This is a genomic window from Pseudomonas sp. Root329, assembly GCF_001424925.1.
In the GTDB taxonomy this organism is placed as follows: Bacteria; Pseudomonadota; Gammaproteobacteria; order Pseudomonadales; family Pseudomonadaceae; genus Aquipseudomonas; species Aquipseudomonas arabinosi.
In genome coordinates, this window is sequence record NZ_LMCV01000002.1 from 282742 (window position 1) to 340412 (window position 57671).

At 59.8% G+C, this 57671-nt stretch carries 52 protein-coding genes, 2 tRNA genes and 4 pseudogenes (2 of these 58 only partly in view); 30 read left to right on the top strand and 28 right to left on the bottom strand.

What is annotated here, in order from left to right:
* Positions 1-223: the start of a HAMP domain-containing protein gene (locus ASC74_RS04295; protein ID WP_056739476.1), read on the bottom strand. Its footprint begins 1580 nt before the window's first position; the window shows 223 of its 1803 coding nt (coding positions 1-223); the start codon lies at positions 221-223; its stop codon lies beyond the left edge, outside the window.
* Positions 224-527: 304 nt separating this feature from the next.
* Between ASC74_RS04295 and ASC74_RS04300 the strand changes: the two genes are divergently transcribed.
* The 12 genes from ASC74_RS04300 to ASC74_RS04355 all read left to right on the top strand — a co-directional run bounded on the left by ASC74_RS04300 (position 528) and on the right by ASC74_RS04355 (position 16891).
* Positions 528-1832, top strand: coding sequence for an MFS transporter (locus ASC74_RS04300; RefSeq protein ID WP_156400789.1), 1305 nt, complete (start codon positions 528-530; stop codon positions 1830-1832).
* Entirely contained in the window at positions 1810-3207 is a 1398-nt protein-coding gene (locus ASC74_RS04305; protein WP_056739478.1) for a NarK family nitrate/nitrite MFS transporter, read from the top strand. The genes ASC74_RS04300 and ASC74_RS04305 overlap by 23 nt, the downstream gene beginning before the upstream one ends.
* Before the next feature lie 69 nt (positions 3208-3276).
* A complete protein-coding gene (locus ASC74_RS04310) occupies positions 3277-7050 on the top strand; it encodes a nitrate reductase subunit alpha (RefSeq protein WP_056739480.1) in 3774 nt (1257 codons plus the stop codon).
* A 1-nt stretch (position 7051) separates the two neighbouring features.
* Positions 7052-8590, top strand: coding sequence for a nitrate reductase subunit beta (narH, locus tag ASC74_RS04315; RefSeq protein WP_046047388.1), 1539 nt, complete (start codon positions 7052-7054; stop codon positions 8588-8590).
* Positions 8591-8592: 2 nt separating this feature from the next.
* Complete coding sequence (gene narJ / locus ASC74_RS04320) at positions 8593-9348, top strand: nitrate reductase molybdenum cofactor assembly chaperone (protein ID WP_056739482.1); 756 nt, start codon at positions 8593-8595, stop codon at positions 9346-9348.
* Positions 9341-10021, top strand: a complete 681-nt coding sequence (narI, locus tag ASC74_RS04325; protein ID WP_056739484.1) for a respiratory nitrate reductase subunit gamma — start codon at positions 9341-9343, stop codon at positions 10019-10021. Before narJ ends, narI begins: the two co-directional genes overlap by 8 nt.
* A 10-nt stretch (positions 10022-10031) precedes the next feature.
* Positions 10032-10991 (top strand): peptidylprolyl isomerase, encoded by a 960-nt coding sequence (locus ASC74_RS04330; RefSeq protein WP_056739486.1) that lies wholly within the window; start codon positions 10032-10034, stop codon positions 10989-10991.
* A 25-nt stretch (positions 10992-11016) separates the two neighbouring features.
* Positions 11017-12009, top strand: coding sequence for a GTP 3',8-cyclase MoaA (gene moaA / locus ASC74_RS04335; protein ID WP_056739488.1), 993 nt, complete (start codon positions 11017-11019; stop codon positions 12007-12009).
* Between the two features lie 261 nt (positions 12010-12270).
* Positions 12271-14286, top strand: coding sequence for a ribonucleoside triphosphate reductase (locus tag ASC74_RS04340; RefSeq protein WP_056739489.1), 2016 nt, complete (start codon positions 12271-12273; stop codon positions 14284-14286).
* Between the two features lie 32 nt (positions 14287-14318).
* Positions 14319-14486, top strand: coding sequence for an anaerobic ribonucleoside-triphosphate reductase (gene nrdD / locus ASC74_RS32355; RefSeq protein WP_008153595.1), 168 nt, complete (start codon positions 14319-14321; stop codon positions 14484-14486).
* Positions 14483-15178 (top strand): anaerobic ribonucleoside-triphosphate reductase activating protein, encoded by a 696-nt coding sequence (locus ASC74_RS04350; protein WP_056739492.1) that lies wholly within the window; start codon positions 14483-14485, stop codon positions 15176-15178. Before nrdD ends, ASC74_RS04350 begins: the two co-directional genes overlap by 4 nt.
* Positions 15179-15271: 93 nt before the next feature.
* The gene (locus ASC74_RS04355) at positions 15272-16891 is read left to right on the top strand and encodes a methyl-accepting chemotaxis protein (protein ID WP_056739494.1); all 1620 of its coding nucleotides are present in this window, start codon (positions 15272-15274) and stop codon (positions 16889-16891) included.
* A 29-nt stretch (positions 16892-16920) separates the two neighbouring features.
* On the opposite strand, the gene ASC74_RS04360 is transcribed toward ASC74_RS04355, so the two are convergent.
* From ASC74_RS04360 to ASC74_RS04380, 5 genes are all read right to left on the bottom strand, one after another.
* On the bottom strand, positions 16921-18300 hold the full coding sequence (locus tag ASC74_RS04360) for a 4Fe-4S binding protein (RefSeq protein WP_056739495.1): 1380 nt from the start codon (positions 18298-18300) through the stop codon (positions 16921-16923).
* The gene (locus ASC74_RS04365) at positions 18288-19142 is read right to left on the bottom strand and encodes an FTR1 family iron permease (RefSeq protein ID WP_056739497.1); all 855 of its coding nucleotides are present in this window, start codon (positions 19140-19142) and stop codon (positions 18288-18290) included. The genes ASC74_RS04360 and ASC74_RS04365 overlap by 13 nt, the downstream gene beginning before the upstream one ends.
* A 22-nt stretch (positions 19143-19164) precedes the next feature.
* Positions 19165-19497, bottom strand: a complete 333-nt coding sequence (locus tag ASC74_RS04370) for a cupredoxin domain-containing protein (protein ID WP_056739499.1) — start codon at positions 19495-19497, stop codon at positions 19165-19167.
* Positions 19498-20028 carry an iron transporter gene (locus tag ASC74_RS04375; protein WP_008153602.1) on the bottom strand — a complete coding sequence of 177 codons (531 nt, stop codon included), beginning with the start codon at positions 20026-20028 and terminating at the stop codon, positions 19498-19500.
* A gap of 93 nt (positions 20029-20121) precedes the next feature.
* Positions 20122-20469 (bottom strand): hypothetical protein, encoded by a 348-nt coding sequence (locus ASC74_RS04380; RefSeq protein ID WP_056739501.1) that lies wholly within the window; start codon positions 20467-20469, stop codon positions 20122-20124.
* A 170-nt stretch (positions 20470-20639) separates the two neighbouring features.
* On the opposite strand from ASC74_RS04380, the gene ASC74_RS30780 reads away from it, so the two are divergent.
* From ASC74_RS30780 to ASC74_RS04410, 6 genes and pseudogenes are all read left to right on the top strand, one after another.
* On the top strand, positions 20640-20861 hold the full coding sequence (locus tag ASC74_RS30780; RefSeq protein ID WP_033055179.1) for a DUF3079 domain-containing protein: 222 nt from the start codon (positions 20640-20642) through the stop codon (positions 20859-20861).
* A gap of 204 nt (positions 20862-21065) precedes the next feature.
* A tRNA-Cys gene (locus ASC74_RS04390) sits at positions 21066-21139 on the top strand.
* A 195-nt stretch (positions 21140-21334) separates the two neighbouring features.
* Positions 21335-21421 (top strand) — tRNA-Leu (locus ASC74_RS04395).
* 172 nt (positions 21422-21593) lie between these two features.
* Positions 21594-22916 carry a tyrosine-type recombinase/integrase gene (locus tag ASC74_RS04400; protein ID WP_056739505.1) on the top strand — a complete coding sequence of 441 codons (1323 nt, stop codon included), beginning with the start codon at positions 21594-21596 and terminating at the stop codon, positions 22914-22916.
* Positions 22917-23447: 531 nt separating this feature from the next.
* A complete protein-coding gene (locus tag ASC74_RS04405) occupies positions 23448-23696 on the top strand; it encodes a hypothetical protein (protein ID WP_056739507.1) in 249 nt (82 codons plus the stop codon).
* 21 nt (positions 23697-23717) lie between these two features.
* Positions 23718-23954, top strand: a pseudogene (locus tag ASC74_RS04410) (tripartite tricarboxylate transporter permease); the annotation flags it as partial.
* A gap of 134 nt (positions 23955-24088) precedes the next feature.
* Here ASC74_RS04410 and grxC read toward each other — a convergent pair.
* Both grxC and ASC74_RS04420 read right to left on the bottom strand, forming a co-directional pair.
* Entirely contained in the window at positions 24089-24340 is a 252-nt protein-coding gene (gene grxC / locus ASC74_RS04415) for a glutaredoxin 3 (protein WP_056739511.1), read from the bottom strand.
* A gap of 27 nt (positions 24341-24367) precedes the next feature.
* Complete coding sequence (locus ASC74_RS04420) at positions 24368-24886, bottom strand: carboxymuconolactone decarboxylase family protein (protein ID WP_056739513.1); 519 nt, start codon at positions 24884-24886, stop codon at positions 24368-24370.
* Between the two features lie 132 nt (positions 24887-25018).
* Here ASC74_RS04420 and ASC74_RS04425 point away from each other — a divergent pair, with 132 nt between their 5' ends.
* A complete protein-coding gene (locus ASC74_RS04425) occupies positions 25019-25831 on the top strand; it encodes an AraC family transcriptional regulator (protein ID WP_056739515.1) in 813 nt (270 codons plus the stop codon).
* 6 nt (positions 25832-25837) lie between these two features.
* Complete coding sequence (locus tag ASC74_RS32445; RefSeq protein WP_330219776.1) at positions 25838-25981, top strand: DUF488 family protein, N3 subclade; 144 nt, start codon at positions 25838-25840, stop codon at positions 25979-25981.
* A 198-nt stretch (positions 25982-26179) separates the two neighbouring features.
* On the opposite strand, the pseudogene ASC74_RS04430 reads toward ASC74_RS32445, so the two are convergent.
* Positions 26180-26482: pseudogene (locus tag ASC74_RS04430) on the bottom strand (IS5/IS1182 family transposase); the annotation flags it as partial.
* Positions 26483-26757: 275 nt separating this feature from the next.
* Between ASC74_RS04430 and ASC74_RS04435 the strand changes: the two are divergent.
* Positions 26758-27381: pseudogene (locus tag ASC74_RS04435) on the top strand (GlxA family transcriptional regulator); the annotation flags it as partial.
* Between the two features lie 423 nt (positions 27382-27804).
* Positions 27805-28908, top strand: coding sequence for a GlxA family transcriptional regulator (locus ASC74_RS04440; RefSeq protein ID WP_056739519.1), 1104 nt, complete (start codon positions 27805-27807; stop codon positions 28906-28908).
* Between the two features lie 123 nt (positions 28909-29031).
* Here the strand turns inward: ASC74_RS04440 and ASC74_RS04445 are convergent, their stop codons facing one another.
* The 12 genes from ASC74_RS04445 to ASC74_RS04500 all read right to left on the bottom strand — a co-directional run bounded on the left by ASC74_RS04445 (position 29032) and on the right by ASC74_RS04500 (position 38316).
* Positions 29032-29856, bottom strand: coding sequence for a DUF4198 domain-containing protein (locus tag ASC74_RS04445; RefSeq protein WP_056739521.1), 825 nt, complete (start codon positions 29854-29856; stop codon positions 29032-29034).
* Between the two features lie 8 nt (positions 29857-29864).
* A complete protein-coding gene (locus ASC74_RS04450; protein ID WP_056739522.1) occupies positions 29865-30188 on the bottom strand; it encodes a hypothetical protein in 324 nt (107 codons plus the stop codon).
* A 29-nt stretch (positions 30189-30217) separates the two neighbouring features.
* Complete coding sequence (locus tag ASC74_RS04455) at positions 30218-31231, bottom strand: metal ABC transporter solute-binding protein, Zn/Mn family (protein WP_156400790.1); 1014 nt, start codon at positions 31229-31231, stop codon at positions 30218-30220.
* The gene (locus tag ASC74_RS04460) at positions 31228-32133 is read right to left on the bottom strand and encodes a metal ABC transporter permease (RefSeq protein ID WP_056739525.1); all 906 of its coding nucleotides are present in this window, start codon (positions 32131-32133) and stop codon (positions 31228-31230) included. Before ASC74_RS04460 ends, ASC74_RS04455 begins: the two co-directional genes overlap by 4 nt.
* Positions 32130-32810, bottom strand: coding sequence for a metal ABC transporter ATP-binding protein (locus ASC74_RS04465; protein ID WP_082555765.1), 681 nt, complete (start codon positions 32808-32810; stop codon positions 32130-32132). Before ASC74_RS04465 ends, ASC74_RS04460 begins: the two co-directional genes overlap by 4 nt.
* Before the next feature lie 14 nt (positions 32811-32824).
* The gene (locus ASC74_RS04470; protein ID WP_056739528.1) at positions 32825-33757 is read right to left on the bottom strand and encodes a metal ABC transporter solute-binding protein, Zn/Mn family; all 933 of its coding nucleotides are present in this window, start codon (positions 33755-33757) and stop codon (positions 32825-32827) included.
* On the bottom strand, positions 33754-34611 hold the full coding sequence (locus ASC74_RS04475; protein WP_442965762.1) for a DUF6162 family protein: 858 nt from the start codon (positions 34609-34611) through the stop codon (positions 33754-33756). Before ASC74_RS04475 ends, ASC74_RS04470 begins: the two co-directional genes overlap by 4 nt.
* Complete coding sequence (locus ASC74_RS04480) at positions 34503-34991, bottom strand: DUF6644 family protein (RefSeq protein ID WP_056739530.1); 489 nt, start codon at positions 34989-34991, stop codon at positions 34503-34505. The genes ASC74_RS04475 and ASC74_RS04480 overlap by 109 nt, the downstream gene beginning before the upstream one ends.
* 32 nt (positions 34992-35023) lie before the next feature.
* A complete protein-coding gene (locus ASC74_RS04485) occupies positions 35024-35512 on the bottom strand; it encodes a DUF6644 family protein (RefSeq protein WP_056739533.1) in 489 nt (162 codons plus the stop codon).
* Positions 35513-35533: 21 nt separating this feature from the next.
* Positions 35534-37042: an alpha/beta hydrolase domain-containing protein gene (locus ASC74_RS04490; RefSeq protein WP_082555759.1), complete on the bottom strand. Its 1509-nt coding sequence runs from the start codon at positions 37040-37042 to the stop codon at positions 35534-35536.
* 32 nt (positions 37043-37074) lie between these two features.
* The gene (locus ASC74_RS04495) at positions 37075-37857 is read right to left on the bottom strand and encodes a hypothetical protein (protein ID WP_056739535.1); all 783 of its coding nucleotides are present in this window, start codon (positions 37855-37857) and stop codon (positions 37075-37077) included.
* A gap of 66 nt (positions 37858-37923) precedes the next feature.
* Entirely contained in the window at positions 37924-38316 is a 393-nt protein-coding gene (locus tag ASC74_RS04500; protein WP_056739537.1) for a DUF6152 family protein, read from the bottom strand.
* A gap of 237 nt (positions 38317-38553) precedes the next feature.
* Between ASC74_RS04500 and ASC74_RS04505 the strand changes: the two genes are divergently transcribed.
* Entirely contained in the window at positions 38554-39891 is a 1338-nt protein-coding gene (locus ASC74_RS04505) for a hypothetical protein (protein ID WP_056739539.1), read from the top strand.
* 115 nt (positions 39892-40006) lie between these two features.
* On the opposite strand, the gene ASC74_RS04510 is transcribed toward ASC74_RS04505, so the two are convergent.
* The 3 genes from ASC74_RS04510 to ASC74_RS04520 form a co-directional block, all read right to left on the bottom strand.
* A complete protein-coding gene (locus ASC74_RS04510; protein ID WP_056739542.1) occupies positions 40007-40570 on the bottom strand; it encodes a cytochrome b in 564 nt (187 codons plus the stop codon).
* Between the two features lie 104 nt (positions 40571-40674).
* Complete coding sequence (locus ASC74_RS04515; RefSeq protein WP_056739544.1) at positions 40675-42129, bottom strand: aldehyde dehydrogenase family protein; 1455 nt, start codon at positions 42127-42129, stop codon at positions 40675-40677.
* 43 nt (positions 42130-42172) lie between these two features.
* Positions 42173-43549, bottom strand: coding sequence for an aspartate aminotransferase family protein (locus ASC74_RS04520; protein WP_056739546.1), 1377 nt, complete (start codon positions 43547-43549; stop codon positions 42173-42175).
* A 216-nt stretch (positions 43550-43765) separates the two neighbouring features.
* Here ASC74_RS04520 and ASC74_RS04525 point away from each other — a divergent pair, with 216 nt between their 5' ends.
* The 3 genes from ASC74_RS04525 to ASC74_RS04535 all read left to right on the top strand — a co-directional run bounded on the left by ASC74_RS04525 (position 43766) and on the right by ASC74_RS04535 (position 47179).
* Complete coding sequence (locus ASC74_RS04525; RefSeq protein ID WP_056739548.1) at positions 43766-44740, top strand: helix-turn-helix domain-containing protein; 975 nt, start codon at positions 43766-43768, stop codon at positions 44738-44740.
* A gap of 60 nt (positions 44741-44800) precedes the next feature.
* Entirely contained in the window at positions 44801-45541 is a 741-nt protein-coding gene (locus ASC74_RS04530; RefSeq protein ID WP_056739550.1) for an IclR family transcriptional regulator, read from the top strand.
* Positions 45542-45730: 189 nt separating this feature from the next.
* Entirely contained in the window at positions 45731-47179 is a 1449-nt protein-coding gene (locus ASC74_RS04535) for an APC family permease (RefSeq protein ID WP_056739552.1), read from the top strand.
* A gap of 39 nt (positions 47180-47218) precedes the next feature.
* Here ASC74_RS04535 and ASC74_RS04540 read toward each other — a convergent pair whose 3' ends face one another.
* The 3 genes and pseudogenes from ASC74_RS04540 to ASC74_RS32525 all read right to left on the bottom strand — a co-directional run.
* A complete protein-coding gene (locus ASC74_RS04540; protein WP_056739554.1) occupies positions 47219-48727 on the bottom strand; it encodes an MFS transporter in 1509 nt (502 codons plus the stop codon).
* Between the two features lie 87 nt (positions 48728-48814).
* Positions 48815-49570, bottom strand: a complete 756-nt coding sequence (locus tag ASC74_RS32520) for a methyl-accepting chemotaxis protein (RefSeq protein WP_442965765.1) — start codon at positions 49568-49570, stop codon at positions 48815-48817.
* Between the two features lie 102 nt (positions 49571-49672).
* Positions 49673-50944: pseudogene (locus ASC74_RS32525) on the bottom strand (PDC sensor domain-containing protein); the annotation flags it as partial.
* 265 nt (positions 50945-51209) lie between these two features.
* On the opposite strand from ASC74_RS32525, the gene ASC74_RS04550 reads away from it, so the two are divergent.
* From ASC74_RS04550 to ASC74_RS04565, 4 genes are all read left to right on the top strand, one after another.
* Complete coding sequence (locus tag ASC74_RS04550; protein WP_056739558.1) at positions 51210-52658, top strand: APC family permease; 1449 nt, start codon at positions 51210-51212, stop codon at positions 52656-52658.
* A gap of 89 nt (positions 52659-52747) precedes the next feature.
* Positions 52748-54169, top strand: a complete 1422-nt coding sequence (locus ASC74_RS04555) for an aldehyde dehydrogenase family protein (RefSeq protein ID WP_056739560.1) — start codon at positions 52748-52750, stop codon at positions 54167-54169.
* A gap of 11 nt (positions 54170-54180) precedes the next feature.
* Complete coding sequence (locus ASC74_RS04560) at positions 54181-55530, top strand: aminotransferase class III-fold pyridoxal phosphate-dependent enzyme (protein ID WP_056739562.1); 1350 nt, start codon at positions 54181-54183, stop codon at positions 55528-55530.
* A gap of 90 nt (positions 55531-55620) precedes the next feature.
* Positions 55621-56946: a hypothetical protein gene (locus ASC74_RS04565; protein WP_056739563.1), complete on the top strand. Its 1326-nt coding sequence runs from the start codon at positions 55621-55623 to the stop codon at positions 56944-56946.
* Positions 56947-56995: 49 nt separating this feature from the next.
* Here ASC74_RS04565 and ASC74_RS04570 read toward each other — a convergent pair whose 3' ends face one another.
* On the bottom strand, positions 56996-57671 hold the 3' portion of the coding sequence (locus tag ASC74_RS04570; RefSeq protein ID WP_056739565.1) for an IclR family transcriptional regulator. 83 nt of this gene lie beyond the right edge of the window; the window shows 676 of its 759 coding nt (coding positions 84-759); the start codon falls outside the window, past its right edge; the stop codon is at positions 56996-56998.

Genomic DNA, 57671 nt, shown 5'->3' on the forward strand with positions numbered 1-57671 from the left:
TGATGGCGATGATTTCTTCGCCGGTTGCACCCGCGGCCAGTTTCCAGCTCAGGTGGTAAGTCTCCATGCGCACCGAGCCTGCGGTGTTGATGGCGGCCGCATCACCCTGGCTGAACCAGGCGATCAGTCCGGCGCTCAACGAACTGGCGAGGGCGAGCACGGCGATCAGGATCACCGCCAGCCCGGCGCGAGCGGGCAGGGAACTGCGCAACCAGCGCACCATTAGCGCAGGTCCGGGAAAAAATCAGGAAAACCGAGCATGTGCAGCTCCAGGATGGGTTTTGCCGCCGATCCCGGGCGCGCTACCTCTAAAGAGTTGTCGACTGATCCTTGTCAGCAAAAACCTTGGTGGAAAACCTTAAGACGCTGATAAACCAACGGTTTTAGGGTTTTTCTGTACTACCTCCTTAGAGGTAGACCGCACAAGCATAGGCCTATGCCCCCTAGGGCTTCGTTGACATGGATCAAGTTTTTGCGGGGTTGGCCTCTCTAGTCTGCCGCCATGGCTAACTGACTGGAGAGCATTTGTGAACCCACCGCGTGTACGACAAGGCTTGGTGCTGGGCATGAGCACGCTGGCCTTCACTGTCTGTTTCATGGTCTGGATGATGTTTGCCGTGCTCGGGGTGCCGATCAAGGACCTTCTCCAGCTCAACGAAACCCAATTCGGCCTGCTGGCCGCGACCCCGGTCCTGACCGGCTCGCTGGTGCGGTTGCCGCTGGGCCTGCTGACCGACCGTTTTGGCGGGCGCAGCGTGTTCTTCCTGCTGATGCTGGCCTGCGTGGCGCCGCTGTACCTGATCAGTCACGCCACCGCCTACTGGCAGTTCCTGGTGCTGGGCTTGTTCGTCGGCCTGGCCGGCGGCTCGTTCTCCGTCGGGATTGCCTACGTCGCCAAATGGTTCGACAAAGAGAATCAGGGCTTCGCGATGGGCATCTTCGGCGCCGGTAACGCCGGGGCTGCGGTGACCAAGTTTCTCGCCCCGGCGCTGATCGCTGCCGGCAGCTGGCAGCTGGTACCGAAAGTCTTCAGCGCGATCCTCTTTATTACCGCGTTGTTGTTCTGGTTCCTCAGCGCCGAAAACAAGGACCACCGCATTGCCACCGGCGCCACTTTGCGTGAGCAACTCAGCTCGCTGAAGGACCCTGCGGTGTGGCGCTACTGCCAGTACTACTCGATCGTCTTCGGTGGTTATGTCGCCCTCGCGCTGTGGATGACCAAGTACTACGTGCAGGAATACGGTTTCAGCCTGCAAAGCGCGGCGCTGCTGGCGGCCTGTTTTTCCCTGCCCGGCGGCGTGCTGCGTGCCGTCGGCGGCTGGTTGTCGGATCGCTGGGGGGCGCAAAGCGTGACCTGGTGGGTGTTGTGGGTCAGCTGGATCTGCCTGTTCCTGCTCTCGTATCCCCAGACCCAACTGCAAGTGCAAACGATCAACGGCCCGGTGGATTTCCACATCGGCCTCAATCCTGCGCTGTTCACCGTGCTGCTGTTCGTCATGGGCATCGCCTTCGCGTTCGGCAAGGCCTCGGTCTTCAAGTACATCGCCAACGACTACCCGAAAAACATGGGCGCGGTGTCCGGCATCGTCGGCCTCGCCGGTGGCCTGGGCGGTTTCGTGCTGCCGATCCTGTTCGGCGCCCTGGTGGACCTCACCGGCGTGCGCTCTTCCTGCTTCATGTTGATGTACGGCGTGGTCTGGGTCTCCCTCACCTGGATGTACTTCAGCGAGATACGCAAAAGCGCGGTGCTGGGTAAAACGCCGCTGCTGACCCCGTCCCCGATTTCCAGCATTGCCCTAGGAGAAGAACATGTCCGTTCTGCAAAAGCCTGACAAAGGCCCAGTCATTCATGACTGGCGCCCCGAGGACCCAGCATTCTGGGGAAGTAGCGGCAAGCAGACCGCCACGCGCAACTTGTGGATTTCCATTCCTGCGCTGCTGTTGGCCTTTGCGGTGTGGATGGTCTGGAGCACGGTGATCGTGCGTCTGAACGCCATCGGTTTCACCTTCACCACCGACCAGCTGTTCTGGCTGGCGGCGTTGCCGGGGCTGTCCGGGGCGACCTTGCGCGTCTTCTATTCCTTTATGGTGCCGATCTTCGGCGGCCGTCGCTGGACCGCCCTGAGCACCGCATCGCTGTTGCTGCCCTCGATCTGGATGGGCTTCGCCGTGCAGGACCCGAGCACCTCCTACAGCGTGTTCGTGTTGATTGCCTTGCTCTGCGGTTTCGGTGGCGGCAACTTCGCCTCGAGCATGTCCAACATCAGCTTCTTCTACCCCAAGTCGCAGCAGGGCACGGCCCTTGGCCTCAACGCCGGGTTGGGTAACCTGGGCGTCTCGGTGATGCAGTTCTGTGTGCCGCTGGTGATTACCTTCGGTGTGTTCGGCTTCATGGGCGGCTCGCCGCAAGCGTTGCCGGACGGCGGTCAGTTGTGGTTGCAGAACGCCGGCTTCATCTGGGTGCCGTTCATTGTCCTGGTGACGGTGCTGGCCTGGTTCGGCATGAATGACCTGTCCAGTGCCCGCGCTTCCTTCAGCGAGCAGGCCGTCATCTTCAAACGCAAACACAACTGGCTGATGTGCTGGTTGTACCTGGCGACCTTCGGTTCGTTCATCGGTTTTTCCGCCGCGTTTCCGCTGCTGATCAAAACCTCGTTCCCTGATGTCATCGCCTTGAAGTTCGCTTTCCTCGGCCCGTTGGTCGGCGCACTGGTACGCCCATTGGGCGGCTGGCTGGCGGACAAGCTCGGCGGCGCGAAAGTGACCTTGTGGAACTTCGTGGCGATGATCGTGATGGTCTTCGGCGTGTTGCACTTCCTGCCGCAGAACGGTTCGGGCGGCAACTTCTACGGCTTCCTCGGCATGTTCATGCTGCTGTTCATTACCACCGGTGTCGGCAACGGCTCCACCTTCCGCATGATCCCGGTGATCTTCCGCACCCAGCACGAAAAAGCCTCGGCCGGCAAACCACCCGCCGTGCGCGAACAAGCGCTGAAGAATGCCGGCAAAGAGTCAGCCGCGGTCCTGGGCTTCAGTTCGGCCATGGGCGCCTTCGGTGCGTTCTTCATTCCCAAATCCTTCGGTTCTTCGATGGCCCTGACCGGCGGCCCGGAGATGGCCTTCTACATGTTCGTCGGCTTTTACCTGAGCTGCATCGTCGTGACCTGGTGGTGGTACGCGCGCAAAGGCGCCGCGACACCCTGCTGAGACGACCCGAATCCAACCATTGCGTGGGCGGGGCACAGACTCCGCGACAAAGCCTGAGAGGACTACACCGTGAGTCATTTACTGGATCAATTGCGGTTTTTCAACCGCAAGCAAAACGAGTTTTCCGACGGTCATGGCGAGACCCGCAAAGAGTCTCGCGACTGGGAGAACGTCTACCGTTCGCGCTGGCAGTACGACAAGATCGTGCGTTCCACCCACGGGGTGAACTGCACCGGCTCTTGCTCGTGGAAGATCTACGTCAAGAACGGCCTGATCACCTGGGAAACCCAGCAGACCGACTACCCGCGTACCCGTAACGATCTGCCGAACCATGAGCCCCGTGGCTGCCCGCGTGGTGCCAGTTACAGCTGGTACATCTACAGCGCCAACCGGCTCAAGTACCCGAAAATCCGCAAGCCGTTGCTCAAACTCTGGCGCGATGCGCGGCAAACCATGGCGCCGGTGGAAGCCTGGGCCAGCATCGTCGAGGACAAGGCCAAGGCCGACTCCTATAAAAGCAAGCGCGGCATGGGTGGCTTCATTCGCTCCAACTGGGAGGAAGTCAACGAGATCATCGCTGCCGCCAACGTCTATACGATCAAGCAATACGGCCCTGACCGGATCGTCGGTTTCTCGCCGATCCCGGCCATGTCGATGGTCAGCTATGCCGCAGGTTCGCGTTACCTGTCGCTGATCGGCGGCGCCTGCCTGAGCTTCTACGACTGGTACTGCGACCTGCCACCGGCCTCGCCGATGGTCTGGGGCGAGCAGACCGACGTGCCGGAATCGGCCGACTGGTACAACTCCAACTACATCATTGCCTGGGGCTCCAACGTCCCGCAGACCCGGACCCCCGACGCGCACTTCTTTACCGAAGTCCGCTACAAGGGCACCAAGACCGTCGCGATCACCCCGGACTACTCGGAAGTCGCCAAGCTCACCGACCTGTGGCTGAACCCTAAACAAGGCACCGATGCGGCGCTGGCCCAGGCGTTCAACCATGTGATCTTCAAAGAATTCCACCTGGACAAACCGAGCGCCTATTTCACCGACTACGCCAAGCGCTTTACCGATTTGCCGGTGCTGGTACTGCTCAAGCAAATGGTCGACAAGGCACCGGGCGCCGGTTACCAGCCGGACCGCTTCCTGCGCGCCAGCGACCTGACCGACAACCTCGGCCAGGAAAACAACCCGGAATGGAAAACCATCGCCCTCGATGTCAGCGGCGAACTGGTGTCCCCTCAGGGTTCCATCGGTTATCGCTGGGGCGAGAAGGGCAAGTGGAACATCCTGCCTCGTGAAGGCGGCGAAGGCCGTGAGATCGATCTGAAACTGAGCCTGATCGGCGATGACGTTGCCGAAGTGGCGTTCCCGTATTTTGCCGGCGAGTCCCACGAGCACTTCCAGCACGTGGCCGGCGATGCCGTGCAATATCGCCGCGTGCCGGTGCATAACGTGGTGCTGGCGGACGGCAGCGTGGCCAAAGTCGCCACCGTGTTCGACCTGTCGGCCGCCAACCTGGCCATCGATCGCGGCCTCGGCGGCGAAAACGTGGCCAAGGATTACGACGACGCTTCCGTGCCTGGCACCCCGGCGTGGCAGGAGCAGATCACCGGCGTCAGCCGCGAGAAAGCCATCCAGATTGCCCGTGAGTTCGCCGACAACGCCGACAAGACCAAGGGCCGCTCGATGATCATCGTCGGCGCGGCGATGAACCACTGGTACCACATGGACATGAACTACCGCGGGCTGATCAACATGCTCATGCTCTGCGGGTGTGTCGGTCAGACCGGTGGCGGTTGGGCGCACTACGTTGGCCAGGAAAAACTCCGTCCGCAATGCGGCTGGCTGCCATTGGCGTTCGGCCTGGACTGGAACCGTCCGCCTCGCCAAATGAACGGCACCAGCTTCTTCTACGCCCACAGTTCGCAGTGGCGCCACGAGAAGATGAGCATGCACGACGTGCTCTCGCCGCTGGCCGATAAGTCACAATTCCCCGAGCATGCCCTGGACTACAACATCCGCGCCGAACGCGCCGGCTGGTTACCCAGCGCACCGCAACTCAACACTAACCCTTTGCACATTTGCCGCGACGCGGCTGCGGCCGGCATGGACCCGAAAGACTATGTGGTCAAGTCGCTGCAGGACGGTTCGCTGCGCTTCTCCTGCGAACAGCCGGACAGCCCGGTCAACTTCCCGCGCAACATGTTCATCTGGCGTTCCAACCTGCTGGGCTCCTCGGGCAAGGGCCACGAGTACATGCTCAAGTACCTGCTGGGCACCAAAAACGGGGTGATGAACGAAGATATCGGTCAGGTCGGCGACTGCAAACCCGAAGAAGCCGAATGGGTGGACGAGGGCGCCATCGGCAAGCTCGATCTGGTCACCACGCTGGACTTCCGCATGTCCTCGACCTGCGTCTATTCCGACATCGTGTTGCCGACCGCAACCTGGTACGAAAAAGACGACATGAACACCTCGGACATGCATCCGTTCATTCACCCGTTGTCGGCGGCTATCGACCCGGCGTGGGAATCGCGTTCCGACTGGGAGATCTACAAAGGCATCGCCAAGGCGTTTTCCAGCATGTCCGAAGGGCATCTGGGCGTTGAGAAGGATCTGGTGACCATCCCGTTGATGCACGACAGCGTCGGCGAACTGGCCCAACCGTTTGGCGGCACCGACTGGAAAAGCGACGGCGTGGCACCGGTGCCGGGCAAGAACGCGCCGAACCTGCATGTGGTGGAGCGTGACTACCCGAACATCTACAAACAGTTCTCGTCCCTCGGGCCATTGCTGGAAAAACACGGCAACGGCGGCAAAGGCATCAACTGGAACACCGACGACGAAGTGAAATTCCTCGGTGAACTCAATCACAAAGAAGGCGATGTCGGTATCAGCCAGGGTCGGCCAAAAATCGACACGGCCATCGATGCCGCAGAAGTGATTCTGTCCCTGGCGCCGGAAACCAATGGGCAAGTCGCCGTCAAGGCCTGGGCCGCACTGTCGGAATTCACCGGCATCGACCACAGCCACCTGGCGCTGTCCAAGGCCCACGAGGCGATTCGTTTCCGCGACATTCAGGCACAGCCGCGCAAGATCATTTCCAGCCCGACCTGGTCGGGTCTCGAAGACGATCACGTCAGCTACAACGCCGGTTACACCAACGTTCACGAAGGGATCCCATGGCGCACCATCACCGGCCGCCAGCAGTTCTACCAGGATCACCCGTGGATGCAGGCGTTCGGCGAGCAACTGATGAGTTATCGGCCGCCGGTCAACACCCGCACCATCGAAGGGGTGAAAGGCAAGCGCAGTAACGGCCACAAGGAAATCGTCCTGAACTGGATCACCCCGCACCAGAAGTGGGGCATCCACAGCACCTACAGCGACAACCTGCTGATGCTCACCCTCAGCCGTGGCGGGCCGATTGTCTGGCTCTCGGAGAACGACGCGAAAAGCGCCGGCATCGAGGACAACGACTGGATCGAGTGCTTCAACATCAACGGTGCATTGACCGCCCGTGCGGTGGTCAGCCAACGGGTCAAGGACGGCATGGTGATGATGTACCACGCCCAGGAACGGATCGTGAACGTGCCCGGTTCGGAAACCACCAAGACCCGTGGCGGCCACCACAACTCGGTCACCCGCGTCGTGCTCAAACCGACTCACATGATCGGCGGCTATGCCCAGCAAGCCTACGGTTTCAACTATTACGGCACGGTCGGTTGCAACCGCGACGAATTCGTCGTGGTGCGCAAAATGTCCAAAGTCGACTGGCTCGATGGTTCAAGTGGCGATGACCTGCCGCGTCCACTGCCGACCGATATCGAGGAGAACTGAGATGAAGATTCGCTCACAAATCGGCATGGTTCTGAACCTGGACAAGTGCATCGGTTGCCACACCTGTTCGATCACCTGCAAAAACGTCTGGACCAGCCGCGAAGGCATGGAATACGCGTGGTTCAACAACGTCGAATCGAAACCCGGGATCGGCTACCCGAAAGAATGGGAAAACCAGGACAAGTGGAAGGGCGGCTGGATCCGCAACGCCAACGGCACGATCAACCCGCGCATCGGCGGTAAATTCCGCGTGTTGGCGAACATTTTCGCCAACCCGGACCTGCCGAGCCTCGACGACTATTACGAACCGTTCGACTTCGATTACCAGCACCTGCATACCGCACCACTGGGCGAGCATCAGCCCACTGCACGTCCGCGCTCGCTGATCTCCGGCAAGCGCATGGAAAAAATCGAGTGGGGCCCGAACTGGGAGGAAATCCTCGGCACCGAATTCGCCAAGCGTCGCAAGGACAAGAACTTCGACAAGATCCAGGCGGACATTTACGGCGAGTACGAAAACACTTTCATGATGTATTTGCCGCGCCTGTGCGAGCACTGCCTCAACCCGACGTGCGCAGCGGCTTGCCCGAGCGGGGCGATCTACAAGCGTGAAGAAGACGGCATCGTCCTGATCGACCAGGAGAAATGCCGTGGCTGGCGGATGTGCATCAGCGGTTGCCCGTACAAAAAGATCTATTTCAACTGGAAAAGCGGCAAGTCCGAGAAATGCATCTTCTGCTACCCGCGTATCGAAGCCGGGATGCCGACCGTTTGCGCGGAAACCTGCGTCGGGCGCATCCGTTACCTCGGTGTGCTGCTGTATGACGCCGACCGCATCAGCGAAGTGGCGAGCACCGCCAATGAGCAGGACCTGTACGAAAAACAACTGGAGATCTTCCTCGATCCAAATGACCCGGCGGTGATTCGTCAGGCCTTGGCCGATGGCGTGCCGCAGTCGGTGATCGACTCGGCCCAGCGTTCGCCGGTCTACAAAATGGCCGTGGACTGGAAGCTGGCGCTGCCGCTGCACCCGGAATACCGCACCTTGCCGATGGTTTGGTACGTACCGCCACTGTCGCCGATCCAGAACGCCGCCACTGCCGGCACCGTAGGTATGAACGGGGTGATCCCGGATGTCGACAGCCTGCGTATTCCACTGAAGTACCTGGCCAACCTGCTGACGGCGGGCGATGAAAAACCGGTCAAGCGTGCGCTTAAACGCTTGCTGGCGATGCGCGCCTACAAACGTTCCGAGCAAGTCGACGGGGTTCAGGACCTGCAAGTGCTGGCGGATGTTGGCTTGAGCGTGGCCCAGGTCGAGGAGATGTATCGCTACCTGGCGATCGCCAACTACGAAGACCGCTTTGTTGTACCGAGTGCCCACCGTGAAGACGCCATGAGTGATGCCTTCGCCGAGCGTTCCGGGTGCGGCTTCAGTTTCGGCAGCGGGTGCAGCGGCAGTTCCGACACCAACATGTTCGGCGCCAAGAAAGCCAACCGCCGCGACATCCTGAAAACCGTCCAGTTGTGGGAGGAATGAGCATGCAAATTCTCAAAGTGATTTCGCTGCTGCTCGACTACCCGACCGAGACGCTGATTGGCGGTCGCGACGAACTGGAGCAAGCGATCATCCAGTCACGGGAAATCAGCCCGACGCAACGCGGTGCGTTGTTCGAATTGCTCGAGCTGATCTGCGCCAATGACCTGATGGACGGGCAGGAGCACTACGGTGCGCTGTTCGGTCGGGGGCGCTCGCTGTCGCTGCTGTTGTTTGAGCATGTGCACGGTGAATCCCGCGACCGTGGCCAGGCCATGGTCGACATGATGGCGCAATACGAAGAAGCCGGTTTTGCCATCGGCGTCAAAGAGCTGCCCGATTACATCCCGCTGTACCTGGAGTTCCTCTCCACCCGCGAAGACATCGAGGCCCGCGAGGGCCTGGCGGATGTTTCGCACTTGCTGGCCTTGCTCGCGGCACGTCTGGAAGAGCGCGAAAGCGCCTATGCCAGCTGCTTCCGGGCGCTGCTGCAAATTGCTGGGGCCGAGCCGCATCAAGCGGTCGCCGACCTGCGGGCGCAGGTCGCGGCGGAACCTCGCGACGACTCCCTCGAAGCCCTCGACAAGATCTGGGAAGAGGAGGCCGTGGACTTCCTCCAGGCCGAACAGCAGGACCGTTGCAGTTCGCTGCCTAGCGCTCCGGGCAAGGCCCGGGAAGAAAGCGCGGTGCCGTTGCACTGGGTGGATTTTCAGCATGAAGGGCTGGCCGCCGTGCCAGCCAAGGAGGTAGGCAATGTCTAAATGGAACCTGTTGTTGTTCGGGGTCTATCCCTACGTAGCCCTGGCGATTTGCCTGATCGGAAGTTGGGCCCGCTTCGACCTGTCGCAATACACCTGGAAAGCAGGCTCCAGCCAGATGCTCAATCAGCGTGGCATGCGCGTGGCGAGCAACTTCTTCCACATCGGTGTGTTGTTCGTACTGGCCGGACACTTTGTCGGCCTGCTGACCCCGGCGTCGATTTATCACCATGTGATCAGCACAGAGAACAAGCAGTTGCTGGCAATGGTCTCGGGCGGGTTCTTCGGTCTGTTGTGCCTGATTGGCCTGCTGATGCTGGTTAACCGGCGGCTCAGCGATCCTCGGGTCCGTGCCACCTCCAGTCCTTCGGACATCCTGATTCTGCTGGTGCTGCTGGCGCAATTGCTGCTCGGTCTGCTGACCATCGTCGCGTCCACCGCGCATATGGACGGCTCGGTCATGGTGATGCTCGCCGATTGGGCGCAGAACACCGTGCTGTTGCGTCCGGTGGAAGCGGCGGCGTCCATCGCGCCGGTCGGGCTGACCTACAAGTTGCATGTGTTTCTCGGTTTGACCCTGTTTGTGCTGTTCCCCTTCACTCGTCTCGTACACATGATCAGCGCACCGATCTGGTACCTGGGGCGTCGTTATCAAATCGTTCGTCAGAAGTACTGAGGAGACAATCATGTCAGGTGGATGCGGATGTGGTGGCGGTAATGGGGGCAGCGGTGGCTGCGGTTCTTCAAAAAAAGCGGAGGCCGTTCTCGACATCGCGTCGGTCGCAGAGGCGCAGTTTGAAGCCCTGCCGGTTGAGCCCGCAGGGGCCGATGACGCCCCGGCGCAGTTGATCGCCAGCAGTGAGCAGGAGTGGCCGATCATCAGCGTCAACGAGGTGTCGATCACCCCGGAGGCGATGGCCCAGGAGCTGCAATATCACCCGGCCGAAAGCCGCGAGGAGGCGGTCTACCTGGCCGCCCGGGCGCTGGTTATCCGCGAGTTGTTGCAGCAGCGCATCACCGAACTCGGTGTGTCGCTGGAGATCGGCGCCGGTGAGAACGAAGAAGAAGCGGCCACGCGCTTGCTGCTCGAACGTGAGGTGAAAGTGCCGCAGTGCGACGAGGAGTCGAGTCTTCGTTACTACGAAAACAATCGCGGACGCTTCCACAGTGCGCCGTTGCTGGCGGTTCGGCACATCCTGCTCGAATGCGCGCCGGATGATGTCGAGGCGCGCGCCGTTGCGCATGATCAGGCGGAAGTTCTGCTGCAACGACTGGAAGAATTCCCCGGCAGTTTCGCCGAGCTGGCCGTGAAATATTCGGCCTGCCCGTCGAAGGCTCAGGGTGGTTCTTTGGGACAAATCAGCAAGGGCCAGACCGTGCCCGAACTGGAGCGTCAGCTGTTCACCCTGGCACCGGGCCTGGCCAGCAAACCGCTGGAAAGTCGCTACGGCTGGCATGTGATCAGTGTCGATCAGCGAATCGAAGGCATGCCGTTGCCCTATGAAGTGGTGTCGACGGCGATCCGCACGCAATTGCAGCAAGGCGTGTGGCAGAAAGCGCTGGTGCAATACCTGCAAACCCTGATCGGTGCGGCCGATATTCGTGGCATCCACTTGCAGGGCGCCGACTCACCGCTGGTGCAGTGAGCATCGAGGCAAACCGGGAGAAGTGATGAACGCTGTGATGCAGGATGGTTTTGGACGGCAGATCGATTATCTGCGGATGTCGGTGACGGACCGCTGTGATTTTCGCTGTGTGTATTGCATGGCGAAAAACATGACGTTCCTGCCACGTCAGCAGGTGCTCACGCTGGAGGAATTGCAGCGTTTGGCGACGCTGTTCGTTGGCCTGGGTGTACGCAAAATCCGTCTGACTGGCGGCGAGCCGCTGATCCGTCCCGGCATTGTCGAACTGTGCCGCAACATCGCCGCCTTGCCCGGTTTGCGCGAACTGGTGATGACCAGCAACGGCTCGCAGCTGGGCCGTCTGGCCCGGCCGTTGGTCGATGCCGGAGTCAAGCGGATGAACATCAGCCTCGATAGCCTGGACGGGCAGAAGTTTCGGGCGATCACCCGCATCGGCGATCTTGATCAAGTGCTCAACGGCATTGAAGCGGCGCGGGACGCAGGGTTCGAGCGGATCAAGCTCAACTGCGTGGTGATGAAAGGACGCAACTTCGATGAAGTCCCTGCGTTGGTGCAATACGCCATCGACCAACGCATCGACATCAGTTTCATCGAGGAAATGCCCTTGGGCGACGTCGGACGTTCCCGGGGCGAATCGTACTGTTCCAGCGACGAAGTGCGCACGCTGATCGCCAGCCAGCACCGGTTGCTCGACAGCACTGAAAACAGCGGCGGCCCGGCGCGCTATGTGCGTCTGGAACGCCATCCTGATACCCGGATTGGTTTCATTTCGCCCAATAGTCACAACTTTTGTGGCAGCTGTAATCGGGTGCGGATGACGGTTGAAGGGAAGCTGTTGCTGTGTCTGGGCCAGGACGATGCTCTGGATTTACGTGGATTGTTGAGGCGGTATCCGCTGGATGACCAACCGGTGATCAACGCGGTGCAGAAGGCCTTGCGCGGTAAGCCACTGCGCCATGATTTCAGCCCCGACGGGGAGGTACAGATTGTGCGGTTCATGAACATGAGCGGCGGTTGAACTGAACTATAAAACACAGCAAATCCAATGTGGGAGCGGGCTTGCTCGCGAAGGCGGAGTGTCAGTCGACATCAATGTTGACTGGTAAACCGCCTTCGCGAGCAAGCCCGCTCCCACATTAGATCTTCGCCGAAATCCAGCATTTTTTTTGCCGGCAAATCTTGATATCGATCAATTGCAGATCAGCACTTTGTCCGTAGCCTTCACTGCATGTTGTGGTTTTAAGTTTGTTTAAGTCTATATGTAGTGTCTGGAGGCCAAATGCAGAGCACGCTGATCGCAGTAGGATGTAACCGCTTGCACAAACGCGATGGCAGTCAGGTCGCCTTCGATGCCGACAAAATCCGTCAGGCATTGATCGCCGCCGGCAAGGCGACGGGGGAGTACGGCGAGGTTGAGGTTGAAGGCTTGCTTCAGGCGGTATTGGCCAGGCTCGAAGGATTGCCGAGGTTGCATGTCGAGCAAATCCAGGACCGTGTTGAACGGGTGTTGATGGACGCCGGATATTTCCTCGCCATGCGCGCCTACATCGTCTACCGCGAACAGCACGGGCGCTTGCGCCGCGACCGTCGGACCATGGTCGAAGTGGCGACCTCGATGAACGAGTACCTGGACCGTGAAGACTGGCGGGTCCAGGCCAACGCCAATCAGGGTTACTCCCTGGGCGGCCTGGTGTTGAACGTGTCGGGCAAGGTCACCGCCAACTACTGGCTGGACGAGGTGTACAGCGAGGCCATCGGCCAGGCTCACCGCGAAGCGGATTTGCATGTGCACGACCTCGACATGCTCGCCGGTTACTGCGCCGGCTGGTCGCTGCGCACCCTGTTGCACGAAGGGCTCAATGGCGTGCCGGGGCGTGTCGAAGCCGGTCCGCCGAAGCACTTGAGCAGTGCCCTGGGGCAGATGGTGAATTTTCTCGGCACCCTGCAAAACGAATGGGCCGGCGCCCAGGCGTTCAGCTCGTTCGACACCTACCTGGCGCCCTATGTGCGCAAGGATCAGCTGAGCTTTCAGGAGGTGCGCCAGGCGATCCAGGAGTTCATCTACAACCTCAACGTGCCCTCGCGCTGGGGCACCCAGACGCCGTTCACCAACCTGACTTTCGACTGGGTGTGCCCGCAGGATTTGCGTGAGCAGATACCCGTCATCGGCGGTGAGGAAATGCCGTTTGCCTATGGCGACCTGCAAGTCGAAATGGAGCTGCTCAACCGCGCTTACATCGAGGTGATGCAGGCCGGTGATGCGAAAGGGCGGGTGTTCACCTTTCCGATCCCGACCTACAACATCACCCATGACTTTCCATGGGACAGTGAAAACGCCGACCGGCTGTTCGAGATGACTGCGCGTTACGGCCTGCCGTATTTCCAGAATTTCCTCAATTCGGACCTGCAGCCCAATCAGGTGCGCTCGATGTGCTGCCGCTTGCAACTAGATGTGCGCGAGTTGCTCAAGCGGGGCGGCGGCTTGTTCGGCTCGGCGGAGCAGACCGGATCGCTCGGCGTCGTCACCATCAACTGCGCGCGGCTGGGCTATGTGTTCAAGGGTGATACCAGCGGTTTGCTGCAGCGCCTGGACACGTTGATGGAATTGGCGATGGAAAGCCTGGAGGTCAAGCGCAAGGTGATTCAGCACCACATGGATGCCGGTTTGTACCCGTACACCAAGCGATACCTCGGCACCCTGCGTAACCACTTTTCGACCATCGGCCTCAACGGCATGCATGAAATGCTGCGCAATTTCACCGGCGACGAGGAGGGCATGCACACCGAGCAGGGCCGCCAGTTTGCCTTGAAGATGCTCGATCATGTGCGTGCCACGTTGCTGCGTTTCCAGGAAGAAACCGGCCACATGTACAACCTGGAAGCGACGCCCGCCGAGGGCACGACCTACCGCTTCGCCAAGGAAGACCTCAAGCGCTACCCCGAGATTCTCCAGGCTGGCAGCGTGCAAGCGCCGTATTACACCAACTCCTCGCAACTGCCCGTGGGCTACACCGAAGACCCCTTCGAGGCCCTCGAACTTCAAGACGAACTGCAATGCAAATACACCGGCGGCACCGTCTTGCACCTGTACATGGCCGAGCGGATTTCCTCGACCGAGGCCTGCAAGCAACTGGTGCGCAAAGCCCTTGGCCGCTTCCGCCTGCCATACCTGACCGTGACCCCGACGTTCTCCATCTGCCCGGTGCACGGCTACCTCGATGGCGAGCACGAGTTCTGCCCCAAGTGCGACGAAGCACTGCTGCTGCAAGAACAGAAGCTCGGCACCGTTCATTGATTTCGATCCACTCAACTGCAAGGAGCTTCACCATGACTGCATCGCAAACATTACCCCAGGCTCAACGTCAACGCTGCGAAGTCTGGACCCGGGTAATGGGCTATCACCGCCCTGTGTCGGCGTTCAATCCGGGTAAACAGTCGGAGCACCGCGAGCGGGTGCACTTCACTGAAGGCGCGGCATTGGCCGGGCGCCAATGAGTCGAACGCTTCGGGTCGGGGGCATGGTGCCCCTGACCACTATCGACTATCCGGGACAGCTCGCCTGTGTGCTGTTTTGCCAGGGTTGCGCCTGGCGTTGTCGTTACTGCCATAACCCGCAGTTGATCCCGCCTCGTGGCACAGACGAGGTGGATTGGCGGCGGGTGTTGGCGTTTCTGCAACGGCGTCAGGACCTGCTCGATGCGGTGGTGTTCAGTGGCGGAGAGCCGACCTTGCAGGACGGTTTGCTCGGTGCCATGGATGAGGTGCGGGCGATGGGATTTCGCATCGGTTTGCACAGCGCCGGCATCAAACCCTTGGCGTTCGCCAAGGCACTGACCGGGGCCGATTGGGTCGGTTTCGATGTCAAGGCGTTGCCTGAGGATTGCCAGGCGATCACCCGGGTCGAGGGCAGCGGAACGGCCAACTGGCGCAGCCTTGAGCATCTGCTGGCCAGCGGTGTCGACTACGAGTGTCGCACCACCGTGCATTGGCATCTGTTCGAGCCGGCGCGTCTGCTGATCCTCGCCAAGCGCTTGAGCGAACTCGGCGTCAAACGCTTCGCCGTGCAACTGGTGCGCACCGAGCGAATGTTCGATCCGCTGCTGCCGAGTGTTTCGGCACAAGCCTTGCTACCTGAGCTGTGGGAGGCCATGCGCGAGTTGTTTCCAGCCTTCGTGTTACGGGGGTAACCGAGGCTGAGGTTTTACGTTTAGCAGGGACATCCAACATTAGGTTTTCAAATGCGCTGCCAATCGGCAGGTATCAAACGGGAAGCATTTGATATGGCCAAATTAACGACAGCACAACGTATCGTCATCGGCTTTGCCATCGCGCCGTTGGCATTGATGGGCATGGCGTTTTACGCGTTGCACGATCTGGCAACGCTCAAGGAGCAGGCGGTAGTCATCGTCAAGCAGGACTGGCCGAAGATCGATCCGATCATGGTCATTGCCACCGGCGTGCGCGATAACGCCAGGAACACCCGGGATCTACTGATCGATAAAGACAATCAGCAAGTGCAGCAGTCGATCGACACCACCAAGAAACGGATTACTCAGGCGCTCGAAACGCTTGAGCCGTTGTTCTATTTGCCCGAGGGCAAAACCGCTTATGCCGCGCTGAAGAAGAATCGCGAAGCCTACGTGGCGGCGTTCACTCAAGTGCAGGTGTTGATCCGGCAAGGGGCCTTCGATGACGCCATGGCACAGCTGAAACTAAAGGTCGTGCCGGCTGAACACGAGGTTTACAGCAGCCTGGATCAGTTGATGGTGCTGCAAGGCAAAATATTCGCCGACCGTGAACAGGCGGCGCAGGAACTGTACAGCGATGCCCGGCGCAATATGCTCGGATTGTTTGTGTTCTGTGTGGCGTTGGTCATCGCCGCGGCGGTGATCGTCACGCGCAGTGTGACCCGTCCATTGGGCGGCGAGCCGGATGATGCTGCACGGTTTTTAAGTCAGATCGCTCAAGGCGACCTGACGATTCAGGTGCCCGTGAACTCAAGTGTCGGCGGCAGCGTGATGATGAACATGCATCAGATGCAGCAAAGTCTGAATGCCATGGTCAAGCACATCGCAACGTCGGTGGACCAGGTGGCCAGTTCCTCCGAAGAGCTCAGTGCGGTCAGCAGCCAGACCAGCAGCAACCTGCAATTGCAGGGGCTGGAGATCGAGCAGGCGGCCACCGCTGTGAACCAGATGACCGCGGCGGTCGATGAAGTGGCGCGCAATGCGGTGAGCACCTCCGAGGCCTCCAAGCAATCCGAGCAAACCGCACAGCGCGGGCGTGAACAGGTTCAGGAAACCGTGGTTTCAATCGGCGCACTGGCGGATGGCGTCACCGACACCTCACAGCGCATCGAGCAACTGGCGGGCCGGGTGCAGGACATCAGCAAGGTGCTGGACGTGATTCGCAGCATCGCCGAGCAGACCAATTTGCTGGCCCTCAACGCGGCCATTGAAGCGGCCCGAGCCGGGGACGCCGGACGCGGTTTTGCGGTGGTCGCCGATGAAGTGCGCGCCCTGGCGCATCGCACTCAGGAGTCCACCCAGGAAATCGAGCAGATGATTGGCAACATTCGTCTCGATACCGGCCATGCGGTGACGGCCATGCAAAGCAGCAGCAACCTGGTGCGGGCCACCCTTGAAGTGGCGCAACGCTCGGGCGATGCATTGGACGAAATCACGCGGTCGATCTCACAGATCAACGAGCGCAACCTGATGATTGCCAGTGCCACGGAGGAGCAGGCATTGGTGGCGCGGGAGGTGGATCGCAATCTGATGGGGATTCGCAATTTGTCCGAGCAGGTCTTGCTGGGGGCCCAACATACTCACACTGCGGGTCACGATTTGGCGCAGATGGCCGGGGCGCTGCACCAGACGGTGGCGCGTTTTAAGGTCTAGTTGATCCGGTGGGTGGTTGTGTCGGGGGCTCAGGCCCAGCCCCAGAATTGCAACCACCAGCCACATCCAACCGTCCCGATGGCCAGTAACAGGCAAGCGCTGCCCAACCCGTGCCGCGCCAGGGAAAGGCCTTCGCGGTCAAGCCGCTTCCAACCCAGCAGCAGGCTCCAGCCCATCGCGGCCAATAACAGACAAGCCCTGACCGGTTGTACCCATTCCAGCAGCAGACCTTCATAGCGCAGCAATTTCACCGTTGTGGCCGACAGCCCGAGAAACAATCCCGCACCACCCAAGGGCGTGAGTGTCAGCGCCAGGGGCCAATACAGTGCAGGATCTTGCGCCAGTCGAGCCGTCAGGCGCAGAAGGATCATCAACGCCGTGCCCAACACCATCGAGCTCAAACCCAGATAAACGACGATGCTGAAACCGTCGAGCCAACTGAAGCTGTCGTTGAGCTGCGGGTAATGGGTCAGCAGCCACCAGGGCGCGTTGTCCTGCAATGCCCAGAGTTGGTCGTGCTCGACCAGCCATTGGGCGAGGGTTTGTTTGAGGGCGACGAACCATGGGCTGACTGTCCACTGAAACGCGCCCATGGCCAGGCCGATCACGCCGAACAGCAATAGGCGCGCGTCCCACGGTGACAGCGTCGGCACCGTCGCGTGAAGAATCTCTTGATTGCTGGAGCGAGCGATCAGCTGAACAGCGCCGCGTTGGCCGCTGCAACGTCCGCAGGCATGGCAGTCACTGGCGCCTTGCATGCGACGGATATCGAGCAAGGGAGCGCAGTTGGGCGGCGGCAGGCGTGGTGCGGAGTTATCCATCCAGCGTTGTTCGTCGACCTGGAAATGCACGGGCGCCAGGCGGGCGAGCAGGGCGAAGACGCCGCTGACCGGGCACAGGTAACGGCACCAGACGCGCTTGCCCCGGGCGAACAGCAGCCCGACGACGACTGCGGCGACAGTCGAACCGCCCAGAATCAACAGCGCCGCCTGGGCGTAGTCATAAACGCTGATCAACTGGCCGTAGAGGGTCGTCAGGCAGAACGCCAGCGTTGGCCAGCCGCCCCAGCGCAACCAGCGCGGCACACCCAACCCTTTGCCGTAATGGCTGGCCCATTCGCTGAGTGAGCCTTCCGGACAGAGAACGCCACACCAGAGTCGTCCGAACAGCACGATCGACAGCAGCACGAACGGCCACCAAACGCCCCAGAACAGAAACTGCGCGAACAGGGTCAGGTTATCGAGCATCCGTGCCTGGCTGTCCGGCAGCGGCAATACCGCCGGGATCACCAACAGCAACGCGTAGAACAATACGACGACCCACTGCACGGCACGAATGACGGGAGCATGGCGACGCATGCCATTGCCCAGGGACTGCAGCCATCGATTGAGGCGACTCAGCTCAGGCATGGGACTTTTTCCGTAGCACGTTGACGCAGCCAACCGCCGACGGCCAGCCAATAACCTGCCAGCACCAGTAACGTCATGCCACTGGGTGTCGCGCGATAACCAGCAAAACCCGCGAGAAAACCACCCAACCCATGGCTGTCGCTGAGTAAGGCGCTGCTGTCCCAAAGCGCATCACCCGCGAGGCGGTACATCACTTCCGGTAAATCCATCGCGAGTAATTGACCGCCAATTCGCTCGGTGCCGCTGACCAGCAATGCCGCGCCGAGTACCAGCAAAATCGCTTCGCTGATGGCAAAGAATCGCTGCCAAGAAATGAACCGGCGACTGCTGTGCAGCAGGGCAATGGTCAGCGCCGACAGCACCAGCCCCATTGCGCCGCCGATGGCAAACAAACCGAGCTGCGGACCTCGCAACTGGGCACCGGCGCCATAGAGAAAGACCACCGTTTCACTGCCTTCGCGGCTGACGGCGAGCATGGCCAGCAGTAACAGGCCTGCGCCACCTTGCCGGGCCAGGTGGCTATCGGCGTGTCGTTGCAAATCGTGCTTGAGCGTACGCCCGTGGCGGTGCATCCAGCCGACCATTTGCACAATGAGCAGGCTGGCCACCAGCGCGAGTGCGGCCTGGAACCATTCACTGGCGGAGCCGCTCATGGCCTCACCGGCAAACAGAATCAACACCGCCAGCAGGCCCGAAAGCATCAACCCCAGCACGACGCCTGCCCACAAGTATTTCGCCAGTCGATCGCCCTGATGCTGCTGGCTGACCCAGGCCTGAAGAATGCCGATCACCAGCAGCGCCTCGACGCTTTCGCGCCAGACAATGAACATTGATTGATTCATGAAAACTCCGTGTTTGAACGGGTTATTTCGCGAGGATGCCGCCCTCGGGCAATTGCGGATTGAACTCGTCGAAGAAGGGGTAGTGACCGGGCCTGAGGGGATGAATCACTACGAAAGTCGTCACGCCCGGCGACAGTACTTTTTCAACCCGCAACGGTGTGCTCTCGAACTCTGCGGGCCCTTGGCCGATATTTTTCAGGATGATCTTGAAGCGCTGTCCGGCCGGAACCTCCAGCAAGGCGGGGGAGAAGTGGCCATCGCGCAGGCTCAGCTCGTAGCTGGGTAACTCGGCATACGCCGTCAATGGCAGCACCGCTCCGGCAAACATCAGCCAGGCAATCTGCAGGCGCTTCATTTAATAGCCGCCTTTTTTACCGATGCCGGCGTAGATGAACTCGTAGTGCAATTCGCAGCGTTCAAACCAGGGGGCTACGCCGGTTTCCTTATCGGTATGGCGGCCGAGGGATCCATGACCGCCGGGTGGCAGGACGGTGAAGGTCAGCTGATATTTGCCTGGACCGAGCAGCTTTACGTTGTCGCCATAGTGCGGACCGTCATTGGCGACCATGGCGTGGAAATCGCCTTTGAGTTCGTTCTCGTTGCCCTGTTTTTTCAGGTTGAACGAGACATTGAGGTAAGGCACGAAACTGCCTTCCTGAAAGCCCTGTCGATTGTCCGCCGTGGCACGAATGTCGGCTTCCAGATGCACATCGGAATCCGCGGTGGCCCGCATCATTCCGGCAGGCGCCATCTCGATCGGCTGCAAATACACCGCCCCGACTTCCAGCCCCGGACACAACTGGGGTTCCCCGATCGGGTATTCCTTGGCCTGAGCCAACGGTGTGAGCAAGAGCAGGGCGAGTGACAGCGAAAAGGTCGTACGCATGATGTCTTCCTGGGCACTAACGAGTAAGAGCTCGAGTGTAGGAAGCTTTCCTGCGAACAATAATGATTGTTATCAAGTTTCCAGCGATTAAGCCTATGGCTGGGAACGCTTTCGAAACCGCTCGGCGCGGTCGACGCTGTCGCTCATCTGCGCAGCCGCGTGAATCGTCAGAGGATGCTGGGTGAAGCCGGGCCGGGGTGAAATGTAGGCGGCCATTTCGCGGGCGACGGCTAACTGCTGATCCGAACCTTGCGTCAGTAACGCGATGACCAGGTTTTCCAGGGCAATCACCCGGACACGAAGGTGGACCAGTTCTGCATTGGTCAATTCGGGGGGAGAGGAAAATGCTTCAGCGTGGAGTGATTTTTCCGCGCCCTCATCATCCCAGGTCGACAATCGGACAGGGCTTTGGTCTCCGGCAGGTGTTTTTTTACCAGGCATAAGAAGCTTCTCCAGGTGTTTTTAGGTGGCTGCCCAAGGACCGGAAAACGCTATGCCGTAGCCGAGTTCCCGGCAGGACAAGCTTAGCCGCACCTTGATCCGTATCAAGGTCACCTTTACGCGAGCGATGTAGGTTGGAGGCACATCCTAGAGGCAAACCGGGGATCGACATGGCCAAGAACTTTCCCATCAGCCCCAAACATCCCGAGCGCATTTGCTGGGGCTGCGACAGATACTGTCCAGCCAATTCCCTGGCGTGCGGCAATGGCTCCGACAGGACAATGCATCCAGCCGAAATGATCGGAGACGATTGGTATTTGCATGGCGACTGGGGCATTGAACCGTTGATCGCAGTAGAAGACGTAACGGACGATCCCGGCCTGAAGGGTTGAATAACCCCCTTGAAACATGGAAACCACCTGACGGAATTTTTTTTGAAATCAAGGGGTTGCCAGCCTCGGGAAATCAGTACATAATTCACGCCATCGAAAGCACTGACCGCTGAAAAAGCTCAATGTTTTCAAGGAGTTAGATCACGTATCTGATTCCAAGTTTGTACGCGTTTGATGTTGTGCTACATGACATCCGATGCTTGAGGCCGAGTAGCAAAATGGTTATGCAGTGGATTGCAAATCCACCTACGCCGGTTCGATTCCGACCTCGGCCTCCACTTTAAACGAGCTCCGTAGATCTATGATTTACGGAGCTTTTTTATTTGCACTGTCCTGCAAGATTTTGTCTTGAAAAGGTCAGTCGCGAACTTGCTTCACCAGAGCGGGATGTATATATTTCCCCCTCTGCTGCACAGGCGTCAGAACTGCCAGATCGTTATTTGACAGTCTTCAGACTGCTTCACCGCGCTACCGCCCGAATGGCGAAACTGGTAGACGCATGGGACTTAAAATCCCCCGCTCGTAAGGGCGTGCCGGTTCGATTCCGGCTTCGGGCACCATCTTGCATTCCACTGAGCGCTTTTGAGTTCTTTGGAAGCCTTGAAAAACCTGCCTTCTGGCGGGTTTTTTCGTTTTAGCATTCCGTCGGAATCTTGCCCATTCTTCTGGAATCCAGTCATTTAGAGGGTAAAGTTAGGGGTAGTCTTTGGTTCGATTAAGGATAGTACCCTTATGTCGCGCACAACTGCTCCGCTTACCGACGCTGCTTGCCGTTTAGCCAAGCCAACAGACCGTCCCTACAAGCTTTTCGACGGCGACGGTCTCTATCTCCTAATCCAACCCAATGGCCGTAAAGGCTGGCGTCTCAGGTACGTAAAGCCTGACGGCCGGGAGGGGTTGACCTCCCTCGGCAGCTATCCTGTGATTGGCCTTGCCGATGCGCGCCAGAAGCGTTTAGATGCGAAGCGGATGCTCGCAGACGGTATTGATCCCGTTGAGAACAAGCGTAAAGCCAAAACGGAAAATGCTGTCAACGGCCGTACCTTTGAAAGCGTTGCGTTGGACTGGCACAAGAACATGTCGGCCAGATGGACACCCGACCATTCCAAGAATGTGTTGAACCGTCTGAATAACTATGTTTTCCCGTTTATCGGTGCTCGCGCGATTGCTGATCTCGATACTTATGATCTGATGCAACCTTTGGAGGCGATCAGAAAACGAGGAACGATTGACGTCGCCTTAAGGGTACAAAGATATCTGCAAAGTATTATGCGTGAGGCAAAACGCCTTCGTCTTATTCCGATAAACCCTGCGTACGATCTTCAGGGTTTGATCAAAGCGCCGCGAGTCTCCCATCGGCCTGCATTGCCCCTGTCACGCCTGCCTGAATTGCTGGCACGAATCAATGCTTACAAGGGCCGAGAGCTGACCCGGCTAACGCTCATGCTCTCGCTGCACGTGTTTGTTCGCTCGAGTGAGTTACGTTTCGCTCGTTGGTGTGAGTTCGACCTCAAGCGTTGCGTATGGGAGATCCCGGATACTCGGCCGGAGCTGGAGGACGTACGCCATTCAACACGGGGGACGAAAATGGCGGGCGATGTTCATCTTGTGCCTTTATCGCCGCAAGTTGTGGCCGTGCTTGAACAGATCCACACCCTCACTGGCACATTCGATCTGGTATTTGCCGGTGATGCTAGGGCCTGGAAGCCGATGTCAGAAAACACCGTGAACAAAGCGTTGCGCACCATGGGGTACGACACGAAGACAGATATTTGTGGTCACGGATTCCGCTCAATGGCCTGTAGCGCACTGATCGAGTCAGGTCTGTGGTCTGAGACGGCCATCGAAAGGCAAATGAGTCATAGAGAGCGCAACAGTGTTAGAGCCGCCTACATTCACAAAGCAGAGTTTATTGAAGAGCGTCGGTTGATCATGAACTGGTGGAGCCGGTACCTTACGGCGAATCTTCGTGAGCATGTCACGCCTCATGAATTTGGGAATCAGGCCGGCCGGAATGCCACACGATTAAACGTCAAACGTGGTGCGATGAAGTAGGCGTGCCGCGAATGCTTCATAGGGGGGGCTAAAGATTGTTCGCCCTCAATCTGGAAAGTTTTGCTGCTCCCTCGTGTGCCGTGCTCCGGGGCTCAGCACTGAGATGTTAACTTCGAGCAGTGACTACGGACGCACCACCATGCTTGAGTGTTTCTAATGAGCGTTCATTTTTCTTCGATAAGCCGCTGGATATCTGAAGTTCAGGAGCCGCTTGAAGTACTGGGAGACACTTGCAAAATGATGGTTAGCATCTGATTTCTAAGGGCTGATGATTGCGATACGCTGCCATTTAGTCGGATTTTTTATTGCGCAGTAGACACCGTCTGCCGGACTTAACAGGTCTGGCTCGTTTGAATTACGAATATAATCCGCAGCGGTTATTCCTCCTTCGAGCTGGTCTGAAAAGCCGGAGTAACTGGCCATGTAAAGAGACTTATTTTTTATGAGGTACTCGAATTTGAGGGGGAGTTAAATATCTTCTGACTACGATGTCGTCCGGGATATCAGTTTCTATCATGAGGCGTCCTGCTGATGATGGAATTAGGATTCTCAATCGTCGCCGCGGTGCTGAAGCACCAGCTTGGCCAGGCCCTGGCGGATGTACCCCTCGTTTTTGCCAATGGCCTTCAGGGCACCACGGATGTTCTCACCGGTCACTGCATGGCGTCGGCGCTTTCAAAAACGGCGAAGATCAGGGTGAGGGTCCCCGTTGCGCGTACCCTAAAAGCGCCCACCAATGTTCCGGTCGAGCGATCAGTTCCAGGCGATAAGCTGCGCTGAACCGGGCAAAAGCCACCTGTCTGGGGCGGGATGTTGATGCGCCGTTTCGATTTTCCCGGTGGCGCCGGTGATCGTCGGCATGCTGCTGGGCCGATGGCCGAGAAGCAATTGCGCAACGCCTTATCCATCAGCGAAGGCGACTGGACGATATTTTTGACGCAACCGATCGCGGTGTTTTTCATGGCCCTGACATTATTGGTGCTGGTGGTGCCGTACCAGCTGCACAAGCGTGGCATCAAGTTGCACGAAGACGACTGAGCGCTGCAAATATCTGTCAGTCAAACCCAATCCCTGTGGGAGCGGGCTTGCCCGCGAAGGCGTCGGCACATTCAGCATAGGGGTAGTTGATGTACCATTTCGCAAGCAGACACACTCCCACAGTGGCATTGCGCTCAAGCCAGCATCGACATCAACCCTCCCTGACGATCCAGCTTGGCCAGGTCATCGAAGCCGCCAATATGCATGTCGCCGATGAAAATCTGCGGCAAACTGCGTCGGCCGCTGCGGTTGAGCATTTCCTCAAGCTTGTCGGGTTCGCGCTGAATGTTGATCTCCTGCATTGTCACGCCTTTGCTGGCCAGCAGTGATTTGGCGCTGCGGCAGTAAGGGCAGGTGTCGGTGGTGTAAAGGGTCACAGTGTTCATGCTCGTATTCTCCGCAGCGGGTGGGTATCAGGCGTCGATGGTCGGGAAGTCGATATCGGTCAGGGCGACGTTGTTCAAGTAGTTGGTCAGAGTCTGCGAGGCCACGTGGGCAATCACTTCGATGATCTTCGCGTCATCGATACCGGCGGCGCGGGCCGCGGCGATCTGCTCGCCGCTCAAGTGACCACGGCTTTCGGTGATCTGCCGGGCGAGCAGGGCATAGGCGTCGAGCTGGCCGACCCGGGCGCTGCGGATCTCTTGGCCGGAGAGCCCGGCCTTGCTGGCAAACAGCGTGTGTGCCGCCAGGCAGTAATCGCAGCCGTTGACCTGTGAGGTGGCGAGGAAGATCGCTTCCTTCTGCGTGGCGCTCAGGGATGTCTTGCCCAGGGCCGCCGAGTTTTGCAGGTACGAAGCCAGCACGGCGGGGGCGTGGGCCAGTACCCGGAAAACGTTGGGCAGGAAACCGATTTTCTTCTGTACGCCTTCCAGCAATGGGCGGGTGGCGTCGGTGGCGTGTTCGAGGCTGACAGGGATGATGCGAGTCATGGTGATGCTCCGTGGTTGAGCGCGGCAGGCGCTGGGTACGGAGTTCATGCTATGGATTCGAGCTGGTTAATTGGATGCAAATCGTCGACGATATGCGACAGATCGTCCAGAACTGCTCCCGGGAGTTTCCCTATGGATCGCCTATCCACCTTGCTCACCCATTTTGGCGTCAACGCTGGCACCTTTCACAGCGGCACGTTTTGCGGCTCTACGGCCTTCGACGGCAGCCAGGCCTGCGGTCATGTGCACTTGCTGCAAGCCGGCGAAGTCGTGCTGAAACTGGCCGATCAGCCAGAGCAGCGCCTCCGCGAGCCGACGCTGATCTTTTTCCCCAGGCCGTACCGCCATCGCCTGAGCGCCTCGCAAGCCTCCGCCACTCAACTGGTATGTGCATCCCTGAGTTTCGATGGCGGCTCGGGCAACGCCCTGGCAGCAGCGCTGCCGGAATTTCTGGTGCTCAAGCTCGATGAAATCCCGACCCTGGCCAGCACCCTGCAATGGTTGTTCGACGAAGCCTTCCAGGGCACTTGTGGTCGTGAAGCGGTGATGGACCGGCTGTTCGAACTGGTGGTGATTCTGTTGCTACGGCACATCCTCAGCACACGCAATCAGCAACCGGGCATGATGGCCGGCCTCGCCGATCCGCGCCTGGCACGGCCCTTGAGCCTGATGCACGAAGCCCCCGGCAAGCCCTGGAGCGTGGCCGAACTGTCGACACTGGCCAACATGTCGCGGGCCAGCTTCGCCGAACACTTCAAACGCGTGGTCGGCCAGGCGCCAGTGGATTATCTGGTGAGCTGGCGAATCAGCCTGGCGCAGAAACGCCTGCGCGAAGGCAAACCGATCGCCCTGATCGCCGAAGAAGTCGGCTACGAAAGCCCGTCGGCACTGGCCCGGGCGTTCCGCCGCAAGACCGGAGTCAGCCCGCGAGAGTGGAGGGGGTGAGATGTGATGATCCAGTGCAAAAGTGTAGGCGAACCTGCCACGCCTGAAGACGGGCGGCGGATTCTGGTGGATCGTCAGTGGCCGTCAGATTGTCCCAGGGATTCGTTGGCGTTGGATGCCTGGTTGCCCCGACGTTGCGCCGTCAGCTGATGTGCACCAGGCGTTAGCGCAAAGCGCACTGGAGGCAACACCCATAGCTGCCGGTCAGCAAAGGCTGAAATTGGCCGCTCTCTGCCGCTCGTTCTGTGCGTGTATTGGTCAACCGGATGCAAACGGTGGTCACCACGAACGCAACTGCCTGTTCAGTAGCAATGCAATTTGTTGGTCATGTGCGATGCAATTACGCATAAGCCGCTCTGCTTTGGCCTCGGCCACTTCGGGCCTTGCCCGATCCGCCGAATCCAACGCCGCCAGATATCGATCAATGCTCTGCTCGATCTGCTGCATGCGTGCCTTCACCTTGCCCTGAGTGAAGTTGCGGTCGCGATTATTGACGGCTTTGAATTTGCTGTCGTCGATGGCGATGATTGATTGAGAGAAGAGATTAAGGTTACGGCATAGCACCACGAATTGTCGGCAGACGCTGCGAATGGCTTTGCCGTTGTCTTTGCGAAAGTCGGAGATGTTTTTGAAATCCGGAAAAAAAGACCCGCAAGCGGGCCTAAAAAGCAGTTCTATTAGTCACATGAAACTGTTTCAGCTTCTTACTCCTCAGATGCCACCAGTCGCACACCTTTACGCGTGACCTGCTGCCCGACTTCAAAACTCGCATTGGGTGAGCGCACCGTACTAATCTCGCCTTGCGCGTTTTTTACTTCATAAGCGGTTTCAGACTAGCCAATGCCTGCTTGCACCGCACTGCCGGCGAAAAAACCGCCAGTTGCGCCGACTAACGCACCAATCGGGCCGCCTGCCGCGCCAACCATGACCGAGACCGCTTCACCAGCTCGGGTGGAACCGCGCCAATGGACATGATGCTGCACCTGATCAGTCGCGATCATGGTCATGAACTGTCAGCGGCCATCTCCGATATGTTCGTCTACGAGCGAATCCGCAACGAGCAGGATCATCAACGAGTGCCCCTCAAGCACATGCTCGGTACCAACCAACCGAAGTTGCAGGAAATCATCGCCTTGATGGAGGCCAATCTTGAAGAACCGATCGACCTCGACGAACTGGCGAATTATGTTGGTTTGTCCCGTCGACAGCTGGAACGGTTATTCCAGAAATACCTGCATTCCTCACCATCGCGCTACTACCTCAAGCTGCGCCTGATCCGCGCGCGTCAGTTGCTCAAGCAAACGCCGATTTCGATTGTAGAGTTGTCGGTGGTGTGTGGCTTTGTGTCCACCCCCCATTTCTCAAAGTGCTATCGCGAGTATTTCGGCATCCCACCCAGCGACGAGCGCTTGGCGGCGCAAACGCTAACGCAACCGCAAGTGACAGCAAGATCGATTGCACAGGCGTTGCCATTGGCAAGGCCGATGAGTTTGCTGGATCAGGCACGTGATGAGTCAACATTCGCAAGTATCAAACTTTTGAAGCCCTGAACAATCCGGGTGATCAATTCATCACTCCAAATAATCAGCGAAAAAACCCCATAAACATGTCTGTTTCCAAAGTTTCCATTGTTATGACGTTTTGTTGTAACCGGCGTTGCAATGTTCAAAAAAACGGCTGTGCCTATCGGTAACAAGCAAGTTCTCGTTTCCAGGTGTCCTCCATGACTGCTACCAAATTGCTCGCTTGTGATTAGCAAGCGCACCAGAATGGCCATTTTTGCTTTTGACCTTCGCCCTTACGACCCTCCATATAGAAGCATCGACATGTCGTTTTTTGAATTGATTGGAAGTCTATTCAACTGCGGCGTGATTTTTGCCTTAAAATTATAAGTAGTCCGGCCTATTTTGGACGGGCAATAAAAAGAGCCTGCGCCTGAGGCCATTACCTGTTTGGGGTGAGGAGTTACTGTAATGACGACCTTCAACTCCGGGGCAAAGCCCCAGAACCGTGCGCCTCAATCCATCGGCTTTTTACTGTTGGACAATTTCACACTGATTTCTCTGGCTTCCGCGGTGGAGCCTTTGCGCATGGCTAACCAATTGTCCGGTCGCGAGCTGTATCGCTGGACGACCCTCACTGCCGACGGAAGCAAAGTCCTGGCCAGCGACGGCTTGCAGATCACCCCTGACACCTCGATGCAGAACGCGCCTGCCATGGACACCATCTTTGTCTGCGGCGGTGTCGGTATTCAACGCTCCGTAACCCGCGCGCATGTATCGTGGCTACAGAGTCAGGCGCGTCAGTCCAAGCGCCTGGGCGCGGTGTGCACCGGCAGCTGGGCGCTGGCGTGCGCCGGTCTGCTGGATGGTTATGATTGCAGTGTTCACTGGGAGTTTCTGGCGTCCATGCAGGAAGCCTTCCCGCGAGTGGTTGTAAGTACGCGACTGTTCACCCTGGACCGGAACCGTTTCACCAGCTCCGGTGGCACCGCGCCGCTGGACATGATGCTGCACTTGATCAGCCGCGATCACGGCCGTGAACTGTCGGCGGCGATTTCGGAGATGTTCGTCTACGAGCGCATCCGCAACGAGCAGGATCACCAGCGTGTTCCGCTCAAGCACATGCTTGGAACCAACCAGCCAAAGTTGCAGGAAATCGTGGCGCTGATGGACGCCAACCTCGAAGAACCGATCGACCTCGACGAACTGGCAGTTTTTGTCACCGTGTCGCGGCGTCAGCTGGAGCGGTTGTTTCAGAAATACCTGCACTGCTCACCGTCCCGCTATTACTTGAAACTGCGCCTGATCCGCGCGCGGCAACTGCTCAAGCAAACGCCGATGTCGATCATCGAAGTTGCGTCGGTGTGTGGCTTCGTCTCCACGCCGCACTTCTCCAAGTGCTACCGCGAGTACTACGGCATTCCGCCCCGCGACGAGCGTGTCGGTTCCAACACGACGGAACAAGTGGCAATGATGACGCTGCCGCAAGCGCTGGTGCTGTCCTCATTGTCCGGCCCGTTGTCAGCGCTCGGCCAGGCTCGCAACGAATCAACTTTTGCCAGCGTTCGAATATAGAGCGATGGCCAGCACCGAAGCACGCAGCATGACGAGATCGTGATCTGCGTCTCTGCATGAATGCTGGCCCGATTGAGGGGAAGGGTTGCCGTGGACCAAGCACCGCCCCCCCGATGGCTTCTGTCATTTCATGTCTCTGGCCTGCACCCACAGCACTGCGTCTTGCGACAGGGGTTTGCCCTTATGGGTTTTTGTTGTGCCGATGTCGAGCGCTGCAATGCCCCACCAGCCGGCCCGGGGCAGTCCGATGGTCACGATGCCCTGAGAGTCGGTGTACGTGCTCAGGGCTTTGAATGAAGCTTGAGGTGCCGTTACATAGTCTTGCTGGCCGAAAGCGTTCTTCTCGATATCGACGGAATGGTTGACGTATTCGATTTCGATCTCGGCAAACGGAACGGGCTTGCCGTCGGCCAGCACCAAGGCGCGGAACACTCCGCCCGTCCAGTTTGCATAAGGCTTGCTGAGTGGCTGGATCTCAACCGGCAAGCCTTGTGGTTCAGCCCAGTTGCCGGGTAATCCGCCCACGTTCACGATCAGCTTGGTGAACTGTTGGATGTAGACATCTTCCTCGGTTTCCAGGTAGGGCTCGGGTTCGAGTACGAAGATATGGTCACCCAGTGAGCGCACCAACTCCCGTGGAATCGACGCACGATAGGCAGTCGTTCGGTTATCACGACTTTGCCACTGGACAGGGCGTAAGTATTTGCGCAGATCGATTTTTTCCCCGCCGTGCGAGCTGGTGTGGCTGAAGGCGCGAGGTTCATCCATGTTCATGGTGGGGCCGCCGGAGAAGGGATGCGTGAACACTAGTGCGAACTCCAGTTTATCCGCGCGCGGCAGCGCCGTTTCCTCGACGTAGAGCATCTGGAAGTGGGCCTGCGCAGCGCCGGCCAGGCAGGTGAGCATCGCCGCGGCAAGACCTTGGAGCAGTTGTCTTTTGATTGTCATGGTCGCTTTCACTTTGAAATGTCGGAGGATTGAATTGTGGTTTCGTGACCCTCTCCGCCGAGGAAAATCACGGAGTAGTTGCCTGCCGGGGCCTGGAACGAATAGGTGCTGTCCTTGCCGACGTCGCCTTCGAGCAACACCTTGTTGCTCATGTCGCGAACATGGATTTTTCGGCCGGCGGCCGAGCTGCCGTCGGTGAAACCGGCCTCGCACTTCACCCAGTCATCGTGCTCGATGTAGCAGTCGAAAACGGGGCCATGGGCGAAGGCTGCCTGGCAGAACAAAAGGGCGCCTGCTATCAGTATCCGGTGTGCGGAACCTATGGGTTTCATAAGGACTGAAGCCTCTACTGTCGAGGTGATCATTGACGAGGCGAATGAACATCGCCGCTCGTATTGGTATTGCCTGTCTTTGCTTTATCAGGCGCGGGGAAAGCCGTCAGCAAGGCATCCAGGTTTGAACGCAGCAGTGCGTCGTACCCGGTGGCCGGGTCGGCGAGTATTCCCGGGTTGCCCGTGTCCAGGATCAGCAAGCGTGCGCCCCCGTCGTGAATGGCCTTGGCGATCTTTTCATCCGGCGCCCACTTGTGGACCACCACGCGAATGTCGTTCTCGCGCAGGTACTGGGTCAGTGCGGCGCGGTCGGTATCGCTCCAGTCGATGTCCTGTCGCACGAACCAGCCGTCGACAAAGACGCCGAACTCGCCAAACAGGTAGATGAACTCATTGGCCAGCGACAGTACGCGCAGATCCGGCACAGCCATCAGCCGGGCACCGTAGTTGGCCTTGAGCTGGCGCAATCGGCCTTCGATTGCGGTGAGGTTGCGCTCTATCCGAGGCGCATCGAAGGGGGACAGGCGTGCCAGGTCGGTAGCGATAATCGCCGACATGCGCATGGCGTTGACGGGGCCGAGCCAGGCGTACGGCGACAGTCCGCCATCGACGTCGCGTTCGGTTGCCCAGGGAACGTCGTTCGATGGCACGCGGGCCACGGCCACACCGGGCTTGACGGTGTCCCATGAGTGCGAGGCATCGATCTCGACGATTCGCAGATTGTGGCGACGTGCAGTGGTGTAAAGCGGATCCGCGCGCCAGAGGCTGCCCAGGGTAACCACGGCGGTGGCCTGCTGGAACACGGCGGGCTCCAGGCGCGACAGCGCGTTGGCCTGGCTTTCCATGGGCACGGCAGCGTCTGTCGGAAGGCGGACGACCTTGAGGGTCGTGCCGTCGCTGAGCGTCGAGGTGAGCGCATACACCGCTGGCAGTGCAACAAGCACCTGCTGCCTGCCAGTATCCGCGAAGGCAGAAAGCGGATTGCCCAGCACCAGTACCAGCATCGGTAGCCAGTGTCGACGTGACATCCAAAGCCATTTCATACGCTGGCACCTCTGAACCGGGACGCGGTAGCGCGGATGACGGTGGTGACGACGAACACCAGGGCGGCGACGATCACGATTGCGCCGCCTGTCGGTACGGGGATGTGGAATTGCATGGGTGCCAGGATGCCGACCACGCAGGAAAAGGTCGCGATCAGGATGGCGCGCACGACCAGCCCCGGGAGCGAATGGCTGATGTTGCGTGCTGCCGCGGCCGGTATGAGCAGAAGGGCTTCGACGAGCACTGCGCCGATGATTTTCAGGCAGGCTACCGTCACTAGAGTGACCAGTACGACAAACAGGTACTCGACGCTTCGCACTCGCACGCCGCGAGCATGCGCCAGGCTCGGATTGAGGCTGGCCAACAGCATGCCGTTGTACATCGGCAGTCCGAGCAGAGCACACGTCACCGTTACCACCAGCAGCACGTTCATGTCGGTGTAGTCGACCGCCAGGATGGAACCGAACAGCACGCTTTCCATCACGTGCGTGTTGATCTTCGCCGACACGAACAGCAGCAACGAGGCCCCGACCGCCAGCGAGATGGACAAAAACACGCCGATCAGCGTGTCATTGGCCAGCGTGGTGCGGTGCTGCGTGTACTTCAGCGTCAGGGCAAACAGCAGGCAGAAGCCGAACATTGAGAAGTAGGGTGAGGTGTAGGATTCACCGATCAGCACGCCAATGGCAACGCCGGTCATCGCCGCATTACCGACGGCCTGACTGAAGAACGCCATGCGCTTGATCATCACCATCGAGCCCAGCACGCCCAGCAGCGGTCCGATGAGCACTGCACAGAGCAGCGCATTGATCACGAACTCGTACTCGAACGGTTGCGGCAGGATGCCACTCGCGGCGAGCGCCTGGAGCTGGTTGCGAATCAATTCGTACAGGGCGCTCATTGGGTAGCCTCCAGAGGGTAGGCGACCTGGTCGGGCGAACCATGGAACAGCACCCTCCGGTTGATAACGGTCACCGATTGCGCGATACGCCTGACCTGTTCCAGGTCATGGTTGATCCAGAGGATGGTGACGCCGCGGCCGTTCAGCTCGGCCACCAGCGCCTCCACCAGACGCACACCCGGTTCGTCGATGCCGGCGGTCGGTTCGTCAAGGATCAGTAGCCAGGGCGCCGGGCTGATCGCCTGCGCCAGCAGCACTCGCTGACGCTGGCCACCGGACAGGCTGCCAAAAGGTTTTGCGCCCATTCCGGCCACGCCGGTGCACTCCAGCGCTTGGGCATTGGCCGCCTTGGCAGATCGGCTTGAGCCAAAGAAGGCCGGCCTGCGTTGACCGAGAAGGGCCATGATGTCGTTGACCGTCATCGGCACGTTGCGGTCGAAGTCCGGCAATTGCGGGACGTACCCCATGGGTGTCGTTACCTCGCCTTCGAACCGGACCGTCCCCGAATGCGGCATCTGGCCTAGCAGCGCACGCACCAGTGAAGTCTTGCCGCCGCCGTTCGGGCCTACCAGGCAGTGCAGCGCACCGGCTTCTACCCGGAAGCTCACTTTGTCGAGCACTTGCGTACCTCCCAGTTGCAGGGAGACGTTATCGAACACTATGGCGGGGCCGCGCATCGCTTGTTCCTCGTTCATCGCTGCGTAAACTCAACGGCTTCGGCCAAGGTCTCAAGGTTTTCGCGCATTGCCACCTCGAATTCGTCCGGGCTGTAGGTATTGCCGGTGATGTGAGACAGCGCGAACACCTTCACTCCGGTGGCTGCCTCGATAGGCTTAGCGAGGTCGAGGGAGAAATTCTTCTCGGCGAAAAGCACACGCACATTGGCCTTCTTGATAGCGTCGATGGTGGTGGCCAACTGGCGTGCAGTCGGCGCGACGCCGTGACGCGGCTCAATCACTGCACTCACGAACAGGCCGAACTCCTGCATCATGTAGTCGTAGCCCGCGTGCGTTGTCGCGCACCGGAACGAAGACAAATCCAGCGCGGCGAAACGGGTCATGAAGCCGGCCCGTAGCTCCCGGATACGTGCGGCATACGCCAGGGCGTTTTGTCGATACACCGCAGCGTTGTCCGGGTCCAGTTCCCCCAACCGGCGAGTGATCTCGAAGACCTGTTGTATCGCTGCCGTGGTGGATACGAAGGTATGCGGATTGACCACCTTGGCGCCGTCCTGGCCGCCGCCGATTGGAATGAGTGCAACCGAGGCATTGACCTGGATGATCGGCAGGGTCGCCCCGCGGCCAGCGGCCTTGATGATCTGGAAGGCCCATTCATCGTGTCCGATGCCGTTGACGACCAGAACATCGATATTCATCGCGCGGGTGATGTCATCGGGCTGCGGCTGGTAGTTGTGCGGATTCGCCTCCGCCGGGATGAGCGCAACGACCTCTGCCCGATCACCGACGATGTTTGCCACGAAGCTGTAGTAGGGATGCAGTGTGATGCCGATTTTTAGCTTCTTGCCCGAAGAGGGGGCCGGACTGGCAAGTGCGATGGTGGGTATCAGAAGCAATAACGCGATGCATCGGCGCCACAGTGCGCAGTGTTTCGTAGAGACGGTCATGGCTGAGTTCCTTTTACGCGTTCGACTTCGCTGGCCCCGTTGTAAGGGATGACCTGGCGCCAGCCATCGCCGACCAGCGACTCGGGCTTGACGATGCCAGGGTAGGGCGCGTTCGGGTCGCGGTGGACCCAGATCGTCGCTTGGTTGGCCCACATGACACCGGCATGTGCGTGACCGATGACGAGCAGGTAGGCGCTCTGGCCCGGCGCGCGGCCGCCGGAGCCGTAGTAGACCGTAGCGCCCTGGCCCTGCGTGGCTTGCGACACCTTGTTGGCGGTCTGGTCCGGCGGGGTGACAGGCGCGTCGACGTGCTCGTCGCCGGAAGCAGCATGGGGCTGGTGGGTGCCGGGCAGAATCAATTGCCAGTGCACCTCGCCATTGGTCTTCCAGAAGGCGTCGCGGTAGAAGGGCGGTAGAAAAATTATCTGGGCACGCTCCAGCGTGATCCAGCCGCCGGTATCGTTGTTGAACCAGATGATTTCTTCACCGGCTGGCAGCAGAGCACTATGAATCGCCTGATCGACCGCACCCAGGCCATCGAAGGAACGCACCTGCCAGCTCAAGGTTCTCGGTGGGCCGACTTTCTCGGGGCGCAGCGTTATATAGCCTGCCACGCTCGCGATGACTGCCAGGGCCGCAAGCAACAGTGCCAGCGATTCCCATCGACCGGATACCGGGCGCACCACCTTTGTGTGATCGCTGGGCATATCTGCACTGGATGCGCGACGCGGCGATAGGCGAGCCATCAGAGAAATGCGATCCAGCGGCCGAGGAGCACCACACCCGCCCATAATGCCAACGAGCTGAACCCCGCAACTCGCGCCTGGCTGGGAGGCGTTAGCGTTGTGTCCCATTCGGCAATGCGGCGAAAGACGCCCAAATGGAATATCCCCATGTTGAGACCCGCCAGCATTAACAGACCCATCTTGCACAGGAATGCGGTGTTCTCGGCATAGGTCGTGGCATTGGCGGCGAACATGAGCAGGCCGGTGATCACGCAAGCCACGAAAGCGACCCAGGTGAACGGCAGTAAATCTTGTATCAGCCGTAGCGCGCTGCGGCGATGAGAGGCAACGCCGAGCAGACGCAAATCCACGACGGCGATGGTCCCGAACACCAGGGCGATGCCGATCACATGCACCGATTCAAGGGCTGGAAAGGCGGAGCCCGACTCTCTTATGAAAGTGGCGACAGAGGTGTCCTGGAGCGCTTGTAGTGTTGGTTGAATGTCCATGGCGAATACCTCAGAGTTTTCGTTGAAAACGCTTAGATCGTGTAGGCGATCCAGCGACCGCAGAAGATCACGACGCACCACAAGCCGATTGACAGCCAGGCTGACGTCTTGACGAGACGGGACGCGTTACCACGTTGTGCATCGTCGGCAGGACGCAGCAGATGGCGCCGTAGAAGGGAGGTCAATGCGAACGCACTCACGACCAGCGCCATCTTCAGCCAGAAGGTCGTGTTGACGAGTACACGATCAGGCTCGGCGATGATCATGATCAATCCCGTGAACAGCAGGACGAGGAGTGCATAGCGCATCCACGGGTAGTAACGACGAATGACACCACGCAAGGGCTCGTCCGTGGCGAGCACACCCGCCAGCCGAAGATCGGAGATGACCGCAGAGCCGAAGAGCACGGTGATGGCCATGATATGAATGCTCTGGACGGTGGGTATGATCCAGAGAATGTCCCTGATGGCTGTGCTCAAAGGTGACGCATAGATCCAGGCAATGACGAGTGATGATGACATCTGCTGTTCTTCCAGATTGGGTTAGAAGTCTTGAGGTGTTGCGATCGAACGCAGGCCCGCCGCATCTTCTGGCAGTAGGTACCCTTCCTTGATCGAAACGGCTTTGGCGTCTTCGAATTTCTGTTCGTAGTTGCTGAAGCTTCCATAACGCTGGCGAAGCACGTCCTTGGAGTAAGGCACCTTGGTGTCGTAGATCAGGCCGCAGCCGGTCTCCTGATCCGTGAGGTAGGTTGCACTGGGCACCTGGATCCACGGCGGGCGAACTCCCCCTTGCAGGTTGCCGGTAGCGGGGTCGCGCGCCGCGGTCTTGCCATCGCGGGCGACCCGCGGAGCATTCGGCATGGGTTTGCCTTGGCGCACCCATTGGTCCATGCGATCCAGCAGCGACGAGACGATCAGCTCCGCCGGTTCGTCGTACAGCGTCCGGCATCGTGGGTCGTCGCCCTTGCCGACGTCGGCAGCGAACAGTTCGGTATGCTCCGTACCGAGGTCGGCCAGCCGCAGATGCGGCATGCCGGTCACTTCGTAGTAGCGAATCTGCGGGCTGTCGGTGTCCGGCGGCAGGTCGATGCCTTCGATCACGTCATGCATCAGTTCGGACTGGCTGTAGACGGTTACGAACGGAACGCCGTCGGGCGTATGGCGCGGTAGCCGGATGACGTCGCCGCCCACCTCTCCGTAGGCCATGCGGCCGGTCATGTAGGCATCGATCAGCGGCCTTGCGTCGGGCATGCGCCATTGCTGGTGCCGACCCTGGTCGAGGTAGTCCATCCAGACCTGCGCGGTCACGGCCCAGCTATTGACATAGACCCGTCGTACGTCGAGACCGGCCAGCGGGCTTTGCGCCGCATTGGTTTTCAGCAGCAACGCCAGTTGCGCCCCGATGCCCTGGGACTGTGGGGCGAACGGATCGGGCGCGGCACCGCGGGTGAAGTGTTCCGGGTCGTAATACGTGCCCAGCGGCGCGTAGCGTGCAAAGTCGAAGCGGCGCATGAACTCGAAGTTCACGATCCGACCGTACTGTGCGATCTGCTCGGCCTCGGCAGCCGGGGTGTCCGAGATGAACTTGGGATCGACTTGCGGCTTGTTCACATTCAGCGTGTAACCGACGTACGCGTAGCCGCGACGTAGCAAATAGTCGCGGGTCAGGATCCATCCCGCGGCGCGCTCGCCGAACCAGCTGAACGGCTCGATCACGACCGTGCCATTGAAGCGCGCGGGGTCAGCCGGTTTGCGTACCAGAATGCGTGTGGTGTAAGGCGCCTCCAGCAGGGTTTTGCCGGAGGCGGTAATGGCCGGGGCAACGCCTTGCAGGTAAAACTCCTCCTCGACGTAGCCGTACTTGTCGAGGTCGATGTGTTCGGTGCCCGGGCGTTTCGCCGACGAAAGCGGCAGCTGTCCGGAGGGTGGCACAGCGATCACCGTGGGCATGCGAGGCACTTCTGCGAACGCGGTCGACGTGACAAGCAGCGACAGCAGGACGCTTTTCAGCGTTGGTCGCAGGAGGCTGGTTGTTGTCAGTCTTTCCATTTGGTCAGCTCCGATGGCGATTAATGGCGACTTCACTCGAGACTGAGGGATGCCTTGCCCTCTTTATCGATCACGATTTGATTGTTCTCGCAGACATACTCTTGAATGGCGTAATTGGACCGCTTGTACTCGAACGTGAAGCGATACGGGACCTTGAGCACCTGTGAGTCCTCGATCACGACCTTGTTTTCCAGGTGGTCCGGCGCCGTCAGCCTGATGCGTTCCGTAATCTTCATGTCCGGACCGTGCGGAACGTCATAGAAGCGCACATCCGTTCGTACGCGCTGTGTCTCCACGACGAGCGTGTCGCCTTCCCAGTGGCCGCGTGAATGGCCTTGATATTTAGGATCCAGTTTTTCTTTTGGTGGCATCGCTTCGTTCAAGAGAATCCGGCGCACCTGCTGGAGATACTCGCCGAGGACGATCACTTGCTTGTCGTCGTGAATGATCTGGATCGGGAAAAGCGCCGCCATCAACGTTGGCATTCCCTCGGGCAGGCATCTCGAGCTCGTGGTGGCCAACGGCGTTCCGGCCTCGTTCGCCACGGCTTCTTTCTTCTTCAACTCGACGTATTCGTCGGCGTAGGGCGCCTTCAGGTCCATCGGTCCACCCGGGTGCACCGGATCGTCCGGGTTCTCACCGAACCAGTCGTCCGGGGTTCTTTCCCAAGTACCACTGATGTCGGGTCGTGTGCCCACGCTGTGTTTGTCGTTCAGAGGTTTCGACGGTGTGGCGCCGTTGCATATCCCGGCGACAGTCACGAGGGCGATGCCCAGGAAGATCATTGCCGTGTTCAGGGTTCGTGTCGGTTTCATTGAAACGCCTCCGTGCTGCTGGTCTGGTCTGTTCGGCTGGGTAGTCATGAAGCTGGGAGGGACTGCTTATCCACCGCCAGTGAGTACGACGTCACCGATCTTGATCTCCACGAGCAGTCCTCCTGGCTCACCGTTTTTCAACGGCTTGAAGGACACCTCTGCGTTGTCGCCAGCCTTGATCGACTCGGCGTTCCAGCCAGTGCGCTGTAACGCGTTGACACTGCCTGTCTCGATCTTGAATCGCTGGGTTGGGGGGCCGGGTGTATCGACGTAAATCGTGATGTGAGGGTTGGTCCAGGCGAAACGCTCGACGACACCCTTGATCGAGACCGTCTGGGTCTGGTTGAAAAGTGCGAACGAGTGGTGGGCACTGGCAACAGGTGCCAGGGCACTGCAGGCGAAGAGGGTCAGAAGACAAAGCCCCTGACGTAACAGCGGGGAGGGTGACAAAGGGGTCATGACGGGTGCCTCGGTTCTTATGGTTCTTATGGGCCCAGCATAGGGGGAGTGCGCTCAGAGGCCGTAGCCCAAAACGGCAACCATTCAAGGCACTGAGGATGTTTTGCAGCGGGGGAGGTATCGCGCGAAGGGATGAGCGGCCAGCCCCTTGAAAGTGCTGATTTGGGTTACCGCTTGCGCGACCCAAGCCGGAACACTCATGGCTCGCCTCATAAATATAAAAACAGGAGAGACGTCATGCGCACCCTCAGTTACGCCCCATTACTTTCGCTGGTTGCACTCTGTACATTTGAGCCGCAGGCACACGCCTACCAGCTCTACAGCGAAGACGATGGTGGAACCGTCCTGAACGCCGACCTGTCGGCGGCGTTTGGCTGGTTCGGCAGCGAGAAAAACTACATCGGCGACCCTGAGAGGGCGCCCGGCAGGATGCGGTGGCAAGAAGGCTTCGCCAAGTACGGTCTCAACGGCACGACAGACAAGATCAATGCCGGTTCGATCTATGGCGGACTCAGCTGGATCAGCACGGGGTCATTTGGCGATGGGGACGCGGGTGGACTCACCGTCGGGGATGAAAGAAAAACGGCTGTGGAAGACGCCTACCTGGGCTGGAAGTCAGGTGATCTGATTCCTGCACTGGGCAAGGACGGCGTTGATTTCTCCTTTGGCCGGCAGCTCGTTACGGTGGACGGCTTCCTGATCACCGATGACGGGTTTGCCCCCGGGAAGGGCTTCAATCCTATCCCGGGCGTTACGGATGGCCGGTTCAATCGCGGCGGCGCTTTTTACCTTGGCCCGCGGTTGGCGTTCGGGAATACGGCAGTCTTGAAACTGGGTGGCAAGGAGGGCCTTCACGGTAGCCTGATATGGCTCAAATCCGATAACCCCGGGCAGTCGAAGACCGAAGTGGCTGCCGCCACCGTCGACTACACGACGCCCGTCGGCTCGATCGGTTCGACGTACCTGCACGGCCTGGATGTTGACGAGCGATATGCCTTTGGTGATCGGCTTGAGCGCAAGGGCATGAACGTCTACAGCATTCGTGGGCAGGGCAATGCCGGGATCGAGAATGCTGACTTTGCGTTCGAAGTGGTGCGTCAGGAAAAACGTTCAGGGTCACAGCGGGCGATGTTCTTCGACGCCGGCTACACCTTCGCCGATACCCAATGGCAACCGACGGTAAGCTATCGATATTCGCGCTACTCCGAAGGCTACGACTTTCTGTTCCAGGGCGGTTTTCGCAAGCGATACCAAGGTGAAGTCGCCGCCAATTACGCAGGTTCTGTGACCTCGAACATGGCGATCAACGACGTGCTCCTCTCAGTCAAGCCGACCGAGACATTGACCCTTAACGCAATGGCCTTCAACTACCACCAGCTCTCCCGTCGGCATGAGCAGGACTTCGCTGCACGCGAGGTCGACCTTTTTCTGGATTGGATGGTGACGGATAACGTCACACTCTCGCCTCTGGTCGGCTTCTACAAGCCCGAAAAGTGGCTCGGGGATGGTGGCCTGCAGAGCGGGAGCGCATCAACGAACACTTACTTCCAGTTCATCGTATGGGTGGCTTTCTGAACCGCCGCTCGCCCCGTAACAACTGAGTCTGCTGCAGGTATTTTGATCAGGGGCCTGGCGGCCCCTCCGGTCCGAGCCATGAGGCGTTGACGTCTTGCGTCAACGCCTTACCCAGTCACAGCATGCGGCGCAGGACGTCGTTTCGAGGGTCCCGGTCGAAAAACCGGTGTTTCAGAGCGCCCACGACATGCAACAGGATCAGTCCGAGCAGGGTGTAGGCGAGTACTTTGTGCAGCCATTGGAAGACGACGAACCAATTGTCATTTTTCGGAAGGAGCTCCGGCAGGTTGACCCCAAAAAAGAAAACCCCGTCGCTCATCGTGTAGGTGCTCGACATTGAGTACCCCATCAACGGCACGATCACGACAAGCGCATACATGACACGCTGCGTAAGCCTTGACAGGAACCTTTCATAGCTCGCCAGCGTTTCCAGCGGCTGCGGAAGTCCGGGGCTCCGAAAACGCAGGGCGATCTGAGTCAGGACAACCAGAAACACCAACAGCCCAAAGGATTTGTGCCACGGGTAATAGAGCTCGTACTTGCTCGCCACTTCGTCATTCAGACCGGTCATATGCCAGCCTGCCCAGAGGAGGCCTGCGATGAGCACGGCGCGTACCCAGTGCAACATTCGCAGGGACGTCGGATACCGATCGGTTGTTTGTTGATCTATCGGGTTCATCGTAGTCTCTCCATTGATTATCAACGGCATCAGGGATGCACTTTTGAACGGCACCCTCGCGGCACAGGGGCCGGAGGGTGATTCGGTCAGGACAGGGATCGTGCTCAGGAAGGCAGCAGTACGGTGATGACTTTCTCCTCGGTGTAGGCCACCGCGCCGGCAAACCCGCCTTCACGGCCGATACCGCTGGTCTTTACGCCACCCCAGGGCAGGTTGGCGTCCAGTGGGCTCCAGCAGTTGATACCCACGGCACCGGCCTTCACCGCAGCGGCTACGCGGTGCGCTCGCACCAGGTCGGTCGTCCAGACCGTGGCCGCCAGGCCGTAGGAGGAGTCGTTGGCCAGTGCGATAGCTTCCTCTTCGCTGTCGAACGTGATCAGCGTGCCGACGGGCCCGAAGATTTCGTCTTGGGCGATCGCCATGGTGTTGTTGGCGTTGGTGAAGATAGTCGGCCGGACAAACCAGCCCCGTTCAGGCGTCGATACACCGCCGGCCAGTAGCGAGGCGCCTTGGTCGATACCCAGTTGGATGTATCGGTTAACGCGATCGAATTGCGCTTTCTTGGCCACCGGTCCCATCTGTACACCGGGCTGGCGAGGGTCGCCCACGTTGACTGTCTGCGCGGCATCGGCAAGCGCTGCACCGAAGCGATCTGCGATGCTGCGGTGGACCAGGATGCGCGAGCCAGCTGCACAGACCTGGCCCTGGTTGGCGAACAGGCCGAGCGCACACCCGCGCAGCGCGTCGTCGAAAGAGGCATCGTCGAAGACAATCTGTGGACTCTTGCCGCCCAGCTCCAATGCCACGCGCTTGAACAGCACACCGGCGGTGCGCTGGATTTCGCGTCCGGCCTCGGGGCTGCCGGTGAAGCTGATCTTGGCAACGTGCGGGTGTTCGCACAAGGCGCGACCCACCTCGTTGCCGTAGCCGGTGACCACGTTGATCACGCCGTCAGGGAAGCCCGCTTCCTGAGCCAGCACCGCCAGGTGCAGCGCAGACTGCGGCGTCTCTTCCGAAGGTTTGATCACCACGGTGCAGCCTGCTGCCAGCAAAGCGGCGAGCTTCCAGACTGTGATCATCAAAGGCGAATTCCAGGGAACGATGGCGCCGACCACACCCACTGGCTCACGTACAGTGTACGAAAGGGTCTTGGTGCCGAAGTAGCCACCGGTGGGAATGGTGCGCCCCTCAAGCTGGTTGGCCCAGCCGGCGGCGGCACGCAGGTTGGCGATCGCGTTGGGCAAGTCCATCCGGCGCGGTTCGATGGGTGAGCGACCGATGGCGTTGGCATCCATATCGGCCAGCAATTCGGTGTCGCGCTCAACCAGGTCAGCGAGTTTCGATAGCAATTGACCGCGCTGGGCGCCGTCGAGCTGGCTCCAGGCGCCACCCTCAAGTTGGCGATGCGCGGCCGCCACTGCGCGGTCCACGTCCTCAGTCGTGCCCTGTGCGGAGCTGCCGTACACCTGTTCTGTCACGGGGTTGACGAGGTTTATGCGACGGCCGTCGGAGGCTTCGAAGGACGCGCCTTCGATGAAGTGATTCAAGTGCTCAGTCATTTTGGGGTCCATGAGTGATGTGGAGGGGTCGGGTATGCACACGTCACGCCTCGAGGGAGGCCAGGGCGTCGCCGAAGATGTCCAGTGCCTTGAAGAACAGCGAGCGTGAGATCGTCAGCGAGGGCATGACTCGCATCACGTTGCTGTAGCGACCACAGGGAATCATCAGCACGCCGTGGTTCAGTAGGTAGCCCATGAGCTGGCCGATTTTTTCGGGCGCCAGGGGGGCCTTGGTGACTGGGTCTTCGACCAGTTCGATACCGATCATCAGGCCGCGGCCGCGGACTTCAGCGACGAACGGGCTGTTGAAGCCACGGATACATTCCTGCGCCTCCAACCCCAGCGTGTGCGCGCGGTTGATCAGATCGAGCTCCGGGTCCTGCAGGATGCTGATGTTGGTCAGCGCTACCGCCGCGGACAACGAGTTGGCGGCAAAGGTGTTGGGCATCGATCCGTCAGGAATCGCGGCCGCCAGGTCCGAACGCATGATCAGGCCCGCCATTGGCAAGTCGCTGCCGATGCCTTTGCCGAACGTGAGCATGTCTGGCTTCACGCCCGAGTGCTCGACCGCCCACATCTTGCCGGTGCGCCCTGCACCGGATTGCACTTCATCGACGATCAGCAGCGTGCCGCTACGGTCGCATGCCTTGCGCAGCAGTTGCAGGAATTCTGGCGAGGGAGGCACGTAGCCGCCTTCGCCCTGCACCGGTTCCACGATGACGGCAGCCACGTCATCGGCGGCGGTGTAGGGGGTGTTCAACAGGTAGTCCACGTACTCGCCGGCTATCTGCTCGGCGCTTTTGTGAGTGGTGTCGAAAGGGAAACGGTAGGCATAAGGGTAGGGGGCGTGAATGACCCCGCCCATCTGGGCGCCGTAGCCCTTGCGGTAGGCCGTGCCTGTCGTCAGGGATCCCGAGGCGTTCCACACGCCGTGGTAGCCTCCATGAAAGGCGATGATCTGGTGCCGCCCGGTAATGCGTTTGGCGAACTTGATGGCTGCTTCAAGCGCATCGCTGCCGCTTTGCGTGAAGAAGGTGATGCAGTCGCCACGCAAGCCGTCGGGCGCGATCTCGGAGAGCTTGGCCGCCAGTTCGGTGCGCCGGGTGCTGTTGACTTCCAGGGCATGCATCAGCACTTCGGACTGTTCGCGGATCGCCTGCACCACTTTCGGGTGGCAGCGGCCTACGCTGCTGACGCCCACGCCGGCGGACAGGTCGATGTAGGTGTTGCCATCGGGGTCCTTGAAGGTAGCGCCGAAGGCACGGTCCATGGCCACGGGCATGCGTCCGCCGCCGCGCGCCATGGACTCGGTACGCGCCGACAACGCCAGGGCCTCGCTGGTTTTGGGGCCGGGAAGTGTGCTGGAGGTAATCCGCGGGGCATCCGCGAAGTGGAGGGATTCAAGTTTGGCTTCACTCATGACGTTCTCTCTGAATGTCGATTTAAGTGTGCTGATCATCTCCGCGACGTGTCTGTGGCCGGTAGCCCGAATTGGCACATGGGTGGCCGCCCTGAGCGCACCTTCCAGCAGTGAATTTAAGATTCCACAAAGAATTATGCAGAATTTCTACTATGTGCGAATATCGCATAGGAAGGCGATCTAAAAACAAGAATATCGGCAGAGGCTTTCGACATCATGAAAAATCAGACTATCAGCCATTTCAGAGACGTCCATGCCCATGCGGCTACCGTCCAGGAGTGGAACCAGGACTACAGTCAGCTAACGGCAGGCTCGACCGAGAGTTCGCTGATGCAGTTGTCGACGGCAGGTGTCCACGTCTTTCTCGAGCAGATCAACCAGCGTGTCGTGCAGCACGGCGTGGCTCCCCGAAGCAAGATGTGCTTTGCAGTGCCGATCACCACCCCGGGTTCGATTCGGATGCAGGGACGGGAGGCGGACGATAGCAGCCTGTTCTTTCTTCACGGTGGCGAGGAGTTCATGTTCCATATGCCGATGGGTATGGAGCTGCTGTCGATCACCTTTGAACGTGAATTGTTCGAGCAGGCGTTGGCGCAAACGGCTTCGGCGAAGGAGGTCAGCCTGTTGCTGCGTCAGCCGGTGATCAGGGTTTCCACGCCGCGCTTTGCAGACGCTCGTCGCCGATTGCTGGCGATGTTCTCCCAGGCCCTGGTGTACGAAGAACTCGACAGCACACGAGATCGGGAACGGGAGTTGGCCCTGGAACAGGCGATGCTCGGCGAGTTGCTGCAACTCATGACCGACCCGGCCTGCGACAAGCAACAACGCTCCGCAAGCTCCACGCGCAGCTTCATTGTCGAGAAATGCCACCGTCTGGCGACCTCGGAGATGATCGACGTGCCCAGCGTGATCGAGTTGTGCCAGCGACTCCAGGTCAGCCGGCGTACCGTGCAGAACAGCTTTCGCTCGGTTGCCGAGACCACGCCGCTGAATTACTTGCGCTCTGTGAGGCTCAACGGTGTACGTCGCACCTTGATGTCCACCCGCGCGTCACATCTCTCGATCGGCGATGCCGCTGCCCAATGGGGCTTCTTTCACCTCAGCCATTTTGCGGCGGAGTACCAGGAGCTGTTCGCAGAGTTGCCGTCCCATACCCCCCGCGCTGCCATCACCGGTTGCGCTCATGCCTGAACACCCGCCCGCTGAAAGCAGTGTGGGGTGACCGTTGGCTTCACAAGGATGTAGAAAAAGATGAATAGCCTACGCCGTCTGCTCATGGTCTTCGACCTGTTCCGCCCGGAACAACCGGTCATCGATGTGGACATCATTTGCCGGGAGCTCGGCTACACGTCCGCCACCGCCTATCGTTACCTGCGCGAACTCGGCGACGCGGGCTTTTTGAAGCGATTGCCGCGCGGTTACGCGCTCGGCCCGCGAATCGTCACGCTGGAGCATCAGATGGCGAACTACGACCCGTTGTTGGCATGCAGCCGGGACCTGGCCGACAAACTGGTCGCCGACACCGGCCTGGATGCGCTGGTCAGCGAGTGGCATGGCGACTCAGTGGTCAACGTGCTGATCCATCGTGGCTCCGATGCCGGACCGGTCGGTGGCGACAAGGGGCGACCGATCGATCTTTTTCACAGCGCGACCTCCCGCGTCGTACTGGCTTATCTGCTACCGCGTCAGATCCGACGCGTCTACGACGCTCACGTGAACTCATCCGAATTGCAGCATCTGGGGCTGGAGTGGAAGCCGTTCATCAAGAGCCTGCTCGCCATCCGCAAACAGGGCTACTGCATCAGCGAAAGTGAGCTGTACCCGGGACGCAGTGGCGTCGCGGCGCCGATCTTCGACGAAAAGCAGCGCGTCCTCGGGAGCATGACCCTGGTGGGGCGCAGTGAGCGGTTCGGTGCGTTTCAGCAGCGCTATCTGTGCGATCTGGTGACCGGCGCGGCGTCGGAACTGACGGCGCGTCTCGCTTCGCAGTGAGGTCAGGGTGGCGGATGGCGCTGTTCAGGTGATGGCGTAACAGGTTACCGATTTGGGATACCGGGGCGTTCATGGTGAGGCATAGGATCGAATCCAGCGTGCGACAAAAACGACAAGCGCTATCGGTGACGGTGAACGGCTTGCTGCACCGATCCTACAGCGACTGCCTCATACAATAAGGTCAAGAACATGAGCGTATCTATCCCGATCAACAGTTCGACGGAGTTGAAGCGTGGTGCCTTGGGTGTTGGTTTCATCATCTTTTTCGTGGTGTCGGCGGCGAGCCCGTTAAGTGTCATCGCCGGTGGCTTCCCGATTGGCATCATGCTGGGTAATGGCGCCGGCACGCCGGCGTTGCTGATCCTGGCGTTGCTGGTGTTGCTGGCGTTTTCAGTGGGCTACACCACCATGTCCCGGCACCTGACCAATGCCGGCGGTTTTTATGCGTTCACCTCCCGTGGTTTGGGTGGCCTGGCAGGCGGCGCAGCCGGGGTGTTGGCGATGTTCGCCTATAACATTCTTCAGGTCGGGCTGTATGGCATGTTCGGCGGGGTCGTCAGCGGCACCATGGAAAGCATGTTCGGGCTGGTGTTGCCGTGGTGGTCTTACTCACTGATGGCGATGGCGAGTATTGCGATTCTGGGCTATCGCAAGATCGACCTGTCGGCGCGGTTACTGTCGGTGATGGTGATCGCCGAGTACCTGGCGATCCTGATCCTGGATTTTGCCATCCTCAAATCCGGCGGCGACAGCGGCATCAACCTTGATGCGTTTGATCGCAGTCATGTGTTCAGCGGCACACCGTCAATCGGCTTGCTGTTCTGCTTCGCGGCATTTATCGGCTTCGAGGCGACGACTATTTACGGCGAAGAGGCCAAGAACCCGCAGCGAACCATCCCGATTGCCACCTACTGCTCGGTGTTGCTGATCGGTGGTTTCTACGCACTGTCGGTATGGTCGATGGTGGTGGGCGTAGGGGCGGACAAAATCGTGCCGATGCTGCAGTCCTTGCAGGACCCGACGACGTTTATCTACGGCATGTCCGACCACTTTGTCGGCCCCTATCTGACTCAGATTATCCGGGTGCTGTTCATGGTCAGTATCTATGCCGGCCTGCTGGCGTTTCATAACGCAGCGGCCCGTTACTTCTACGCGATTGGGCGTGACGGCCTGTTGCCGCACCGCTTGGGTACTACCCATCGCGTCCACCAGAGCCCCCATATGGGGTCGGCGTTGCAGAGCCTTATCTCGGCCGTGGTGGTACTGATTTTCGCCGCCATGGATGCCGATCCGATCCTGCAGCTGTTTGCCTGGCTGTCCAACTTGGCCACGCTGTGCGTGATTTTGTTGATGGCGCTCACTTCCGCAGCGGTAATCTTCTTTTTCCGGCGTCACCCCGAACTCAAGGTGGGGATCTGGCGTGGGCGGATTTTTCCCGGTTTCTCTTGTGTTGCCCTCTTGGCGGTCCTGGTACTCGCGGTGGTGCATTTCGAAGTACTGACGGGCGCCAGCCTGGCATTGTCATATAGCCTCTGCGCCATCATTCCCGCGGCCCTGCTGGGTGGCGTGTTCCTGGCGGCTCGACTTCGCAAGGCGTCGCCGGAGCGGTACCAGGCATTGGGTAGCCACAAGCTTTAAGGCCCCACGCAGAACCGTTCAACTAAATCTGCGCTTTGCTTACCAAGGATGGTCTGCGACCTCGCGCGGCTGCGCCTGTCTGCTCAACTTGACCAGCAGCGATGCGATCAACAGCAGGACTGCCGACGCTGCCAGCACGGCAACAAAGCCTGCATCGAACGCCGCACGGGCGAATGCGGTCAGCATCGCGCGGCCTTCGGGTGACAACGTTTCGGCGACGACCAGCGCGTCGTCGAGACTCTCGAATGTCGTGGGGTTTCGGGTCAGCCATGGCGGAATCATCACGCCCGCCGAATACGCATAAATCGCCGATAACAGGCTGCCCGCAAGCGTCACACCCACAGCACCGCCCAGTTCAAAGGACACTTCCTCAATGGAGGCGGCCATGCCGGCTTTATCGGCGGGCACGCTGAGCATGATGGTGCTGGACGAAACGGTCAGTGCAGCGCCAATCGTGAAGCCCAACAGGGCAAGGCTGGCGATTTGCAGGTAAACCGCAGCGTTGTACAGCAAGAGATAGCTCAGCATCGCGGCTGACGACAGCAGCAATGTCCAGAACAGCATCCGCCGGTTTCCCAGGCGAGGCAGGTAGTAACCGGCAAGCGGCCCTGCGACGAAGGAGCCCAGTGGGAGAGGCAGGATGAACAATGCCGCCTCCAGCGGCGACATGCCGAGCACCAGTTGCAGGCGTTGGCTGAACACCAGTTCCATGCCGATCAACGCAGCGGCCGACACGACCGCTGAAATGACGGCATTTCTGAAGCCGGGCGTTGTGAACAGCACCAGATCGAGCATCGGCTGTGCGGCACGGCGTTGGCGTCGAATGAACAGCGTCAGGAATAGCGCACCCAGGACGACCGCCACCAGCATGCCGTCGAAGGAGGGCGTCCGCTTACCGAGTTCCTTGACGGCATACGCCAGGCTGATCAACCCGATCATGACCTGCAACGAACCCAGCCAGTCCCATCGTTTTTCGGCATCCCCCGGGTGATTCGGGATCAACACCGCGCCGAGGACCAGCGCCACCAGCACAATAGGCACGTTGATCAGAAACACTGAACCCCACCAGAAATGCTCCAGCAGCAGGCCGCCCACCACCGGGCCGAACGCAGCGCCCCCTGAAGCAACCGATGCCCAGATGCCGAATGCCATGGCCTGCTCGCGCGGGTCGGCGAACGTCACCCGCACGATGGCCAGCGTAGCCGGCATCATCATCGCCGCGCCGACGGCCAGAAAGCCGCGGGCACCAATCAAAACGCTGGCTGATGGCGAGAAGGCCGCGATCAGCGAGAACAGGCCAAACACGCTCAGTCCGCCGATAAACAGGCGTTTGTGCCCGAGGCGATCACCGAGTGTGCCCATGCCAAGCAGCAGCCCGGCAGCGATTAATGCATAGATGTTGATGATCCAGAGCTTTTGCGAGGCCGAGGCATCGAGCTCACGGGTCAGGGTCGGCAGGGCGGTGTACAACACTGTCATGTCTATGACGATCAGCAGCAATGCGCTGGAAATAATGGCCAAGATCAGCCAGCGTCGCGGGGGAGTCATGGGTGGTGCTCGATGAACGATGGTCGAAAGCCGGCAACTGTAACTCAGTCAAGACGTCAGCACCGGCAGGTAGCCTGCCGTGCCCCTTTACACGCGAAAATGGCCTACAAGCTGCTGTTGATGGTTGGCCATTTCATGGAGTGAGTCACTGGCCGTTGAGGCATCGCTCATCCGTTTGGTCAGTGTTTCGCTGATGCTGCGAATGTCACTGACCCGATGGCTGATATCTTCCACGACCGTGCTTTGCTCCAGGGCTGCGCTGGCGATCTGCTGATTCATCTGTTCGATCACATCCACGGCCTGGGAAATATTCTCCAGCGCCGTACGGGTCTGTTGTACCTGGATCACGCTGTTGCCGGCTTGCTCGCGGCTCAGTTGGGTACTGTGCACCACTTCCTGGCTCAAGTGCTGCAACGTCTCTATCACCGTGCGGACCTGTTCGACCGAGCTCTGGGTGTTGCTGGCCAGGTGCCTGACTTCATCGGCCACCACCGCGAAGCCGCGTCCCTGTTCGCCCGCTCTGGCCGCCTCGATGGCCGCATTCAACGCCAGCAAATTGGTCTGCTGCGCGATGGTGCTGATGACGTCCAGCACCTGGCCGATCTGGGTGCTGCTATTGGCGAGGGCATGCACTTGCTTAAGGGTGGTGTCCAGGCGCTGATCAAGGCTTTCGATGCTGCTCTCGGCGATGGAGAACACCGCTTGACCTGATCGGCTCGCGCTTTCGGCGGCTGTCGCGGCGTCGGCGGCACCGTGGGAGTGGCGCGCCACTTCCTGGGCACTTGCACTCATTTCGTGCAGGGCGGTCGCGGCCAGCTCCACTTCGCGGTACTGGCGTTGCATCCCTGCGCTGACTTCCCGGGCAATCCCCGACGAGGTATCGGCGCTGTTGCGGGTATCCAGGGAGGCGGTTTGAATGTCACGAATAATCGGCTGCAACTTGTCCAGAAAACGGTTGAACCCATTGGCCAATTGGCCCAATTCGTCGCGACGCCCGGCGGGCAGGCGTTGGGTGAGGTCACCATCGCCATCGACGATGGCATCAAGCAGACCCGCCACCTTCAGCAGTGGGCGTGTCACCCCGTAGGCTGCCAGCCAGATCAGCAGCATGCCGAGGCAGCTGGCCAGAACCCCCAGGCAAAGGTTGAGCCAGTTGGCCTGGTGGCTTTTGTCGTCCAGTTCGCGTTGCATTTGCCGAGCGGGAGCCTGCACCAAGTCTTGGGGAACCTTGATCTCCAGTTGCCAGAGTGGATTGCCTGGCACGGTTTGCAGAGCCTGGCGTATATCGAGGGTGGACCCGGAGACTTCGCCGCTGCGTCCTGCCACCTGGCCGGTGGGCGACACAATGGCGACTTCGCTGTTGCCCTGATAGAGGTCCTGGCGGAGGTCGGCAGCCAGCTTTTGCAGAGTGTCGAGGCCAATGTCCATGCCGACCACGCCGAGGATTTTGCCGTTGGCGATCAGAGGGATAGAAACGCTGCTCATCAGGACTTTCTGGCCTTCCACCTCACTGGTGTAGGGCTCCACCACGCAAGTGCGCCTTTGAGCTTGAGGGCAGGTGTACCAGACGTTTGTCGGTTCGCTGCCGGGTGGCGCAGTGTCGGTGAAGATTTGCGCCTCGGTGAGGACATCCTGGACCAGTTGTCCCGGCTGGCTCTGTGACCAATACAGCGCAAAGCGGCCTTTTTCGTTGCTCGCCAGTGCACGTTGCCCGACGAAATCGGCGTCTGCGGCCGCCAACGCGTCAGGCAGAAGTATGACGTACAGGCCGAGCACTTTTTCGCGTTTGAGCAGTGTCTGACGGGTCACGCTGATCAGCGCTTCGCGCAATTGCGCAGCCGTGAGGCGTCCATTGAGCGTTTGATCGCGCAGTTGCAGAACCTGTTGCGCGAACCCTTCGCCATACAGCGCCGTTTCGTTGAAAAAGCGTTCGACGTGTTGGCCATGGGCAACGGCCTGGGCTTGCAAACGCTCCACGGCGGCTTGCCCGAGCAGGTGACTGCTCTGCTCCTTCAGCAATTTTGCACTTTGTTGGTTCTGGTACACCGAGGCGCCTACCAGCGCGCCGACGACAGCCAGCAGGCACAGTCCGCTCAGGAGTGTGATCCGCCATTGGATAGTGAGATGAGCTAAACGCATGACTGAGGCTTCCTGCAGAGGGCTTTGGCTGCGATGGGCTGTGGACCAGGCCCTCGCTTTTATTATTGGTGCCGGCATCTGGGTATAGAGCGGGTGACGCTAGCATGCGGGGGGGGACGGCCAAGCAGTTATCCCGAATCGGCAAGGACTGCCGGATTGCCGGTGCCGCATCGACCTGTTTTGGGGCGGCGCCTCGGATGCTACCGATTTGGGATAGCGAGCGGTTCAGGGGCGGGCATAGGATCGAATTCAGCGCGCAACTAAAACAAAACGCTAATCGGTGCCGATGGAATTCAATCGGGCCACCCCAACAGCGACTGCCTCATACAATAAGGTCAACAACATGAGTGTACCTATCTCGATCAACAGCTCCACGGAGCTCAGGCGTGGCGCCCTGGGCGTCGGGTTCATCATCTTCTTCGTGGTGTCGGCGGCTAGCCCTTTAAGTGTGATCGCCGGTGGCTTCCCGATTGGCATCATGCTGGGCAATGGCGCCGGCACACCGGCATTGCTGATCCTGGCGTTGCTAGTGCTGCTCGCGTTCTCGGTGGGTTACACCACCATGTCCCGACACCTGACCAATGCCGGCGGTTTTTATGCGTTCACCTCCCGTGGTTTGGGTGGTCTGGCAGGCGGCGCGGCCGGGGTGTTGGCGATGTTTGCCTATAACATTCTTCAGGTCGGGTTGTATGGCATGTTCGGCGGGGTCGTCAGTGGCACCATGGAAAGTGTCTTCGGCCTGGTGTTGCCGTGGTGGTCCTACTCGCTGATGGCGATGGCGAGCATTGCGATTCTGGGCTATCGCAAAATAGACCTGTCGGCGCGGGTGCTGTCGGTGGTGGTGATCGCCGAGTACCTGGCGATCCTGATCCTGGATTTTGCCATCCTCAAGTCCGGCGGCGACAGCGGCATCAACCTTGATGCGTTTGATCGCAGTCATGTGCTCGGCGGTACCCCGTCCATCGGACTGCTGTTTTGCTTCGCGGCATTCATCGGCTTCGAGGCCACCACCATTTACGGTGAAGAAGCCATAAACCCTAAACGTACCATTCCGATTGCCACCTACAGTTCGGTGCTGCTGATCGGCGGGTTCTACGCGCTGTCGGTGTGGTCGATGGTGGTGGGCGTGGGCGCGGACAAGATCGTGCCGATGCTGCAGGCCTTGCAGGATCCCACGACGTTTATCTACGGCATGTCCGATCACTTTGTCGGGCCGCATCTGACCCAGGTCATTCGCGTGTTGTTCATGGTCAGTATCTATGCCGGCCTGCTGGCGTTTCATAACGCCGCGGCGCGTTACTTCTACGCGATCGGCCGTGACGGCCTGTTGCACAGCCTGTTAGGCACCACTCATCGCGTGCATCAGAGCCCCCATATGGGCTCGGTGTTGCAGAGCCTGATTGCCGCAGTGGTGGTACTGATTTTTGCTGCATTGGATGCGGACCCGATCCTGCAACTGTTCGCCTGGTTCTCCAACCTCGCCACCCTCTGCGTCATTTTACTGATGGCGCTGACGTCGGTAGCGGTCTGCGTCTACTTTCAGCGTCATCCCGAGCTTAACGTCGGGATTTGGCGCGGGCGCATCCTGCCTGTTTTCTCATCCCTGGCGTTAGTGCTCGTGCTGATACTGGCGGTGGTGCATTTCGACGTGCTGACCGGGGCCAGCCAGCTGTTGTCCTACGGGCTCTGCGCCATCATTCCCGCGGCCCTGATCATCGGCGTCTTTCTCGCCGCGAGATTGCGAAAGATCTCCCCGCAACGGTTTCTCGCCTTGGGTAGCCACAAGCTTTAAGGCCGCACTTGGTACGGCTCGACTAACCAGACAACTCCAGCCTGCCGTTGCCCGGCATGGCTCGTCAGCGTGTGAAAGGAAGGTTTCAAATGCACAACTACAAAATGCTCATCAATGGTGTTCAGGTTGCCGGTGATAAGGGCCAGTTTGACGTGATCAACCCGGCCACCGGTGCTGCATTCGCCCAATGCCCCGCTGGCTCGCTGGCGCAACTCGACCTGGCGGTCTACGCCGCGCAGGCGGCGTTCAAAAGCTGGCGGCACAGCACCCACACAGACCGTTGCGAGCGCCTGTTGGCGGTCGCTGCGGATATCGAACGGGAGGCCGAGTCACTGGCCCGGCTGATTGTGCTGGAACAAGGCAAACCGCTGGAACTGGCATTTTCCGAAGTCATGGGGTCCGCCGCCTGGACCCGTTATGCGGCCGGGCAGGAGATTGCCGTGGAGCTGGTGGAAGAAACCCCCACTCAGCGGATCGAGTTGCATCGCAAGCCTTTGGGTGTGGTGGCGTCGATTACACCGTGGAACTGGCCGTTCATGATCGCCGTCTGGCACATCATGCCGGCGCTGCGAGCCGGTAACTGTGTGATCAGCAAACCGTCGAGCCTGACCCCGCTGAGCACCTTGCGCCTGGTGGAGATCATCGCCCGCCATGTGCCTCACGGCGTGATCAATTGCCTGACGGGCGAGCAAGGTTTCGGTAGCGCAATCACTGCGCACACTGGCATTCAGAAGATTGTGTTCACCGGCTCGACCGCCACTGGACAAAGCGTGATGCGCGGCGCCGCCAACAACCTCAAGCGCCTGACGCTGGAGCTGGGCGGTAACGACGCGGCAATCGTTCTGCCAGGTACGCCGATTGAGGCGGTGGTCGAGGATATTTTCCAAGCGGCGTTTCTCAACATGGGCCAGACCTGCGCGGCCCTCAAGCGCCTGTATATCCATGAATCGCAGTACCAGGCCTTTGCTGATGCGCTGACCCTGATTGCGGCGCGCCAAGTGGTGGGCGATGGCCTGGAAGCTGGCGTCACCTTTGGCCCGGTTCAAAACCTTGAGCAATTGGAACATGTCGACGCGCTAGTCGCCGACGCACGGGCACAAGGCGCGCGTGTGCTGTGCGGCGGCGCGCGCCTGGATCGCCCCGGCTTCTTTTATCCACCCACCCTGGTCGCGGACGTGACAGATGGCCAGCGTCTGGTCGACGAGGAACAGTTCGGTCCCGTGTTGCCCTTGATCGCGTACCGGGATGTCGAGGATGTGCTGCGGCGCGCCAATGCCGGTGACATGGGGCTGGGCGGATCGGTCTGGGGGCCAGATGTCGAGGAGGCCCAGGCACTGGCCAGCCGCCTGGAAAGCGGCGTTGCCTGGGTCAACTGCCACGCGCAGATCCAGCCGAACACGCCGTTTGGCGGCAGCAAGATGTCCGGGTTTGGCGTCGAGTTCGGCCTTGAGGGGCTGCTGGAGTTCACTGGCCAGCAACTGCTGTTTGTCCGCAAACGTGATACCGAATAAGGCCCTTGATCATGTACGAAAAATATAAGACCGCCGAGAAGAAATTCTGGCACCCCATGAGTTCCAGCGCCCCGGAGCAACGCTCCAAAACGTTGATCATCGCCCGTGGTGACGGCAACTACATCACCGACATCGACGGCCATCGCATGCTCGATGGTGTGGGCGGGTTGTGGAACGTCAACATTGGGCACAACCGCGCCAGCGTCAAGGCCGCCATCGCCGCGCAGCTGGACGAGCTGGCGTATTACCAGACCTTCGACGGCATTGCCCACCCTCGGGTGTTTGATCTGGCCGAACGGTTGACGTCCATGTTTGCCCAGGAGCGCATGACACGGGTGCTGTTCAGTTCCGGCGGCTCCGATGCGGTGGAAACCGCGCTGAAAATGGCGCGCCAGTACTGGATCGCCAGCGGCGATCCGGGGCGTACGCGTTTCCTTTCTCTGCGTAACGGTTATCACGGAGTGCACATGGGCGGCACATCGGTGGGAGGGAATGGGGTTTACCACTACAACCACGGCCAACTGTTGGCCGGCTGCCATTTGCTCGACACGCCCTGGTTGTATCGCAATCCCTGGGATTGCCGCGATCCCGAAGCGCTGACCGCGCACTGTATTCGTCAGCTGGAGGATCAGATCGCATTGCTGGGTGCGCAGACCATTGCGGCATTGATCGCCGAGCCGGTGCAAGGCGCAGGCGGGGTGATCGTACCGCCAGCCGATTACTGGCCGCGCCTGCGTGAGGTGTGTGATCGCCACGGCATTCTGTTGATCGCCGACGAAGTGGTTACCGGCTTCGGCCGCACGGGCTGCATGCTCGGCAGTCGCGGCTGGGGCGTCGCGCCGGACATCCTGTGCCTAGCCAAAGGCATCACTGCCGGTTATATCCCGCTGGGTGCCACGCTGTTCAACCAACGCATCGTCGATGGGATCGAGAACGGCCCAGGCTTCAGCAGCGTGATCATGCATGGCTACACCTACAGCGGTCACCCGACCGCGTGTGCGGCCGCCCTGGCGGTACTCGATATCGTCGAAGCCGAGGATCTGCCGGGCAACGCCGCCAGGGTCGGCGCGCAATTGCTGGAGCAACTCGAACCGTTGGCCGAGCGTTATGACGTCGTGGGCGAAGTGCGCGGCAAGGGCTTGATGATTGCCTTGGACCTGGTCGCCGACAAAACCTCGCGCCAACCGCTCAACCCGGCAGGCGGCCAGCCGTTGCGGATCGCTGACGAAGTGCGGCGTGCCGGCGTGCTGGTGCGTCCGATAGGCAACAAGATCATTCTCTCGCCGCCGTTGACCCTGACGTCCTACGAGGCTGGCCTGATAGTTTCTGCGCTTGAAGCGGCGCTTGCCACCTGCTGCTAGCCCCCGTGAAATCGGTGCTGCGATGCTGCACCGATTTCTCGCCAATACCTAAGACAGCCTTTTAAAGGCGCACCACGAGGAGCTTGAGCCATGCGCAATCCATCACGTCATCCCGTGTTCGGTAGCACGCTTGTGTGCACATTGGTGCTATGCGCCATCAATCAGGCCCAGGCCTATGAGTTGTACAGTGATGAGAGCCGCCACCTCAACGCAGACATGACCGCCGTGTTCGGCCTGTTCAACAGTCGCAAGAACTACGACGGCACGCCCGGGGGATCTACCTGGCGCGAAGGCTTTATCAAATACGGCTTGAGTGGCGACCAGTCCCTGGCAGGCAATGGCACCGCGTATGGGGCGTTCGCCCTGGTCAGCTCGGCCACCTGGGGCGACGGCGACCCAGGCGGCAATTCTCTGGGGACCGAGCGCACAACTAAGATCGAAGACGCCTACCTGGGCTGGCGCTCCGGCGAGCTGTTCCCTGCGTTGGGCAAGGACGGGGTCGATATTTCCGGCGGGCGCCAGGTGGTCAAGCTGGGCCGGGGGTTCCTGATCAACGATGACGGACTGAACCTGGGCAAGGGCCCGGCCGATGGCAAGATGAACCGTGGGGGCGCTTACTACCTGGCTGCACGGCATGCGTTCGATCAAACCGCGCTTTTGCGCCTGGGTGGGCAAGACGGCCTGCACGGCAGCCTGGTGTGGCTCAAATCCGACAACCGCGTCCAGGCCGAAACCGAACTGGCCGCCGGCGCGCTGGATTACACCACTCAGCCGGGTACGATCGGGTTGACCTGGGTACACGGCATCGACGTGAGCGATCAATGGGCCAGCGACTTTCAGCGCCAGCGCAAAGGCATGAACGTCTACAGTGTTCGCGGTGAAGGCGATGCGGGCATCAAGAACGTCAGCCTGGCGTTCGAATACGCCTGGCAGGACAAGGACGCTGGGCCGGAGAAAGCCTGGTACGGCGAAGCGGGCTACACCTTCGCCGATACTGCTTGGGCGCCCAAGGTGACCTATCGCTATACCCGCTATTCACAGAAATGGGATCCGCTGTTCACTGGCTTGAGCATGGGCTACGGCACCTGGTTTCAGGGCGAAGTCGCCGGCAACTACGCCGGGCCGTTCAACAGCAATACCAGCATTCAGCACGTCGGACTGAAGGCAACGCCGCTGGAAAACCTGACCTTGGGCGCGCTGTACTTCGATTTCGACACGGTGCGTAAAAGCAATGCGCTGAACCTCAATGCCCGTGAGCTGGATATCTATGCCGAATGGGCAGTCAACCCGCACTTGATCATTACCCCGCTGATTGGTCTCTACAAACCCGATCAGGACTCAACCACGGGTGGCAATCAAGTCGGCGGCAATGGCACCAACGTGTACAGCCAATTGTCGGTGGCTGTTCCGTTCTGACCGCACATCCGCCGCGTCCACGGCAAGGGACCAGCGGCTTATCCATAGGCTAGGGCGCGGTAGTGTTCGACTGATTACGCATGTTTTCGGCAATGCGCCGAGTGGTCTCCATGACCATTTCGATCACTGTTTCCTGACGCAGCAGCTTGAAGCTCTGAGTGCTGCCGACGGCGGACAGGCTGCCAACCACTTCGTCGATGTCCGTCTGGATGATGGGCGCGGCGATGCCGGTCAAGCCCAGGTTGAGTTCATCATGGGTGAGGCAGTAACCGTCCTTGCGAATCTTTTTCACAGCCTTGGAGAAGCTTGGCCAGTCATAAGGGCAGTCCGGGTCGTTGGCCATGTGCTCGTCGAACAAGCGTTGCAAACGGCGACCTTTCTGAAAGGCAATCAACACCTTGGATTGCGCGCCGCGAAAGAACGGCAGCGGTTGCCCGCGCCCGAACGCAAAGTGGTAAGTGTCGGTGGGTTCGGCGATGTAGGTGTTGATGATGCGACCGTCATAAAAAACGCTCGCAAACACGGCCAGCCCGGTTTGCGCGGACAGCTCGTGCATCAACTCGCGCCCGGCAAGGAGGATAGGGTCGTACTGACGCATCATCCAGTCCAGTTCGATGACACGCGGCCCCAAGCCATAACTGCCGGCGTCCACGCGGGTCAGCAGGCCTGCGTCGCACAAATCCTTGACGTAGCGGTACACGGTCGCGCGTGACAGGCCCATGCGT

Coding starts and splice junctions, on each gene's coding strand:
- ASC74_RS04520 (WP_056739546.1), bottom strand. CDS start 43,549: ATGAGTGAAGCCAAACTTGAATCCCTCCACTTCGCGGATGCCCCGCGG.
- ASC74_RS04560 (WP_056739562.1), top strand. CDS start 54,181: ATGTACGAAAAATATAAGACCGCCGAGAAGAAATTCTGGCACCCCATG.
- ASC74_RS04535 (WP_056739552.1), top strand. CDS start 45,731: ATGAGCGTATCTATCCCGATCAACAGTTCGACGGAGTTGAAGCGTGGT.
- grxC (WP_056739511.1), bottom strand. CDS start 24,340: ATGAACACTGTGACCCTTTACACCACCGACACCTGCCCTTACTGCCGC.
- ASC74_RS04530 (WP_056739550.1), top strand. CDS start 44,801: ATGAATAGCCTACGCCGTCTGCTCATGGTCTTCGACCTGTTCCGCCCG.
- ASC74_RS04425 (WP_056739515.1), top strand. CDS start 25,019: ATGGATCGCCTATCCACCTTGCTCACCCATTTTGGCGTCAACGCTGGC.
- ASC74_RS04495 (WP_056739535.1), bottom strand. CDS start 37,857: ATGAAACCGACACGAACCCTGAACACGGCAATGATCTTCCTGGGCATC.
- ASC74_RS04460 (WP_056739525.1), bottom strand. CDS start 32,133: ATGAGCGCCCTGTACGAATTGATTCGCAACCAGCTCCAGGCGCTCGCC.
- narI (WP_056739484.1), top strand. CDS start 9,341: ATGTCTAAATGGAACCTGTTGTTGTTCGGGGTCTATCCCTACGTAGCC.
- ASC74_RS04360 (WP_056739495.1), bottom strand. CDS start 18,300: ATGCCTGAGCTGAGTCGCCTCAATCGATGGCTGCAGTCCCTGGGCAAT.
- moaA (WP_056739488.1), top strand. CDS start 11,017: ATGAACGCTGTGATGCAGGATGGTTTTGGACGGCAGATCGATTATCTG.
- ASC74_RS04465 (WP_082555765.1), bottom strand. CDS start 32,810: ATGCGCGGCCCCGCCATAGTGTTCGATAACGTCTCCCTGCAACTGGGA.
- narH (WP_046047388.1), top strand. CDS start 7,052: ATGAAGATTCGCTCACAAATCGGCATGGTTCTGAACCTGGACAAGTGC.
- ASC74_RS04480 (WP_056739530.1), bottom strand. CDS start 34,991: ATGGACATTCAACCAACACTACAAGCGCTCCAGGACACCTCTGTCGCC.
- ASC74_RS04365 (WP_056739497.1), bottom strand. CDS start 19,142: ATGAATCAATCAATGTTCATTGTCTGGCGCGAAAGCGTCGAGGCGCTG.
- ASC74_RS30780 (WP_033055179.1), top strand. CDS start 20,640: ATGGCCAAGAACTTTCCCATCAGCCCCAAACATCCCGAGCGCATTTGC.
- nrdD (WP_008153595.1), top strand. CDS start 14,319: ATGACTGCATCGCAAACATTACCCCAGGCTCAACGTCAACGCTGCGAA.
- ASC74_RS04420 (WP_056739513.1), bottom strand. CDS start 24,886: ATGACTCGCATCATCCCTGTCAGCCTCGAACACGCCACCGACGCCACC.
- ASC74_RS04550 (WP_056739558.1), top strand. CDS start 51,210: ATGAGTGTACCTATCTCGATCAACAGCTCCACGGAGCTCAGGCGTGGC.
- ASC74_RS04515 (WP_056739544.1), bottom strand. CDS start 42,129: ATGACTGAGCACTTGAATCACTTCATCGAAGGCGCGTCCTTCGAAGCC.
- ASC74_RS04450 (WP_056739522.1), bottom strand. CDS start 30,188: ATGAAACCCATAGGTTCCGCACACCGGATACTGATAGCAGGCGCCCTT.
- narJ (WP_056739482.1), top strand. CDS start 8,593: ATGCAAATTCTCAAAGTGATTTCGCTGCTGCTCGACTACCCGACCGAG.
- ASC74_RS04470 (WP_056739528.1), bottom strand. CDS start 33,757: ATGACCGTCTCTACGAAACACTGCGCACTGTGGCGCCGATGCATCGCG.
- ASC74_RS04510 (WP_056739542.1), bottom strand. CDS start 40,570: ATGAACCCGATAGATCAACAAACAACCGATCGGTATCCGACGTCCCTG.
- ASC74_RS04350 (WP_056739492.1), top strand. CDS start 14,483: ATGAGTCGAACGCTTCGGGTCGGGGGCATGGTGCCCCTGACCACTATC.
- ASC74_RS04490 (WP_082555759.1), bottom strand. CDS start 37,042: ATGGAAAGACTGACAACAACCAGCCTCCTGCGACCAACGCTGAAAAGC.
- ASC74_RS32520 (WP_442965765.1), bottom strand. CDS start 49,570: ATGCAACGCCAGTACCGCGAAGTGGAGCTGGCCGCGACCGCCCTGCAC.
- ASC74_RS04440 (WP_056739519.1), top strand. CDS start 27,805: ATGACGACCTTCAACTCCGGGGCAAAGCCCCAGAACCGTGCGCCTCAA.
- ASC74_RS32445 (WP_330219776.1), top strand. CDS start 25,838: ATGATCCAGTGCAAAAGTGTAGGCGAACCTGCCACGCCTGAAGACGGG.
- ASC74_RS04375 (WP_008153602.1), bottom strand. CDS start 20,028: ATGCGTACGACCTTTTCGCTGTCACTCGCCCTGCTCTTGCTCACACCG.
- ASC74_RS04485 (WP_056739533.1), bottom strand. CDS start 35,512: ATGTCATCATCACTCGTCATTGCCTGGATCTATGCGTCACCTTTGAGC.
- ASC74_RS04525 (WP_056739548.1), top strand. CDS start 43,766: ATGAAAAATCAGACTATCAGCCATTTCAGAGACGTCCATGCCCATGCG.
- ASC74_RS04565 (WP_056739563.1), top strand. CDS start 55,621: ATGCGCAATCCATCACGTCATCCCGTGTTCGGTAGCACGCTTGTGTGC.
- ASC74_RS04305 (WP_056739478.1), top strand. CDS start 1,810: ATGTCCGTTCTGCAAAAGCCTGACAAAGGCCCAGTCATTCATGACTGG.
- ASC74_RS04445 (WP_056739521.1), bottom strand. CDS start 29,856: ATGACAATCAAAAGACAACTGCTCCAAGGTCTTGCCGCGGCGATGCTC.
- ASC74_RS04540 (WP_056739554.1), bottom strand. CDS start 48,727: ATGACTCCCCCGCGACGCTGGCTGATCTTGGCCATTATTTCCAGCGCA.
- ASC74_RS04370 (WP_056739499.1), bottom strand. CDS start 19,497: ATGAAGCGCCTGCAGATTGCCTGGCTGATGTTTGCCGGAGCGGTGCTG.
- ASC74_RS04475 (WP_442965762.1), bottom strand. CDS start 34,611: ATGGGACACAACGCTAACGCCTCCCAGCCAGGCGCGAGTTGCGGGGTT.
- ASC74_RS04330 (WP_056739486.1), top strand. CDS start 10,032: ATGTCAGGTGGATGCGGATGTGGTGGCGGTAATGGGGGCAGCGGTGGC.
- ASC74_RS04355 (WP_056739494.1), top strand. CDS start 15,272: ATGGCCAAATTAACGACAGCACAACGTATCGTCATCGGCTTTGCCATC.
- ASC74_RS04400 (WP_056739505.1), top strand. CDS start 21,594: ATGTCGCGCACAACTGCTCCGCTTACCGACGCTGCTTGCCGTTTAGCC.
- ASC74_RS04455 (WP_156400790.1), bottom strand. CDS start 31,231: ATGAAATGGCTTTGGATGTCACGTCGACACTGGCTACCGATGCTGGTA.
- ASC74_RS04340 (WP_056739489.1), top strand. CDS start 12,271: ATGCAGAGCACGCTGATCGCAGTAGGATGTAACCGCTTGCACAAACGC.
- ASC74_RS04380 (WP_056739501.1), bottom strand. CDS start 20,469: ATGCCTGGTAAAAAAACACCTGCCGGAGACCAAAGCCCTGTCCGATTG.
- ASC74_RS04405 (WP_056739507.1), top strand. CDS start 23,448: ATGATGGAATTAGGATTCTCAATCGTCGCCGCGGTGCTGAAGCACCAG.
- ASC74_RS04555 (WP_056739560.1), top strand. CDS start 52,748: ATGCACAACTACAAAATGCTCATCAATGGTGTTCAGGTTGCCGGTGAT.
- ASC74_RS04505 (WP_056739539.1), top strand. CDS start 38,554: ATGCGCACCCTCAGTTACGCCCCATTACTTTCGCTGGTTGCACTCTGT.
- ASC74_RS04500 (WP_056739537.1), bottom strand. CDS start 38,316: ATGACCCCTTTGTCACCCTCCCCGCTGTTACGTCAGGGGCTTTGTCTT.